Source organism: Stygiolobus sp. CP850M (assembly GCF_037389425.1).
In the GTDB taxonomy this organism is placed as follows: Archaea; Thermoproteota; Thermoprotei_A; order Sulfolobales; family Sulfolobaceae; genus Stygiolobus.
The window spans coordinates 1-56,537 of sequence record NZ_JBBHKR010000057.1; the positions used below are offsets into that span (position 1 = coordinate 1).

48 protein-coding genes and 9 pseudogenes are annotated in these 56,537 nt (G+C 37.3%); 24 read left to right on the forward strand and 33 right to left on the reverse strand.

The features are described from left to right. The 3 genes and pseudogenes from WIW89_RS05730 to WIW89_RS05740 form a co-directional block, all read left to right on the forward strand. A pseudogene (locus WIW89_RS05730) lies at positions 1 to 1,255 on the forward strand (hypothetical protein); the annotation flags it as partial. Between the two features lie 84 nt (positions 1,256 to 1,339). Continuing rightward, positions 1,340 to 1,639 carry a hypothetical protein gene (locus tag WIW89_RS05735; RefSeq protein ID WP_337720064.1) on the forward strand — a complete coding sequence of 100 codons (300 nt, stop codon included), beginning with the start codon at positions 1,340 to 1,342 and terminating at the stop codon, positions 1,637 to 1,639. Positions 1,640 to 1,970: 331 nt separating this feature from the next. Continuing rightward, entirely contained in the window at positions 1,971 to 2,414 is a 444-nt protein-coding gene (locus WIW89_RS05740; RefSeq protein WP_337720065.1) for a hypothetical protein, read from the forward strand. A gap of 743 nt (positions 2,415 to 3,157) precedes the next feature. On the opposite strand, the pseudogene WIW89_RS05745 reads toward WIW89_RS05740, so the two are convergent. Then, positions 3,158 to 4,045: pseudogene (locus WIW89_RS05745) on the reverse strand (IS5 family transposase). Positions 4,046 to 4,709: 664 nt separating this feature from the next. On the opposite strand from WIW89_RS05745, the gene WIW89_RS05750 reads away from it, so the two are divergent. The 3 genes and pseudogenes from WIW89_RS05750 to WIW89_RS05760 form a co-directional block, all read left to right on the forward strand. Further along, positions 4,710 to 5,552 carry a metallophosphoesterase family protein gene (locus tag WIW89_RS05750; RefSeq protein ID WP_337720066.1) on the forward strand — a complete coding sequence of 281 codons (843 nt, stop codon included), beginning with the start codon at positions 4,710 to 4,712 and terminating at the stop codon, positions 5,550 to 5,552. A 259-nt stretch (positions 5,553 to 5,811) separates the two neighbouring features. Further along, positions 5,812 to 6,909, forward strand: coding sequence for a transposase (locus WIW89_RS05755; protein WP_337720067.1), 1,098 nt, complete (start codon positions 5,812 to 5,814; stop codon positions 6,907 to 6,909). Positions 6,910 to 7,009: 100 nt separating this feature from the next. After that, positions 7,010 to 7,132: pseudogene (locus WIW89_RS05760) on the forward strand (RNA-guided endonuclease TnpB family protein); the annotation flags it as partial. Here the strand turns inward: WIW89_RS05760 and WIW89_RS05765 are convergent. The 5 genes and pseudogenes from WIW89_RS05765 to WIW89_RS05785 form a co-directional block, all read right to left on the reverse strand. Further along, positions 7,088 to 7,813, reverse strand: a complete 726-nt coding sequence (locus WIW89_RS05765) for a serine/threonine-protein kinase (RefSeq protein WP_337720068.1) — start codon at positions 7,811 to 7,813, stop codon at positions 7,088 to 7,090. The pseudogene WIW89_RS05760 and the gene WIW89_RS05765 sit on opposite strands and share 45 nt — an antisense overlap. Positions 7,814 to 7,835: 22 nt before the next feature. After that, on the reverse strand, positions 7,836 to 8,015 hold the full coding sequence (locus tag WIW89_RS05770; RefSeq protein WP_337720069.1) for a hypothetical protein: 180 nt from the start codon (positions 8,013 to 8,015) through the stop codon (positions 7,836 to 7,838). Positions 8,016 to 8,039: 24 nt separating this feature from the next. After that, positions 8,040 to 8,459, reverse strand: a complete 420-nt coding sequence (locus WIW89_RS05775) for an ankyrin repeat domain-containing protein (RefSeq protein ID WP_337720070.1) — start codon at positions 8,457 to 8,459, stop codon at positions 8,040 to 8,042. 34 nt (positions 8,460 to 8,493) lie between these two features. Further along, positions 8,494 to 8,715 carry a hypothetical protein gene (locus WIW89_RS05780; protein ID WP_337720071.1) on the reverse strand — a complete coding sequence of 74 codons (222 nt, stop codon included), beginning with the start codon at positions 8,713 to 8,715 and terminating at the stop codon, positions 8,494 to 8,496. A 790-nt stretch (positions 8,716 to 9,505) separates the two neighbouring features. Beyond that, positions 9,506 to 10,375: pseudogene (locus WIW89_RS05785) on the reverse strand (IS630 family transposase). A gap of 518 nt (positions 10,376 to 10,893) precedes the next feature. Between WIW89_RS05785 and glyS the strand changes: the two are divergent. Together glyS and WIW89_RS05795 are read left to right on the forward strand one after the other, a co-directional pair. Next, positions 10,894 to 12,315, forward strand: coding sequence for a glycine--tRNA ligase (glyS, locus tag WIW89_RS05790; protein ID WP_337720072.1), 1,422 nt, complete (start codon positions 10,894 to 10,896; stop codon positions 12,313 to 12,315). After that, positions 12,308 to 13,471: a hypothetical protein gene (locus WIW89_RS05795; RefSeq protein WP_337720073.1), complete on the forward strand. Its 1,164-nt coding sequence runs from the start codon at positions 12,308 to 12,310 to the stop codon at positions 13,469 to 13,471. The genes glyS and WIW89_RS05795 overlap by 8 nt, the downstream gene beginning before the upstream one ends. A gap of 253 nt (positions 13,472 to 13,724) precedes the next feature. Here the strand turns inward: WIW89_RS05795 and WIW89_RS05800 are convergent, their stop codons facing one another. The 7 genes from WIW89_RS05800 to WIW89_RS05830 all read right to left on the reverse strand — a co-directional run bounded on the left by WIW89_RS05800 (position 13,725) and on the right by WIW89_RS05830 (position 21,097). Beyond that, a complete protein-coding gene (locus WIW89_RS05800; RefSeq protein ID WP_337720074.1) occupies positions 13,725 to 15,926 on the reverse strand; it encodes a thermopsin family protease in 2,202 nt (733 codons plus the stop codon). Between the two features lie 190 nt (positions 15,927 to 16,116). Beyond that, complete coding sequence (locus WIW89_RS05805) at positions 16,117 to 16,404, reverse strand: hypothetical protein (RefSeq protein WP_337720075.1); 288 nt, start codon at positions 16,402 to 16,404, stop codon at positions 16,117 to 16,119. Positions 16,405 to 17,510: 1,106 nt separating this feature from the next. After that, the gene (locus WIW89_RS05810) at positions 17,511 to 18,248 is read right to left on the reverse strand and encodes a CorA family divalent cation transporter (RefSeq protein WP_337720076.1); all 738 of its coding nucleotides are present in this window, start codon (positions 18,246 to 18,248) and stop codon (positions 17,511 to 17,513) included. Between the two features lie 324 nt (positions 18,249 to 18,572). Then, positions 18,573 to 18,728 carry a hypothetical protein gene (locus WIW89_RS05815; protein WP_337720077.1) on the reverse strand — a complete coding sequence of 52 codons (156 nt, stop codon included), beginning with the start codon at positions 18,726 to 18,728 and terminating at the stop codon, positions 18,573 to 18,575. Positions 18,729 to 19,498: 770 nt separating this feature from the next. Continuing rightward, the gene (locus WIW89_RS05820) at positions 19,499 to 20,146 is read right to left on the reverse strand and encodes a metallophosphoesterase family protein (protein ID WP_337720078.1); all 648 of its coding nucleotides are present in this window, start codon (positions 20,144 to 20,146) and stop codon (positions 19,499 to 19,501) included. Between the two features lie 337 nt (positions 20,147 to 20,483). Further along, on the reverse strand, positions 20,484 to 20,870 hold the full coding sequence (locus WIW89_RS05825) for a type II toxin-antitoxin system VapC family toxin (protein WP_337720079.1): 387 nt from the start codon (positions 20,868 to 20,870) through the stop codon (positions 20,484 to 20,486). A 2-nt stretch (positions 20,871 to 20,872) separates the two neighbouring features. After that, a complete protein-coding gene (locus WIW89_RS05830) occupies positions 20,873 to 21,097 on the reverse strand; it encodes a type II toxin-antitoxin system CcdA family antitoxin (protein WP_337720080.1) in 225 nt (74 codons plus the stop codon). A gap of 717 nt (positions 21,098 to 21,814) precedes the next feature. Between WIW89_RS05830 and WIW89_RS05835 the strand changes: the two genes are divergently transcribed. The 4 genes from WIW89_RS05835 (at position 21,815) to WIW89_RS05850 (ending at position 28,239) form a co-directional block, all read left to right on the forward strand. After that, a complete protein-coding gene (locus WIW89_RS05835) occupies positions 21,815 to 22,717 on the forward strand; it encodes an ABC transporter ATP-binding protein (protein ID WP_337720081.1) in 903 nt (300 codons plus the stop codon). A 1-nt stretch (position 22,718) separates the two neighbouring features. Next, positions 22,719 to 24,155: an ABC transporter permease subunit gene (locus tag WIW89_RS05840; RefSeq protein ID WP_337720082.1), complete on the forward strand. Its 1,437-nt coding sequence runs from the start codon at positions 22,719 to 22,721 to the stop codon at positions 24,153 to 24,155. A gap of 270 nt (positions 24,156 to 24,425) precedes the next feature. Then, positions 24,426 to 25,871: an ABC transporter permease gene (locus tag WIW89_RS05845; RefSeq protein WP_337720083.1), complete on the forward strand. Its 1,446-nt coding sequence runs from the start codon at positions 24,426 to 24,428 to the stop codon at positions 25,869 to 25,871. A 613-nt stretch (positions 25,872 to 26,484) separates the two neighbouring features. Beyond that, a complete protein-coding gene (locus tag WIW89_RS05850) occupies positions 26,485 to 28,239 on the forward strand; it encodes a hypothetical protein (protein WP_337720084.1) in 1,755 nt (584 codons plus the stop codon). A 167-nt stretch (positions 28,240 to 28,406) separates the two neighbouring features. On the opposite strand, the gene WIW89_RS05855 is transcribed toward WIW89_RS05850, so the two are convergent. The 5 genes from WIW89_RS05855 to WIW89_RS05875 all read right to left on the reverse strand — a co-directional run bounded on the left by WIW89_RS05855 (position 28,407) and on the right by WIW89_RS05875 (position 30,804). Then, a complete protein-coding gene (locus WIW89_RS05855; RefSeq protein WP_337720085.1) occupies positions 28,407 to 28,703 on the reverse strand; it encodes a transcriptional regulator in 297 nt (98 codons plus the stop codon). Beyond that, entirely contained in the window at positions 28,694 to 29,212 is a 519-nt protein-coding gene (locus WIW89_RS05860) for a hypothetical protein (RefSeq protein ID WP_337720086.1), read from the reverse strand. Before WIW89_RS05860 ends, WIW89_RS05855 begins: the two co-directional genes overlap by 10 nt. A 222-nt stretch (positions 29,213 to 29,434) precedes the next feature. Next, entirely contained in the window at positions 29,435 to 30,067 is a 633-nt protein-coding gene (locus WIW89_RS05865; RefSeq protein WP_337720087.1) for an ATP-binding cassette domain-containing protein, read from the reverse strand. After that, the gene (locus WIW89_RS05870; RefSeq protein ID WP_337720088.1) at positions 30,067 to 30,357 is read right to left on the reverse strand and encodes a hypothetical protein; all 291 of its coding nucleotides are present in this window, start codon (positions 30,355 to 30,357) and stop codon (positions 30,067 to 30,069) included. Before WIW89_RS05870 ends, WIW89_RS05865 begins: the two co-directional genes overlap by 1 nt. 168 nt (positions 30,358 to 30,525) lie before the next feature. After that, positions 30,526 to 30,804, reverse strand: a complete 279-nt coding sequence (locus WIW89_RS05875; protein WP_337720089.1) for a hypothetical protein — start codon at positions 30,802 to 30,804, stop codon at positions 30,526 to 30,528. A 428-nt stretch (positions 30,805 to 31,232) separates the two neighbouring features. Between WIW89_RS05875 and WIW89_RS05880 the strand changes: the two genes are divergently transcribed. The 7 genes and pseudogenes from WIW89_RS05880 to WIW89_RS13590 form a co-directional block, all read left to right on the forward strand. Further along, a complete protein-coding gene (locus WIW89_RS05880) occupies positions 31,233 to 31,427 on the forward strand; it encodes a hypothetical protein (protein WP_337720090.1) in 195 nt (64 codons plus the stop codon). A 396-nt stretch (positions 31,428 to 31,823) separates the two neighbouring features. Continuing rightward, positions 31,824 to 32,129 (forward strand): hypothetical protein, encoded by a 306-nt coding sequence (locus WIW89_RS05885; protein WP_337720091.1) that lies wholly within the window; start codon positions 31,824 to 31,826, stop codon positions 32,127 to 32,129. A 531-nt stretch (positions 32,130 to 32,660) separates the two neighbouring features. Next, positions 32,661 to 33,200, forward strand: a complete 540-nt coding sequence (locus tag WIW89_RS05890) for a hypothetical protein (RefSeq protein WP_337720092.1) — start codon at positions 32,661 to 32,663, stop codon at positions 33,198 to 33,200. 79 nt (positions 33,201 to 33,279) lie between these two features. Next, entirely contained in the window at positions 33,280 to 33,999 is a 720-nt protein-coding gene (locus WIW89_RS05895; protein WP_337720093.1) for a hypothetical protein, read from the forward strand. A gap of 90 nt (positions 34,000 to 34,089) precedes the next feature. Further along, positions 34,090 to 34,349 (forward strand): annotated as a pseudogene (locus WIW89_RS05900) (hypothetical protein). Continuing rightward, positions 34,340 to 34,765 (forward strand): annotated as a pseudogene (locus tag WIW89_RS05905) (type II toxin-antitoxin system VapC family toxin). The pseudogenes WIW89_RS05900 and WIW89_RS05905 overlap by 10 nt, the downstream one beginning before the upstream one ends. Positions 34,766 to 35,187: 422 nt before the next feature. Next, positions 35,188 to 35,312, forward strand: a pseudogene (locus tag WIW89_RS13590) (IS200/IS605 family accessory protein TnpB-related protein); the annotation flags it as partial. Between the two features lie 119 nt (positions 35,313 to 35,431). Here WIW89_RS13590 and WIW89_RS05915 read toward each other — a convergent pair. After that, positions 35,432 to 35,821 carry a type II toxin-antitoxin system VapC family toxin gene (locus tag WIW89_RS05915; RefSeq protein WP_337720102.1) on the reverse strand — a complete coding sequence of 130 codons (390 nt, stop codon included), beginning with the start codon at positions 35,819 to 35,821 and terminating at the stop codon, positions 35,432 to 35,434. Next, positions 35,818 to 36,045 (reverse strand): AbrB/MazE/SpoVT family DNA-binding domain-containing protein, encoded by a 228-nt coding sequence (locus tag WIW89_RS05920; RefSeq protein ID WP_337701289.1) that lies wholly within the window; start codon positions 36,043 to 36,045, stop codon positions 35,818 to 35,820. The genes WIW89_RS05915 and WIW89_RS05920 overlap by 4 nt, the downstream gene beginning before the upstream one ends. Before the next feature lie 582 nt (positions 36,046 to 36,627). Here WIW89_RS05920 and WIW89_RS05925 point away from each other — a divergent pair. Then, positions 36,628 to 37,641 (forward strand): DUF973 family protein, encoded by a 1,014-nt coding sequence (locus WIW89_RS05925; RefSeq protein ID WP_337720094.1) that lies wholly within the window; start codon positions 36,628 to 36,630, stop codon positions 37,639 to 37,641. 44 nt (positions 37,642 to 37,685) lie between these two features. Here the strand turns inward: WIW89_RS05925 and WIW89_RS05930 are convergent, their stop codons facing one another. Continuing rightward, entirely contained in the window at positions 37,686 to 38,264 is a 579-nt protein-coding gene (locus WIW89_RS05930) for a cyclase family protein (RefSeq protein WP_337701286.1), read from the reverse strand. A gap of 481 nt (positions 38,265 to 38,745) precedes the next feature. Then, positions 38,746 to 39,924, reverse strand: a complete 1,179-nt coding sequence (locus WIW89_RS05935) for an MFS transporter (RefSeq protein WP_337720095.1) — start codon at positions 39,922 to 39,924, stop codon at positions 38,746 to 38,748. A 78-nt stretch (positions 39,925 to 40,002) separates the two neighbouring features. Between WIW89_RS05935 and WIW89_RS05940 the strand changes: the two genes are divergently transcribed. After that, the gene (locus WIW89_RS05940; RefSeq protein WP_337720096.1) at positions 40,003 to 40,641 is read left to right on the forward strand and encodes a DUF3834 domain-containing protein; all 639 of its coding nucleotides are present in this window, start codon (positions 40,003 to 40,005) and stop codon (positions 40,639 to 40,641) included. A 189-nt stretch (positions 40,642 to 40,830) separates the two neighbouring features. Here the strand turns inward: WIW89_RS05940 and WIW89_RS05945 are convergent, their stop codons facing one another. From WIW89_RS05945 to sor, 6 genes and pseudogenes are all read right to left on the reverse strand, one after another. Further along, a complete protein-coding gene (locus WIW89_RS05945; protein WP_337701280.1) occupies positions 40,831 to 41,781 on the reverse strand; it encodes an MFS transporter in 951 nt (316 codons plus the stop codon). Beyond that, the gene (locus WIW89_RS05950) at positions 41,757 to 42,221 is read right to left on the reverse strand and encodes an MFS transporter (RefSeq protein ID WP_337720097.1); all 465 of its coding nucleotides are present in this window, start codon (positions 42,219 to 42,221) and stop codon (positions 41,757 to 41,759) included. Before WIW89_RS05950 ends, WIW89_RS05945 begins: the two co-directional genes overlap by 25 nt. Before the next feature lie 98 nt (positions 42,222 to 42,319). Then, positions 42,320 to 42,616 (reverse strand): annotated as a pseudogene (locus tag WIW89_RS05955) (cytochrome b558/566 subunit A); the annotation flags it as partial. 87 nt (positions 42,617 to 42,703) lie between these two features. Continuing rightward, complete coding sequence (locus WIW89_RS05960) at positions 42,704 to 46,519, reverse strand: protease pro-enzyme activation domain-containing protein (protein ID WP_337720098.1); 3,816 nt, start codon at positions 46,517 to 46,519, stop codon at positions 42,704 to 42,706. 511 nt (positions 46,520 to 47,030) lie between these two features. Continuing rightward, complete coding sequence (locus tag WIW89_RS05965) at positions 47,031 to 47,933, reverse strand: hypothetical protein (protein ID WP_337720099.1); 903 nt, start codon at positions 47,931 to 47,933, stop codon at positions 47,031 to 47,033. Between the two features lie 742 nt (positions 47,934 to 48,675). Continuing rightward, positions 48,676 to 49,611, reverse strand: a complete 936-nt coding sequence (gene sor / locus WIW89_RS05970; RefSeq protein WP_337701272.1) for a sulfur oxygenase/reductase — start codon at positions 49,609 to 49,611, stop codon at positions 48,676 to 48,678. 179 nt (positions 49,612 to 49,790) lie between these two features. Between sor and WIW89_RS05975 the strand changes: the two genes are divergently transcribed. After that, the gene (locus WIW89_RS05975; RefSeq protein WP_337701271.1) at positions 49,791 to 50,462 is read left to right on the forward strand and encodes a hypothetical protein; all 672 of its coding nucleotides are present in this window, start codon (positions 49,791 to 49,793) and stop codon (positions 50,460 to 50,462) included. A gap of 45 nt (positions 50,463 to 50,507) precedes the next feature. Then, positions 50,508 to 51,173 (forward strand): DUF72 domain-containing protein, encoded by a 666-nt coding sequence (locus WIW89_RS05980; RefSeq protein WP_337720100.1) that lies wholly within the window; start codon positions 50,508 to 50,510, stop codon positions 51,171 to 51,173. A 101-nt stretch (positions 51,174 to 51,274) separates the two neighbouring features. On the opposite strand, the gene WIW89_RS05985 is transcribed toward WIW89_RS05980, so the two are convergent. The 5 genes and pseudogenes from WIW89_RS05985 to WIW89_RS06005 all read right to left on the reverse strand — a co-directional run bounded on the left by WIW89_RS05985 (position 51,275) and on the right by WIW89_RS06005 (position 55,445). Continuing rightward, a complete protein-coding gene (locus tag WIW89_RS05985; RefSeq protein WP_337720101.1) occupies positions 51,275 to 53,320 on the reverse strand; it encodes a 4Fe-4S binding protein in 2,046 nt (681 codons plus the stop codon). A gap of 599 nt (positions 53,321 to 53,919) precedes the next feature. Then, a pseudogene (locus WIW89_RS05990) lies at positions 53,920 to 54,678 on the reverse strand (KaiC domain-containing protein); the annotation flags it as partial. Positions 54,679 to 54,687: 9 nt separating this feature from the next. After that, positions 54,688 to 54,867 (reverse strand): hypothetical protein, encoded by a 180-nt coding sequence (locus WIW89_RS05995; RefSeq protein ID WP_337701302.1) that lies wholly within the window; start codon positions 54,865 to 54,867, stop codon positions 54,688 to 54,690. Positions 54,868 to 54,914: 47 nt separating this feature from the next. Further along, complete coding sequence (locus WIW89_RS06000; protein ID WP_443296297.1) at positions 54,915 to 55,001, reverse strand: hypothetical protein; 87 nt, start codon at positions 54,999 to 55,001, stop codon at positions 54,915 to 54,917. 204 nt (positions 55,002 to 55,205) lie between these two features. Next, positions 55,206 to 55,445 carry a transcriptional regulator gene (locus tag WIW89_RS06005; RefSeq protein ID WP_337701265.1) on the reverse strand — a complete coding sequence of 80 codons (240 nt, stop codon included), beginning with the start codon at positions 55,443 to 55,445 and terminating at the stop codon, positions 55,206 to 55,208. A gap of 768 nt (positions 55,446 to 56,213) precedes the next feature. Between WIW89_RS06005 and WIW89_RS06010 the strand changes: the two genes are divergently transcribed. After that, positions 56,214 to 56,537 (forward strand): pyridoxal-phosphate dependent enzyme (locus WIW89_RS06010; RefSeq protein ID WP_443296296.1); only part of this gene is annotated, 324 nt, incomplete at its 3' end.

The window sequence follows — 56,537 nt, forward strand, 5'->3', positions numbered from 1 at the left end:
AAACTATTACGAGGACGTAATATCTCAATTAAATTCTATGGGTATAAACTTCATAGGCATCTGGAATTATAATGGTTGGAACGGTGACCCATTTGGGCTCTGGAATAATCCGTATTTCAATCAGTTGCTTGAATTTGTAGGAATACAACCGATTGAAATAGCCAAAATTGACGTAGTTTCTACACTTCCGTTTTATTACGTAAATGGCTCTATACACAATGCTAATAAAACGTATATCGTTACTTTACCAGCTAATATAACATTTGTTAATGTGAAATACATTAATGGTACTTCCAGGTTTATTCTGGCTGAAGTGACCCTAAATGGAAATACTACTTCTAGTAGTTTCACAATAAATCAACCGGGGGACTATACTATAATAGCAAATTATGTTATGCAGTATTATGTAACTACAAACCTAAACGTTTCCGCTTATATAAACGGAGTTGAAGAAAAATTGAGTACCGGTTGGTACAATAGAGGGTCTACAATTGAAGTATTTCCGCAAGTGATCCCGATAAGCCAACACGAGATCTACAATATCACTCAAACTTTCAATTTTATTGTCGAATCTCCGATGTCAATTAAAATACCTTACATCGTAGAATACTATGTCGAGGTCAATTTCACGGGATCACCATTACTTGCAGTAATAAACGGTACCAATAGAACCCTTGTAAGCGGTTACTACCCGGCTGGGACAACAATAGAAATTCCTAAGTACGAATACTTGAGTTCCTTCGAGAGATTGGAGGTCTTTAGTCAGCCTCAGATATTTATTGTAAATGAACCACTACAAGTTAACATTAAAGCTATCCCACAATTTTGGGTAAATATATATCTACCTAACGGAAGTATTTCAGGGTGGTATAATAACGGTTCGATTATAGTAATTCCTAAAGTTGTAAATGTGATCGGGACAACATATGTACTTAATGGATCTGATGAAATAATTGTTACTCAACCTTTCTTCCTGACTCCGAATTATAAAATATTAGTTAATAATACGCAAACTACGACTAATTCAACCACGACTAACTCTGAAACAACAACCCAATCTTCTGTTACTACGTCAAGTTACAGCACAACCATTATTCAGAATCAAACATCTGTTACGTCAAGTAGTCTATATAGTAATACAACCTCTACTCAGAATCAAACATTTTATGGTACCTTGAATATTTCAGCGCTAATATTGATAATAGTATTGATTATTATCGCTATAATAGTAGTCGTCATTATAGCCAAAAGATGAGTAAAATGAATTGTAAATTCATTATTTTGTGTAATATCTAATTATAGAAAGAAAATTTTTAAGTAACTAAGTAGTATAAAGTATATGGAACTATGTGTAAATACGAAATTGAGCTTTCGAGGTGCAGCAGCAAACGTCAAAGTCTACACTATCTCTGAAAGTGTATGCGATGAAGTATCTAAAATAATTGATGATATATCTTTTTCAGAGTTAATGAATTTAGTCAGAAGGCATGGAGGTTGTGAGATCACTTCAGACGATCCATTGGAGATTAGGACATGCGATAATGAAATTGAGGTTATAGTTAGTCCAGCTAACCTCATCGCTAGGATGGGCTGGGGTAAAGCCGTTAGTAAAGCCAGAGAAAACTGTGAAGGATGTTAAAGAAATTGATAATACGATTTCTCTTTTTACTAATATATAATAATGGATAATTAATAAGAAACTTTTAAGTTTTTTCCTATAGGTTTTATAATTAATTTAAAGTTCACGTGATTATAAGTCCAATTTTCTACTAGAGAATATTATTATTGAAAATAAATATATACAAAGTGAGATTTTCAATCATTAGTTGATGGGTGAATTCTCTTTTTAGTATACGCTTTAGATTAATTTAATTCACCATAATAATTTTATCTGACGGATTATGTAGAAGATTATCATAATACCTAAATGCGAGTAAATTTATTAGGCTAACTATATTAAGTAAGTATGCATGAATGAGTTAGGTCATTCAAACCCAAAAAGATTGACACCTGCAGAATGTGCAGTGGTTATAAGTATAGATATTCTTTCTAAGGCTGGAACTCCTACTACACCTAAGGAGATAGCGGACTATTTGAAAGAGGACGTTCAGACGGTTAGAAATATTTTAGAGAGACTGAGGAAAAAGGGTCTAGTTATCTCTTCACTAGCTTTCGGTCTAGGTGGTTTAGCGAGAATAAGTTCATCTTCTCATGTAAGTGGTAGAGAAAGGATACATAGATTGGTTGATGATATTAGAAATATCTTGCAGCAGCACCCTGAAATAAAAGAATGGGCTAAGGTAGGTCTAGGTATTACGGACGAGAACGAGCTAATAGAGTATATAAACAAACGCGCGGAAGAAAAAAGATTAGAATCCTACCAAAATTCCAAAAAGACCTTGTCAAAAAATTAGATGAATATAAGGGGAATTAGGAATGTTATAGTATAATTCAGATTAACATTAAGGAAGTAAACACCTAAAATTAAGTAGTGTAAGTGATTAATTATGAATTCAAGTTGTTTTTTAATATCCTAACTGAGTTTTTAATATTCTCACTAAAACTAGGATTTATGCTCAATAGCCAAAACTATTTATATACTTGATAGCGAGCTAGTAAAACATTTATAATAAGATATTATTAACATAACAAGTTTATTAAAAGTAATAAAATAATATATTTAATAAAATAAAAAATAAAGGTAAGTTTAAGTTAGATAGATAGACTCCTAAAGAACTTTAATGTTAATTCAGTAAAATATTTCTAGAATTATGTGTTGGCTACCACTTGGAACACTACTAAGGCAGAAAATAATAGATTAATGAAATTATTTCTTTATAAAGAAAAATAACTAATACTTCCTTGTTGAATTCAAATACGATACTACTGATAACCGTTTATGAAGCATCTGGACATCTGTCCAGTTTTACCAATCCCATGTAAAAATGTCCGAGTATCTGTAAGGTGACTAGGGAATAAGATTGTATTCACAGTCGTGGAACCCGAAAAGAGAACCTTTCTACCCTAAGGGAACGATAATAGTGTAAGTTAATATCAGGATATGCTTTGTTGATCTCTTCAATTTATTTCATAAGCATGATATGATACATTGAGAATTTTTCAGTAATTAATATTTATTTCAACGTTATTTGCAAGCTTACACCCTAATACCCGGAGCTCTACCAACTAAGGAATTAGCCAAGTGGACCATCCACGCATAAGCCCAGAACTTGAGCTTAGCCTCAACCACTTGTCCCAAAAAGCTTGTAGCCCTGACGGATTCCCCAAAAGTGCGCTTCACAGCTGAGAATAAGGATTCAATCTTCCACCTAACACCATAACCCTTCTCCTCCCTCCAACGATTATAACCTCTTGAACTCTTTTACAGCCTAGCTGGATGGCCGCGCCTAGTAGAAGCGTTCTTCCTAGGTGGGACAACGACCTCAACCCCGGTCTTGTAAACCTTATTAGCATCATAAACTTTATCTCCATAAAATTTCTTGACCTTCTTTCCCTTGTCTTGTAAATCCTTAACTGTCTTAACTGCAGTCTCAACCTCGTTTGTGGTTACTTCGGCGTTTATTATGTTGAATTGGTCTTTATCCATTACTATTTCGATCTTGAGGAATTTTGAGTCCTTGGTTTTACCCCATTTTGCTATAATGTATTGTCCTCCCTTGTTTGTGCTTATTCCCGTTGCGTCTGCTATTACTTCCAGCTCGTCGTTTGCTTCTGGGAATTTTATGTTCATGTTTCTTACTCTTTCCCATATTGTTGAGTAGTCTAGGCTTGTTGGGATGATTTTCAGTCTCTCTAGTGCTCTCAATACTCCTTCAATAGCCCTATAAGGTAAGAACAAGTGGAGGAATGCTAGGAATTCGTTGAACTCCTTTGGTGCCTTGTAGGTTTTCTTTGCATATCTATTCTCCTCTGCTAGTAAATCCCACCAGTGTTCGAAGACGTAGAAGGGGAACATAAGGGTATATCTCATTATAACGTTCTCGTCGTACTTGTGCCAATCCCTCTTGTACTTACTCTTTCCCATGGGTAATACTCGTAATTATTTTTTATAAATTTTTGTATAATTCTGAAGTAGTCCACAAAGCAATCAGGATAATAATGTTTAAATAGTAAGCAATGTGTGTAGAACATATTACCTCATCGTATTCTCTGCGTACATCGTGTTGATTTAAGTGAAAGTGATAACGGTTAATGGTCATTTTTAGTAATCATGTATTCTCTTCCACAATGCGGATTCAAGCGTGAAAGGGATCTTGAAGGCTAGAAATGACACACTCATTTTATAACCGAATTGATTAAAGGTCAAGGCTAATCGACTCTTCCTGAAGTATTGTAGAGAAACGAGGTGAATCCATTTACCACGTGAAAATACACGATGATAATTAGTTTATATACTCGAAGAACAATGTAGATAAATTTTCTAATTAGTGTAGATCTACAACAGTTTATACTGTTTAGAAAAATTAGTTTAGAAATGTTGACAATTTATTTTGACTATATAAATTTTTAGAATATAAAACTCATAAGTTATAAATTTCAAGGTAAAGAACTGAATCTCGTTAAGTGTCGCAACTTATGCAAGCAAAATGATTTATCTATCCTTAAAATGAGGCTACTTGAAACATATTATCCACAATTAAGATTAGGGACTATTAATCATTTAAATGCAGGTAACGTATCTATACTTAATGACTAAAGTACTTGTTACGACAGATATTCATATGCCGTCACCTTACTTAGCTACAATACTGGAGGGGATAAAACTGGTAAAACCCGATGCCCTTATAATCTCAGGAGGCTTGACCGTTGACGGAAAGCTAGGAGATCTGGAAAAACTTTTCGTAAAGTTGAGGAAAGCTGGTCAGAGAATGAGGGTAATTACAGTTCTGGGAAACCATGACTTATGGATACACGAGAAAGACACAGACAGCATCAGCAAAATAGAAAGAATAAACAAGCTAAGCGAAAAATACAACGTAGAACTGTTAGATGCTATAGATAGGACACAGTTAGGGGATTACGACGTTGTTGGCAATGTAGGTTGGTATGATTACTCTTTTGCCCCAGGCTATACCGATTTCGATTATGAAAATTGTAATCCCTACGGGTTTAGCAAAGAGTATATAAGGAGTAATTGTGTTTACCTCAGCACTATGAATGAGTGTCCTTGTTATAGTTGGCACAACGACTGCTTATATACAAAGCTTGAATCAAGGAGTTTCGCTAAGACAAATAAGGAGAAGATAAAAAGGAACATAAGGGGGAGACAAACCATAATAGTCACACATCATGCACCGCTTAAGGATTTGATTAAAAAACGTTCATTTTTCAACGCTTATGATGGACAAGACTTATCTGACATAATTTTCAATCCCAACAACAAGATACTCTACTACATTTACGGGCATCTCCACGAAAATTCAGTAACTCCTAAAATGACGATAAACGGAATTACTTTCATGAACGCTTATTCATTTCAATTCAAGGTTAAGGATTACGTACAAAACGCTATATTAAATCTACAAACCTAACCTACCATTTTATCTATAACGTAATTGCTTGGTTAGACCATTTTGGATGAAGAAAGAAAATATAGCTCGTTTTGATTATACTTATTTCGTAACAATATTCTCTACATGAAAGACTATAAACTTGCAATCACATTATTTTCGATAGGCATACAGCCTCAGCTCGTTTAATAGCCAGCAGTTATGGGAATCTTAGGGAGGTAATACCAAGAAGTCGGTATTAGCGAGAAGTTTTTATTTTTCAACGTTGTTCTACTGAAAGATGTTGAAGGGACAAGTAGAGTACGCTAAGGAGAGGTTGGTCAAGGCAGTCAACCAAGTTTTGGGCATAGTGAGAAGGAACGGGAGGAGCAGGAGGGTAGGACTAGCACTAGTCCTCATGACCCTGCTAGGCGGTAGGGCCAGCGTGAAGAATGCTGCTGAGACGTTCGGGTTAGACTACGCAAACCTGCTGGAGGCGTTGGGAGAACTCGAAGACGCGTGGAGGGACTACTTAAAGGTCCTGTCGGGGCTGGTGAAAGGTGAGGTGGCAGTGATCATAGACGACACCGTGGACCACAAGGAGTACTCCAGAGGAAAGGACGTGAGCCCCCACGGAAACTACTGGATCTACTGCCACACCCACGGGAGGTTCGAGAGGGGCGTCCAGCTCCTCACGGTCGCCATAGTGGACCTCTCCACGGGCAGGGCGTTCATGGTGGGGGCTTTCCCCTACGCCGTGAGGAAGATGTTGGACTTGGGGATGGTCACCGAGTTCAAGACCAAGATCGACTTGGCCAGGGAGATGTTGGACGTGCTCAAGGGGTACTTCCGCGTGTCCAAGGTCGTCTTCGACTCGTGGTACTGGTCGGAGAAGCTCGTGAAGGACAACGTGGTGTCTGAGCTCAAGTCCAACCGGAGGCTACTCAGGGTCGAGTCGGTCCGGGGGACCCTCGAGGAGGTGGAGGGACACCTCCGAGTGGGGGACCTATCCCCCGGCGTCTACTACGCCGACCTGACTCTGGGAGACCGAGTGATTACGGTAAAATTGCTAGTCCGGGAACGTGACTCCGGGACACACGCCAAGTACCTCTACACGACCGATCTCTCGCTCAGCGAGGAGGAGATCGAGGAGGCATGGAAAATGAGGTGGGAGATCGAGGAGCTCCACAGGGACGTGAAGGCCTTGGGACTGGAGGACTCCTCGTTCTGGAGGAGAGAGAGGCTTCAGGGCTACCTCACGATCTTCACCATCATGGTCAACGTTGTCAGGGAGCTGATAGGGGAGCTGAACCTGAGGAGTGTGGAGGCGTTCCTCAGGTTCGTTGAACGTTATTTAGGCGGACCGCCTGGGCTAATGAAAATCTTTAAGTTACGTTAAAGTCCCATAACTGCTGTAATAGCATTAAAGGGATTAGGGATATTAAATAATGTCAAATGACATAAAATTCACGGTTTATCTGAAACTGTTGACAACGGCGTTGATAAACGAGCTTGAGAAGATTAACAATCTAGCTTCCCATTATGTTGACAAGGCTATAAATGATGCTTACTCAATATTAAAGGGGTGGAAGAGGAGGGCCAAAAAGGGCATACGCAGTATTTTTAGTTGTAAGTCTAGTATATTGCTTATTAGATAAAATGGATATAAGTTCTTCAGTAGAATATCTGTCTTCTTTCTTGGGAGATAAACACTTCAAAAATATTTTGTCATAATCCTTTAGGTCTGGATCAATGCTGGACGGTAGAGTGATTTGCATATTAAGTTTTTTACTATATACTTCTACATATCCTTGGAAAACCGGCCTACCAGGAAGGATCTCATAAAATACTTCACATACTTGATATACATCCGTTTTTTCGTCAATTGGACCTAATTGTGGATCTAATTGTTCCGGTGCCGCGTAAATAAGGGTAAATGCTTCGTTGTTTGTAGATGTGATTATATCTGAAAATTTTGCTGTTCCCCAATCACTAATCTTCGCCCTACCGTTAGCATCTAAAAGTATGTTAGATGGTTTTATGTCCCTATGAATTATTCCCTTTTCATGAGCGTGTTTTAGTCCAGAAAGAACATCTAAAATTATCCTAGTAGCTGTATCCTTATCAAAAGTCTTTCCGTGAAGTGACCCCTTCATTAGTTCCATTACCTTGTAAGGTCTAGGATTTATATCATAACCTAAGAGTTTTACTATATTTGGATGATTTTTTAATTGTAGCCATACTGCCAACTCTTTGACAAAATCCTTATCAGGAACTATAGGAACTTTTATAGCTACAAGCAATGAATCTTTTTTCCCTCCTCGCTTAGTAAACTATAGCGGAACCACCTACACCTATAGTTTCCAAGACCTCGTAGTTGGGGATTTGCATTACGCCTTGGTTTCTTATTATTGATTGTTGTTCTACTATAGGTAATTTTTCATTTTTGTCTGATTTTCTTTCAATATCACCCTTATCTACCCGTGTTGCTTCATTACCTTGCATCCTAGGTTTCCTAGGTACTTCAGATTAACTATTTCTCATGGCACTCTCAAGTAAACTACGAATTACACTATCTTCAGCATAATCTAAGGGAATACACCCCCCATTGTCGGCAATCCGCGGGTCAGCGCCACGCTCAAGCATCAGTTTGACAATCTCGACATGACCTTCTTTTGCTGCTTCATGCAATGGCGTACTGCCGTAATTATCTTTAGCGTTTGGGTCAGCACCACGCTTAAGCAAAACCCTAACAATCTCAACATGACCATTAAGTGGTGCTTTATGCAATGGCGTCCTCCTCCCAGTGAGCAAAGTTTCAGTGTTTGGGTTCGCCCCCTTTTCGAGTGCTGTTTGTACTTTAATCAAGTCACCAAACTCAGCCGCCTCGAGGAGTTCATCGTCCCAGTTTTCTTCCTTCTTCCGAAACCAGTCCCAGAATCCTACCATCTTCTGCACCCCACCTTGTGCTATCGATTGGTTTTCACCCGGCATCTAGGTTATTCACGGTAGCTACATTTATGGGTACTAATTCTCCATCACTTTCCCGTTTAAAAAATGTCGCTGTTTCCGCACTATTCACAAGACCCCTCAACTCGTCAGTCAACTGCTCCGTTGTCCGCGTAGGGTTAACATTTTGTAAAGTCACTTGATTCCCAGTCTTCCTATTTATCAAAGTCAACTTCACCCTACCCAAACCTCTCAACCATCACTCCTTTCTATACTGATATAATGTGCATAACTTTATAAAAATTTTATTCTATATACTAGACGTTTTATTCTTCATATTCGGTACTTTAAAACAGACGTTACTCTCGTAAATTTTAGGTCACTAACGTAAGAGTCGGTATGGTTTACCGCATCATGCTTAAAGTCTCCTCTTAGACAAGACCAAGTAAGGATATCTCACTTGAAATTCGTCACAACGAAAGATGATCTATCAACCAAATGCCCCTATTTTTCTCCATTTCGCTATGAATTATGCTTAACTATCTCCTTTTATACGAATACCATACCACCCAATGTTATCACAATATCAGCATAACAAGGCATAACCGAAGCCTCTGAAGTCCTTAATACACCGAGAGATTTGAAGGGACTCTCACATTCTGAGAGAAGTTTAACCTAGGAAGACAAGACGTTGCTAGTCTTGGACTTTTTAGGAGTCATGTTGATTTCATTAATATTATCTTTCCCAATGCTTAAAGCTAACGCATGGATTAAAGAAAAATCACTCTTGTTATAGTCTTTTTCATAATAGTTGCAACAAGCTTTTAACTTCTCTCAATACAAAATATAGAAAAATATTGAGAAAAGCCTGTATTATTCTGAGATAAAACTTGATAAAACTTGTTAACAGATAATAAATCAAATATGAGAAAAATTTTCCCATACTTATACCTTCCTCAAGATCCCCAAGCACGTCATGAAACTTATTAATCCAATACCTAGTATAATTACCCTTAGAAACCAAATAATAGAACTTATCCTCAATTCTAGAGCATAACAAGAGTAATAATAAGTATTAACCCAACGCTTCAAATCCTTCCAAACCAACTCAATTGGGTTTAAATCCGGAGAATAGGGAGGCAAGAAAAATAATGTTAAGCCTAAAAGCTGTAACTAAAACATAAGAAGACTTGTGAAACTTAGCATTATCAAGAATCAACACCACATTACCAGAATTCCTAACCCTAAGCAAGTAAAGAAAATTAGCGAAAACCCTAGAATCAACATTGGAATAAATTAGCATAAAACAAGGCTTACCATCAAACAAGGGAATACAAGCTGGAATGTAACCATAACACCTGGATAATCAACCCTAACAACATACAAACCCAACCTCCTAACCCTAGAGGGATCATGACTAATACCAGACTCGTCCATGAAAAACACTTTTACGCCCTTCTTAATAACGCCCTTCAACCTCTCCTTAAGTCAGCATCTATTGGTCTCTCCTTGTCGATCTTGTAGGGTTTTATGCAGGGAATTTTCAGTCTTTTCTCGCCCTTCTCCAAGCTGTAGCTTATTTTTACTTTTGGACTTCTCCTCTATGTTTTTGCCTTCCATATGGTTTTTCCTTGTATTTCTTCTACCTTTATTTCCCTCTAATTTACCTTCTTTTTTTTTTTTTCTTCCTTTTCTCTCCCTGTGCAATAGACATTTTTCTCCCTCTCTGGAATTCGTTAATCCATCTATATACTGTGCTCTTGTGAACTTGTAGTATTTTGGCTATTTCACTAATTTTCATTCCTTCCATGTATTGCCCTAGCCTTTGTCTCGTTTAGGTTATTTGGCTTCTTGCTAATTAGCTTCCTTATCTCCCTTTTTAAGGTCCTTAGCACACTAAGCCCAACAGCTCCCATTACTAACACTAGATTTAACTCCCTACTAGCCCCCGTTGCAGCTAATATGAAAAAGACTATAAGTAAAAACTCTGAAGAAGAACATAATTAACAAATTAAAAGAAGAAGTAAAAATGAGTAAAAGATGAAAAATTTAAAAAGATTTTTTGTATTATTTATATTAATATTATAATAAATGTAAAAATTGTATAGTGTAAGTTATTAATTATGGTTTTATTATACATAGAAAAATTTTCTGTATATAAATACTAACTAAGATTCTGAATATATTTTGTCAAAATTAGGATTTATAACTCAATATTTATACTATTTGTACGCTTAATATACCTCCTACGTCGATTAGATTAACGCATAGCATTGTTGAGGACGAAAGCAGTATTGCTTATAATGATCAATTTATAAATTAAATAAATTACTATAATCAAATTAATCTAGTGAGTTAGTTAAGTGTATATAATGAGATAAACATTAGTAAAATTTATATATCGTAGTGAGCTAATATTAATTAGATGAATAAAATGAGTCAAAGTAAGTACAAGCAAGATGTAGAAAGATTCCTAAGGAATTTTTACGTTAATTCAGCAGAAATTTACAAAGGTAGAAATATTTCTGGATTTATAGATTGGCTACCACCAGGTGCAATGCTAAGGCAGAAAATAATAGATAGCTGGATTAATTTCTTCATAAAGAAAATACCTAATGTCTTCTTAATGGATGGAAGTACGATACTGCCATTAATCGTCTTTGAGGCATCTGGACATCTTTCCAATTTTACTGATCCCGTGATAAAATGTCCAAAATGCTCGAATACCTATAGAGTAGATCACTTACTAAAGGAAACTAATGGTAAACTAATCTGCCCTAGAGATTTAACTGATCTAAAAGAACAAGAAACAAAACAAAAGAGTCTAATGTTGGAACTCACAGTAGGTTTGACCGATGAGATAAATGCCGCATTAAGACCAGAGACTGCACAAAATATTTACATTAATTTCATGAATTTTAAAGCAATTGGACTAAAGTTACCATTCGCTATAGCACAAGTAGGCAGATCTTACAGAAATGAAATATCGCCCCGTGGATCTAGGCTCAGAGAGTTCGTACAGATGGAAATAGAAGAATTCGTTCTACCCTCTCATTTAGATTCACATCCACTTTATGACAGCGTTAAAGAGATTAGATTACCCATATTTTATGAAGACCAGACTATCGAAATGGAGTTAAATGAAGCCGTTAAAAAAGGTTTAGTGCCGAATGTTAGACTAGCCTTTTGGATAGGTAGAGAGTGGCAATGGCTAACCAATGAACTAGGTTTACCTGGCAATAAGATTAGATTCAGAGTCGTACCACCTGAAGAGAGGGCCTTCTACTCTAAGGGGACGATAGACGTGGAAGTAAATATAGAAGATGATTGGGTCGAAATAATAGGGAATGCTTACAGAACGGATTATGATCTCACTGTGCACTCTAAATATTCTGGTGCTAATTTAAGTGAAAACGGTATGATCCCGCATGTTGTAGAACCGTCCTTTGGCCTAGATAGAATTGCAATGGCTGTTTTACTGCTAAACTATGACCCTAGTCCATCAGATAGAAATTGGCCACTATTTAGAATACCATACAAAATATCGCCTTTAGAAGTAGGTATAGCCTCTATCCATCATAGCGATGAATTTATTAACGTTGCTGAAAAAGTCGATTTAACATTAAGATCATTGGGTTACGTTACATTTAAATTATTTGAAAAAGGTAAAATAGAGGCTCAATATGCTAAAGCTGATACTCTAGGTATCCCATTAGTAGTTACTGTAGATTCTAAAACTTTAGATGAAAATACAGTAACTATTAGAAATAGGGATACGAAGGCGCAAATAAGGGTAAATATTAGAGAAATAGGACAGGCTATAAAAAACCTTCTTTTAGGCGGAGGATATGAATAAAGAAAATAATGGACCTTTTATAATTATAAGACTTTTTATAATTATATTCAGCGTACTTGCGTCCTTTTTTAAGCGAGAATCTTTTAAAGAAGGGATTCATACATCTTTTTTTGCAACTGTAGGATTGGGTATTTTCTATTATCTTGACATGAAAGGACTTTCTCTAATATTTACAATTCCGTTAATTATACTGATATATGGATTAACTATATTAGTAATTTTAGGACTAGAAAGAATGTCAATACACGAAAATAATTGGGCACAATTATTCTTAATTATAGGCTTTGTTTTTTATGACGTACCAGCTAGTTTAGGTTATTTATCGTATTTTGCAAATAATGACATAGCCTTAATCTTTAACTTACCCTTCGAGTTCACAGTATTTATAACAGTATTTATTTCTATTATACTTTTTATAATAATGTATTATTATAGAAATTCTACATATTTTGTAAAATTCAAATACTATTATACATCATCACTAATCCTACTCATCCCACTCTTAGGTGCAGGTGATAAAATACAGATAACTGAAATAGACTGGATAGGTTTAACGTTATTTGCGATGGTAGGCTTTACACCTATATTTAATAAATTAAGGGAGAAAAAATACTTGAATTCCCCAGATGAAAGGAAGGAATTCATATATGGTGTTATAATGGGTTTTTTAGTGATAACTGTAATTATTATATTATATATTTTAATTGGTCATTTTAATCTTGTACTAAACATAAATCCTAAAGTAGGTAAACTATTAGTAGGGATAAATGGATTGATAGCTTATTTAGCCTTCTCTACATCCTTTGCAGACCTCACTTATCATCTCTTTAAAAAGTACATAAACGAGAAAGGAAAATCAGAAAATATTCAGAGAAATTTAAGAACAAGGGTTATGCCTTTAATAAATAGCATGAGCATAAGACAAATCCTGTTTAATAGAATAACCACGAGTATAAGACAAATTGATAGTAAAACTATATTAATAGTCGTGACAATACTAATAACAATACTAATAGATATAATATTAGGGACTATAATATTAATATTGAGGTTGCCAGTGCATCAATATCTCGTCTACTCTGGTTTAGCAGGAGGATTGTTACAATACATCATCCCGATAATATATATATTAATTGAGGCTAAAAAGAAAAAATAACTTTTTATAACATAAAAAATCAACAATCAATTTTCAACTCTATATGTATGTTATTTTTCCAACTAACACTATCGTAAATAGATTCGCTAAAATTCTGAACGTGATCTACTCCAACACTTAATATATAGTTTGAAGACGATGACATAAAATTCAATATTTAGCATATATTATTACGACAACAGCTAGTATTACCAGGATTAAAGCTACTATTAATAATAAGAAGAACAAGTGCTTCTCAAAAGCTCTTAACAAACTACCTAATTTTATGTATTGATACTGCAATAATTATTTTATTCATCGGTGCATTAATAGTCTGAGTAGTAGTTAGTGTAGGCACGGAGATGTTGTTAGTAGTTATAGGCGTAGTAACTGACACATAAGGTATTTGTATATTACTTATGATAGAGATAGAGCTGCTCTTTGAATTAGCTACGTAAATTGAATTACCTACAATACAGTCCCCTTGAGGAAAATTTCCTACGGGCATAATCGCTACGACATCATCGTCAGTAAGGTTTACAATTGTTAGAGTATCACTACCGCGGTTTACAACAAACATCAAATTGCCCCCGATCTTAATGTTTGTAAGACTGCTACCAGTTACTATTTCATTAACTACAGTGTTCGTATTTGGGTTTATAACAGCAACATAATCCCTAGACGCTACGGCAACATAAACGTAGCCCGTGCTAGGGTCTGCAGCAACCCCTAGTGAGAAGGGTAGTGATATAGTAGTTACTTGCGAGTTCGTTTTCGGGTTTATAACAACCACACCTTTATTAGTTGTTGCATAAATCATGCCGTTCACGGGGTCAAAAGCTAACCTTATTGGAATACCGGAAATGCTTATCGTGTTAATTACTTGGTCAGTGTTGGGGTTAATCACAGATATCGTAGTTTCACCAGAATTAGCTACGTAGATTAACCCTTCAGCATATATTATACCTATAGGGCTCGAACCGACTGGCATATAATCAACAATAGCGTTAGTACTCGGATTGAGTACTGCTACTTGGTTAGAAGAGGATAATGTGACATATATTAAATGATTAATGGGGTCTAATGCCATCCTAATAGGGCCACCACTTACATCAATAGTGTCAACAACACTCATAGTAGTTGGGTTTATCACGGTTATTTGATTATTACCGTAGTCTGCAACATACACAAGGCCGTTATACGGGTCATACAGTATTCCAACGGGCCAAATATTTGGGTCATAAACCACTCCGTTCCCGCTCACTAACGTGTTATTAAAGAGGAATAATGTGTACTCCTCAATTTGAGTAGGGGTAGATTGAGTTGAGGTAGTCGTAGTTGAAGGAGATAGTTGGAGTTCTTGTGCACCGAAGTTCTTTATAGACTCGGAGATACTGCCGGGCTCTATTAACGCTTGACCGTTAATGGGAGATACTTCAATCCCTAAAGCCCTTTCTGCAGTGTCTAATGAATAGGGGAAGAAGTTAGGTGGTGATATTATTGTACCGTTTACTAACCGGTACTTAACACTTAAGACTGCTGTACCGCTAGTGAAGACAGCTGAATGCCCGAATATCCCTCCTAAGTTAAGTTCCGCGTCGTAATATAAACCGTTCCCAGTTTTATTCTCTCCATCAACCAAGAAGTAAGACGTGATGAAACCGGGGACTTTAATAGTCAGATTATCGTAGTAAAACGTACCGCTACTGTTCATGATACCGAACATTATTGTGGCCCCGCTTTGGGAGTTATTTACAGTAGTGACTACCGTGGTACCGTTGCTAACATAAAAGCTAAAGGAGGGTTGTAGGTAAATGTAAACATCCGGTCTTACTTTACCTTGAGTAAAATACAGTTCATTTGAGTTCATGATGGCATTATATGTTGTAAAGTTCCACACATTTACTTCCATATTGCCAGTATAGTTTTGCGTATCTATATGAAGTACGTTCTGTACCCAGTATTCTTGCACTCCGTTAGTAGTTAGGACTTGTAAAACAACGTTTTGTTGTAGGGCAATGACCGGTTCCCAACTACCTAGATCTGTTGGATACTCTTCAGCCTTTAGATTATAATAACTTATTGAACCGTAAACAGTGTAAAACTCCAGAACATAAGGTTGGAAGTTCTTCCCTATCCCGTAATCAACAACACCCTGATCCCTAGGTAAGGGTATAACTCTCAACAGAGTAGCATTATAAGCCGTAATCTGGTAACTCCCTCCTTGAAGGTAAAGATAGTATACTCCGGGATTTACAGAGATAGTATAAGTATTTCCAGAGCCGGAAATATCTAGCTTTATATTCTTCCCCTCTCCTCCTACAACTAGTACCACTGGGTAATTAGGGTTTCTTACGTTAAACGAAGTGGTTATGACACTTTGGGTAGTGGAAGATAATGCGTAGCTGATGACGGGGACTAGTTCGAGTATCAGAAGTGATACCAGGATAATATAACTTACTCTCTTTACCCACATAAAATATCTAGCTGATAGTAACCCTTACCCGTATTTAAATTTTTTCTTAAACAACTGGAATGAAAGTAAGTCTAACTATTTCCACTAATTAAGGATAAAGTAGCCCGATTTTTAACCAAATAGTTTTACTCTAGTAAAAATTTCCACGACTGGTTAAACTCTAGTAATTAAATAGGATCAGTAAGAAAAATCAGGGTTGAGGTCTACCTTCAATATCTATTACATAGTTCCCTTTCCTACCCCTTATAAAGAATATTTGCCCGTTAACAGTGTTCACTTCTATTTGATAACCGCTCTGCATAAGAGCGTTTAATAATTGCTGGTGCTCTTGCATTGCCGGCTGTTGAAAAGCCGTTGGAGCTGTGGGTTGTTGAGGCATAAAAGGTTGTTGGGGCATTGACGGTTGTGTAGGAGGTGTCATGGGGCGGGGCATCTGAGTTTGAGGCATCGGTGGTTGGGTGAATGGTTGTTGGGGCATCATAGGGCGGGGTTGAGTGTAAGCTGTTGGGGTTTTGCTGGCTTGGCTGTTGTATTAAGGGTTCAACGATATTCATTAACTCCCACTCTAACCTACCGTGTGTAATCAACCTCACAGTCCCCCAATCGTTAAAGACTTCCACTTCTCCGTGTTCTTCTCCCCTTCTTACGAATATCTTAAATCCATTATCCCTAGGTTCATCCCTATGGATCTCGAAACGTTGGTTTTGCAGTTCACTAACTATTTTATCGTGGAGGGAGTTTACGTCTACATTATCCATTTGGTACGTTTTTTCCATAACCCATCACTGAATTCTCGTCATTATTCCTATTTAAATCTTTTCCTATTATATAAAAATCATGTGATCGAAATAGAATAAATCTCGTGCATAGGGGCTAAACTATAGTTAATATTCTACGGCTAAATATAGGCTTAGTCCCTATCACCCGATATCTGGATTGATATGAGGCTCTATATTTTCAGAAATTAATCCACAACAGTCCTCGAGCGTAAATAGTACTACTAGGGATAAGACACCGGTATAGGTATTTAGAGTATTCAGCTCTAATTTGGCTGATTAAATTAATTTAAGCCTCTACTGCTAATCCCGTAGGCACAGAGTAAAAACGTTTATTAAGCCTCTTAATTTGTTGAAAGGGCCTTTATTCTTAAAATCTAACGTCGTAATGCATATAACTGAAGCTTCATTAAATACGAGTGCTCCCCGCAATAGAGATGGCTTAATAATAATTCATTTATTTTTCTTTAAAGAAAAAATTACAAATTTTCACAAAATTCTGCATATATAAAGTTTTCTCTGTTTCATCCCAATTCGAGGTTGATAATTTAAAGTAGAAAATAGCCTATATTCTACGTATTTAGTAAACAGAAGGTATTACACAGCTTATTTGTATAAGAGCAGATCAAAAGGAATTGGTCAAGTCTCCTCTATGTCACGGTGATTTTCAGGTCCCTCTCTGATTCGAGAGAAGAAGTGACAGATACTATGCGTGTTAGAATTTTTCGAATCACTACCAGACCTAATTAAAACTCCTTAATGAAACTAAGAATGTCTAGCTCAGTGGAACCAGACCGGCACTAGTTGTCTACAACCAATTTATTTTCTTTAAATACAACGTCAGCACTATACCTAGTACGATTAGTGGAGTTAGAAAGTACACCGTATCAATTGAGTCCAGTGATGAAGGCAAAGACGAATAAGAGACGGCGTATATACTAGCAATTGCCGTAATCGGTAGGAATATAAAGGAGATAGAAGTAAGTTTCTTTATTATTATGTTTAACTCGTTTTGTACCTCCGTCAGGTATATGTTATATAGGTCAGCTGACCTAGTTATGAGGATCTCAGATCTCTCATAGGCAAACGCCACGTTGTCCAGTGTGTCCTTACTCACGAACTTAGAGAGCTTTTTAGCGACGTAAAATAGTGAGGACGAGTCAGAGTACAGAGTTTGTATCTCTTTCCTTAGGTCCTTTACCTCTCCTACGTTTTTTACTTGACCCTCGGTTATCCTCTCGAAGAGTTGGTCAAACTTGCGGAAGAGTTCCGTCCTCTTTACACCAAGGTAGTAGACCACCTCGTCTAGGATTACGTCTATTATAGTAGTCAACTCGCAGTTATCGAAGTCGGAGTCCTTAATCATGTTGAATAACTCCTTGCTGTGTATTGTTACTTTACCGTCAATCAATGAAAAATATGTGGACTTTCCGTCGATGTCTATTCTGACGTAGACGTTTTGTCCCATGTAAACAACTCTGTAAACATTTAAGTCATCCAGCGGAAGTTTCGAAATATCTTCATCATATCGGATTTCGCACTTCATAAATAGAGAAAATGTGTTAAAGGTAATAAGCTAATCTACAAGATGTGGGAGTGTGGGCATAATATAGTTACCGAGCTATTTTTATTTCCTCATTTTTAACATTTTATAATACCTCGTCCTCATCACAAAGAAAGTACGCTTAATAAATTTATATGCTAATAACTGCGCTATCAGTATTGACTACAATTTCATTTATTTGAATTTTATAAGGCTATAAGGCACGTCATGAGGCGAATACTACTATTTACCACGTAGTATAAGTTTTTGAAAAAGATATTAATGAAAAAAATATTTAGAAACTTACTAGGTTACTTATAATAATTTTCACTTATTCCCCTTTACCTTGTCTGCAGCTTTTTTAGTCTCTTCTTTAGCCTTTTCTGCAGCTTTTTCCCCAGCTTTCTTTGCCTCTTCAGCCATATCTTTTGCTACGTTCTCTGTTTTCTTTGCCGCATCTTTTAGTTTATCTTTTATACCCATATAATTTCCGTGATATTTTCACTACTTAAAGTTAATAAAGTTTTCTGTAATAGACGGCTAGTAGTTTTTTCCTTGCTATAATAAAAAATCTATTCATGTTTTCATGTGAACAGACTTCCTCTTTCCGCTTAAGGGGGTTCACAAATAAATTCATAATTACACCTGATATGCTGTCGGGTTAGAAAGAAAGCCCCTTGAAAAAGGGACTCTCGTGACCAAAGTTTTAACCCTTCTAAGAATTAGCAATTTACAATCATCTACTGATCTGATTACTTTTCCCAATTCAACACTTTTAGGCTAGGAATCAGCAAATTTACCTTCCCATTAGTCCCATTAAGTTAGAGAGGAGCGTCGTCATCAAAAAGAGAAGTTAGAAGAGTATTGTTTAAACTTTATTCTCTCTACCCCTCAGCTAGATTTTCCCCAATTTCTTGAAACGTCCACGTGCTTATACTTGTCGAAGGATTTATTTCCAGCAAGCCTCATCGTCCTATGTCGTCGCGTCAATCCTCATCGAATAACTAAAACACACCGATTTCGTTTGTCAGTACTCCTTAATAATGGTTCTTAAACCCTGTACGTTAAGCGGCGTATGTCTCCTAATGTTTCACGAAGCGAGATTATTACTCTTAGAGTTTCAGAATATTGTTATGAGATAAATCTTGATACAATTCATTGGAGGACATATGTGGAGGGTAAAGGTGTTTATCTCCTCATTCTAATTTTACTGATAGATGGGTTCACGATAAAAACTCGTTACAATTTAGGAATTATAGACTGAAATTAAAGACTTCCTCTCCTTTCTGATAGACTGTTACGTCCTTATCAATTATCGCGTAGCATCTGAATTTGGATGAGCTATCTACTCTGAGGTATTTACCCCATTCGAATTCGTAATAAGAGTGACAACCGTCAGTCATGTGACCGTTAAGGTGGAGCTTAGGTTTGATCTGTTCTAAGGCTTGTAGCATCAATTCCGCAGCCTCATTGTATCTCATTTTAGGGTATATTTCGGGGAGGTAGGGAGGTTGGTGAGTAATTAGTACGTCTACATTTTTGTCTCTTAATCTGCTTATTATTTTTAGGAACTTATTAGGAGGTATTCCGTAATTCTCGTCGTCTCCTATTAGGCCGTTAATCCCCGTGACCCTCATATCTCCGACACTCATTATTTGACCATCTCTGATCGAGAAGTTCTTCACTATTGAGAAATTCTCATGATTACCGTAAACTGCTATTAGCTTAGTCCTTGAGAGAATATCGGAAAAATCAGCTGTTGACATCCCTTCTCCCCAATCGCCTGCCCCGATTAAGTAATCTGGTTTTAGCTCATCTAAGATGTTTAGCAGCCATTTAACTGACTCAATTTCCTCTTTGTCATCGAGGCTCTTATGCAGGTCGCTTATAAACAATATCATATATTCAATTTATCTAAGCTGGCAGGTTAAAAAAGTTAGGGGATTGCATTCAAGTTTTTTGATGTAGAGTATATGTCGATTCATCCAATTTATCTCACCGACGGATAACATAAACCTTTCAGTAACATTAATTTCAACGTTAATCGTAAGTTTACACCCGAATCTCTCTAGTGGTAAGTAAAAACCACGATATAACAGTCGGAGTTCTCTCAAAATACTATTCAACTGTCGTAAGTGAAGCCTCAAAATTGGACGGTCAAGATAGGACTTGATCATTACAGCATGTTAGCCTTTGAAACGATCAAGGAAGTAGTGTCAAGGACAAAAGGATTATCCTTTAAAGTGTCTTAATAAATTCTTTAAAGGATATTGCACTCCCCTTTTCCAGCAAGTCTTTATCGTTAGATACCAACGTCAAACCTCTGCTAATAGCTGCGAAGACGTAAGATGCGTCATAATATGTTAAACCCCTCTCTACGGCGACCCTCATTACCTCTTGCATTGGTAAATCTCCTAAAACGTTAAACTTCCTAAGTAATTCATGAAAGAGTTTAGCTAATATAAAGGGGTCTTTGACCTTCTTATGGATCCTATAATCCTTCCATATTGCATTTCCTACTTCATAAAAGGTGAGGTCTAGAATGTAGACCTTTTTGACGTCAACCTTATCTATGTAATCCAACAAAGGGTATATGACAGATGCATCAAGCAAATAGCCTTCCATCTTTACCTTTCATCTCTACTTGTCCTTATAGCCTCGACCCATTCCTCTTCGTTTACGTCTTTCATTAATTCTTTAATGTCACTTGCAAGCTTTTTCAACTCCTCCTTCTCTTTTTCTTCTATGGCTTTTTCTAAAGCTTTTTCAACCACATCCCTAATATTTATCCCCAACTCTTCAGCCTTTTCCTTTAATCCTTTTTTCACTCTTACACTTATCACGTCTGACATATTATTGTATACGCAAAACTGGTATATATTCTGATCTCTCCGATGCAAGCATCCAATGACAGTTTTCACTCCTCCCTGAAGGACCATAACGCGTTTGGTAATCATACTGTCGTTTTTAAAATAATATTTACATTATTTCAACGTGAAAGGAACGTAAGGGCTGGAGAGAGGATTTTTGATATCGAGTGTAAAAAACTTTCCAAGGACTGAGTACTTCTACATAGGTCTGTTATTTGATCGCTAACAAGAAGGTTTAAATTAAGACCGTGACCGAATTCAAATTTCCGCCTCTAATGTCCACCGAAGACGAATACGTGAACACGTAATCCTCTTATATTTTCTGTAACCGTTAACTTCGCGCCTAAATCTCTTTCTGAACGACTCAACCTCAACTTCATCTTTATCCTTAATACCTAACGCCGTGTCAGTTTCACGAGTAACAGGGAATCTACTTACACTTCTGGGCTATTGCTGACTTCCTTGGTTTTATAGCTGCTATTTCCATCCCCTTTCTTCTCCCCCATTTCTGTCTTTCTCGCAGCACTTGGAGTTATTCCCTAAAGAGGTGTACCACATGGCGGAATTAGAAGCAATTAAAAGTTAAGGAAAAGTCACGCTGTGGGTTAACATATTGCGGATGCGATACACTTCTAGACATTATAAGGGTGTTAGCAATAACTTTAAATCGTAGAAATAAAACCTTACGATGGAAAAACAATGATTAAAGTAGAGAGAATTACAAAGTATTTTGGCAGAAGAAAAGTTCTCGACGACGTCACTTTCACAGTAAATGATGGGGAAATCGTTGGATTCGTTGGTCTAAACGGTGCAGGGAAGACAACGACCATCAGGGTTATTGTAGGAGTATTAGAACCCAACTCGGGCGATGTATTTATAGACGGTATTAGTATAACAAAAGACAAGAGGAACGCTTCAAAACGAGTAGGTTGGGTACCAGAACTACCGATATTTGAATTAGATGCAAGTGCTCTTGACTATTTCGTCTACATAGCGGGATATTACGGTATAGGGAGTAGTGAAGCTAGGGAGTTAGGAAAGAGACTGTTTGAAGAGCTCGGGTTATCAGGTAGGGAGAAGGACAAGCTCAAGAACTATTCCCAAGGAATGAAAAAGAGGTTTGCACTTGCTGTTTCCCTCATATCTGATCCAAAAAATTTCATCTTCGACGAGGTACTTAACGGTTTAGACCCTCAAGGGATACAGTTCTTCAGGGATTTGGCGCTTAAGATGAAAAAAGAGGGGAAGGCTGTACTTTTCTCCTCTCATATATTATCTGAGGTCGAGACTATTGCTGATAAAGTTGTGTTCATTCACAAAGGAAAGATACTCAAAGAAATGAGTATTGAAGAAATAAAGAAAAGTGTAAAGACGAGGGACTTAAAGGTGGTTTTGGGAGACTTCAAACCTGAAGCGCTAGCTGAAGCGAGTAAGTTCGGTCAGGTGACCAATAACGGTAATGTGATCATAATCAAAGACTGTAAGGGTGATATACCTCAAGTGTCCTCAGCACTTTCAAAGTATCAGGTCGTAGAAATAAATTGGTTAAAGGGTAATTTAGAGGAATTCTTTTTCAAAATAATAAATGAACAAGGTGGGTAAAATGGCTTCCACGCTCCTTTATGACTTTAAGAGGAGCTTACTTAAGCCCGTAGTGTTAATAACATTGGTCTTTTTTGCCATAGCAGGTATAGGCGTGAGCTTATACCTAGTCCATTTAAGTGGGATTGGTCCCTCAGATTATGAGAACTTAAACTTACTAGCCCTCTGTTATCATAGTGTTAAAAACTCGTTCATTACCGGTATAGTATTTAATAACCTAGGTGAACCTTTACCTAACGCTGAAGTCCTGGTCATGAACGACGGAAAAGTGGTGAATAGCACCGTTACAAATAGCCAAGGCACATTTAATATAACTATTGGGTATCCGTTACCTCTAAACACGTCGGAAAGCACTCCAAACATCTCGGTAAAAGTAGAATATAACGGCCTCACCAGGTATTGGAGTAGTGTTTCTACACAGTATTCTGGTACCGGTTTCGGTGCACTGTCATCGGGCGTAAACTATGCGGTAATCCCAATAATTAATTCGAGCGAGTTGTGGAAATTCAGCGTGTATAGCCCAATAATCTTTCCTAACAGCAGTGAGAGTGCTATCGCAGTTTTACAAAAGTTTGACGACCATCTGATAATACTATCATCTGACAACTTAACACTCGAATTAGGGTTCCTCCATAATTTTTCTGAATTTAACTCTTCCTCTCCTTTACCGAACAAGAAAGTTGTTAACGTCAGTGCTTTCAAGCCCGAAATAGTAAGTCTCGATATACCTAACGGGGCTAATAGTGTCGTGGTTGAGTACTATTTACCAAGTTCACCTATATTAATATATGGGTCTAGATCCCCTGTATACCCGCTTACTTATCTAGGGCATGAAGTACTTTCATTCTATCCTTCCGCATTGGCGTTTTACGCCGGGTTCTTCCCCTTTGTAGCTATATACTTAGCTTATTCAATGTTTGCTAACCCTAGGAGCAACGGCACTTTAGAATTCCTGTTAGCTAGACCGGTTACCAAGGGCATCTTATACTTTAACCGTTTGATGGCAAATCTACTGACCGTTCTCGTCTCATCTGTCATTGTGAACGTTGTTGCTGCACTAGTTATTTCACTTTACACTGGGATACCTATAGCAAGTTACATTATAATCATGGAAACACTAGGAATATTTACTAACGTGTCGGCTTACGTAAGTCTGACTTATATGTTTGGTGGATTGGCCAAGGAAAGCAAAATAGCACTAGCTTTACCTATAATACTCTACTTCGTCCTACCGGTGATCAGTTTTTTAGGGTCATTCTCCCCTAGTATGTACTGGCTCGCTTATGTACCACCATCAGTGCTAGAAAGTTATATTAACGATAAGATCTTCAATATCAGCCAATCATTAAGCTTGTTAGGTAGTGTGGTCTCCGCTGCTTTATGGGTAACGGTACCAGCGATTATAGGGTATGTAGCCTTTAAAAAAGAGGACATTTAATTAATTGGTAAAATGCTTTACATGGGAAGTTTAATGAAGCTAGTAGATTTAGAGAAAGCCCACCGACTAGATTCCACTATATTCCAATGAACTAGGATGAGGATATCTATATTATAAGAAAGCTGAGGATAGAAGGTCAAATTGTTTGCATAGGAATTCGTATATCTTACCTTAAAAAGTACCGATATTGAGTAGCGAATACTCCTAAGTTTTCCCGTTAGTTTTTCCTTATTTGGAAAAAGTTTATTTTTTTTAACCATAGCTTTACCTGTGCATCCAGCCATTTACGATTTTAAGAGGAGTTTTCTGAGGATATCAGCATTACTTATAATTGCCCTTGTTACAACTATTTCAACTTACCTTACAGCATCTGTATTTATTTCTAACGCTAACACGGCCTTCGTTTATAAGTCAGACTATTATGATATTAACATGATCGGTTTAACGGATACACACTACTATCCCTCTAATAACTCATTCGTGATTCAAATTGAAGGATATTTGTTTAATAATCAAGGAAACCCGATAAGCGGTGTTGTAAAAGTTGTAGTAGTTCACAATACAACACACATAGTAAAAGAGGCTGATGTTAACGGGTTCTTTAACATAACTTTTGTATTCCCTAACTTGCCGTCTCCGTACATCCAGGTTACAAGTACCAATTCTTCAATCTATGTTACAAATACCAATTCTTCAATAATATACTATCAGCCTGCTGAGGTTATTAGAATATTAGCTCTCTCTTACAATATCTCTGTAATTAGTAACGGTTATACTCGAAGTCAATTTGAACTTTTTCTTTCAAATTCCACAGGTAGTATAATGCTTACAAGTAACGCTTATTATAGTGAGAGTTCTTTGGCCTCAGAGATAGTTTTTGTCCAATTTGGTAAAACGTTAATATTGAGCCGAGTTAACGGAACGCTTCATATCATTTACTACAACAATAAGACGGTGGTAGGGAGATACAATGTACCGGTAATCGCAAACAGGTTAGAGATGATAAACCTTAATTTGCCTTTGAGAGCGAATAACGAGACGCTGATTTTCGGTAACATGTCGACCAGTGTCGTATACTATCCTTATACGGAATTGGGCTCTTCCTTAATCAATTATTATTACTACAACGTGTTCCCACTAATTACATTCTTATTTCCCCCTTTTGTTATATACTTGGCTTATTCGTCGTTCTCAAAACCCAGAGATAATGGAGCGCTAGAATTCATTTTAAGCAGGCCGGTAACTAAAGACGAATTATATATTAATAGGTTTACGGCGAATTCATTAACCATCGCATTAGCTTCCTTGATCTTCGTTTTAGCGTTCATTGGAACCGTATATTACTATTCCCAGATCACGTTTCCGTTTTTCGTTGTAATCCTCAATAGTGTAGGCCTTTTCATCTTGTTATCAACTTATTTATCATTGGCGTATCTTGTTGGTGCTTTATTCAAATCAAGTAATTGGACAATACTTATTACGACTCTAGCGTATCTGATCAACTCGTATATCTTACCATTAATACCCTTCGTGAAGCCAAATCTTTCGTTTATAACGTATTATATGGGATTCGGTTCGGTGAACTATTTTATAAGGCATTACATATTTATGGAGGCTACTAAGTATGATCCTATGATTTCAACTTTTGCCTTCGTTGGATGGATAGTTATACCGTTCTTATTAGGTGTTATAGCTTTTAGAAAAAGGGACATTTGATTTTTTAAAAGCAATGTTGTAAAAATTCTAAATAACAAGGCGTCTGAAACTTGTTACCGGAATTAAAAACGTTAACAAATAAGAAAAACCTAACGGTTATCATTTTCAGTATTCACAATCCCCTCTGTATTGTATTCACAACGGATAATAAAGCGAGTCGTTGTCAATAGTTTCGGCTAAATTATGGAGTTTAAATCGCAAGGCTAGTATGTCTAACAGCTACATGTGGAAGAGAGGCTTATAACGAGATTGAGTGTTTATTAGGGACTGAAAATTTACTGTTAACATAGACTGTAACGCTTCTACGTAACCACTCGTCTTTTTAATTAGTTCTAAATTTGTCCTAACATGTTTGCGCCTGAAGGTATTACCAAACCGAAATAGTTGTTGATGATCTCCAAACCGATGACCGCTCATTAGGGTAGTGATGTTCCCCTTAATCGGCTTACTAGGCGATTTTTTATGACCCATTAGCTTACGGTGGAGCTGGGAAAGTCCTGCCACGGGTCAACACTTTAAGTACAGAAGTTAAAATTACATTATAACTTCATTCTAGCTTAGTCAGCTTTATCTTATGAATAATTTTATATAATTGAAACTAATTAGCCACCTCATGGAAAAGGGGTTTGTCCAAAAGGAGTTTCTCCCTTTTATATTACTACTTACCATCCTAATGTTACCAGTTACTGCTAATTCGCAAGTACAATCCACAAACATCAGTTTTTCCATTGTTGCCCCAATGTTAACCTCAGCAATTTATTATCAAGGACATTACCTTATTCCCTTTACTAACCTAACCGGAGTATATAGCGTCACCAACGAGGGTTTCTTAATTTCGCTTAAACCGGAATCTTTCATCAATTATTCTGGTAAAATGTTCGACTTGCCCTTTGGAATTACCAGTATTAGTGGTGGAGTAGTAAACGGTAAAGTAGTCCTATTCGCATTAGGAACTTCTCATAACATCACCCTTTCTAACGCTAGTCTTTCTTCGCTCTTCAGCCTCTTTCAACTACCCTTGTTGTTCAAAAACGTATCACTTTACCTCATCACATTTAACGGAGAAGCGTTTAACGTTAGTACAATTGCGTCAAATGTAAGCTATTGGCAAGTGATAAGTAACGGTGTTTACACTTATGCAATAGGAAATAGCACAATTGTAAGTATTTATAATGGAAAAATAGGGAGTGTTATAAACCTAAAAATAGAGAACTTCACGCCCTTGATTCCCTTAGCTTTAGGTAAGGACGCAGTAAGTTTAGAAGGAATAACGAACGGCGGTGTGGGGAGTGAACTCTTGGGGAATGAAATCCTTGTAATAAACACTACTAACGGAGAAATTATCAAAAACATAACTGATTTTATAGTTGCGACACCGGTGATGAATTCCTCAAATTCCGAGTTTGTAGTCCTTTACAGCAACGATAGTATAGTAGTGTATAACTACTTAGGAGAGCAGATAGGAAACATAAACATAAGTGTAACCCCTAACATTAAATATGTAGAATTATTCGGTAACTCGACTTTATTCGTTCTATCTGCATCAGCAACAGTAACCGGTCTATCTGCATCAACAGTAACCGGTACCATATTACTTAGCTTCACAGCTTATACTTATGTCAATATTCAAGGTAAATGGATAAAATACACTACGTATTCAACACCTACTAGCTCAATTGGTCAGATAATAACCCCCATAGGAATCCTAGTGTATCCAAGTTACTACAAAATTGTGTCATATATTACGACCTTTTCGAAAACGAGCGGAATTTTAAGCATGACTCCGTCTTTCATGACCATACCGTTCACAAAACCCTCGCCGCCTAGACTAGAGGTCTATACAATTGAGGGGATTGGATCCTCTACTATCGTTATCTCAGCATTTTATCCAAATTCGACATTAATAGGGGTTTATAACGTAAAGTTTCTAGTAAACGGAAGTCTTGTGGGAGTCTACAGTATTGGGGAGGATGCGTACTATACCGTAAATTCAAGCGGGATTTATAATGTTACAGCTATAGTTAGCAATGCGTTCGGCTCTGCCTCTGTAAGCAAAATGGTTAACGTTACGGTACAGCAACCTGTAAATACTACGACCACAACAACAATGACGACAACAACTACACAACCTGAAACAAATACGACGATAACAACGACTTCTACTATCTCGCCATCCACTACTAACACGACAACAACTACAACAACAACGACATCCTTGCCAATCACTACCACCACGACAGCAACATCAGTAATATCATCGACATCTACATCGACTAAACCACAAGGCTTTCCGACCTTACCTATAATTGTCGGTATAATAGTAGTTGTAGTAGTTTTCGGCATATTTGTCCTGTTAAGAAGGAGATGAGACTACCTTCCCTCCTTATTTTTTCTACAGTCTCTTGAATACTTTTCAACCCATAAGCTTATTCCTAAATTCGTATAGGAAACCCTTTACGTCAAAAGATCGTAACTTAAGGAGTATCTACTTTTCTCAGCAGTCTGGGAAGGTGGACGACTCTACAAGCAACAAGATTACTTTTCTCTTAATAATTCTAATACTTGTCTTATTAATTCATCTCCCTTTTTAGTTATAAAAACCCTCAACCTCTTACCCTCAACTGTAGGGATATATTTCATCTCCACATATCCACTTTTATGCAAGATCTTAAGGTGCTGATACAGTTCACCCTTATTTAGCCTTGTGGCGTCTAACAATTCCTTAAACCATGCAGACCTAGTATAATAAAGACCCAGCAGAATCCCTAATCTAACTCCTTCATTTAACTCCTTATTATCCTTCAACAGTTTTATTAATTTCTCTAACTCCATTCCTCAACCCTCCTTAACAATCTGTACAAAAAAGTTAAGATTGGGGGAATTAAGAGGGCTATCATGTGGAAAGGAGATATTATAATAGCTGCCCCTGAAAGGATATACGACGCAACTAGAACGTATTCTAAGGATTCCTCTTTCAAGAACCTTATTGTAGCGATTAACTGGCTTCCGATGAAAGATATGTATACACCTACAAGGAAAGCTGGGAAATTAGACAAGACGGGGATGTAAAAAGAGAGTAGAAATAGGACGTAAAGTACTAAAAGAGAAACTGCGTAAGTCAGCTTAACTATGAAGGGAAACTTTCTGACTATTAACCTATGAGAGTTTAGTGTCTTGACATACGGGTACACAAACCTACTCATCCTTAAAGAGATAAACACGTATATTGTAGAAAATAATAGTATGCTGATGTTAAAAGTGAGAGGGTTTGAGACAAGGCTTGTGAGTAAGAAAGTAGTAAGACTTCCAAGCCCTATAAAATCTAATACTATCTTTGCCACGTTAAGCATAACGCGATGATAAATGTTCTGACTTATTTCTAGGGACTTTTGAATATCTATCTCCTTGCTGGTGATAATTCTTTCACCTCATACTTAATTTTCTCATCGGACATTTTAAACTTAGACTAAGGTTAAGGTTTTTTAACTTCACTCGAAGTCCAACAACTAAACCAGCAACCAACCCAGCATGCTATATATACATCTTTTCCCCTCGCTTTCCTATTACATTTTATCACCTTCAACAAGCTCACCGTTAACTATCGTATAAACCATCACTTCCTTCTTATTATCATGTAACATCTTGATTAGCTCCTTCTGCTGTGTCACAATTATACCCTCGTTTACCTTTTCACGTAATAACGATATCACCTTATCCCTCCTAGTAACGTCGACATTCTCTACAGGCTCGTCGATGGTGACTATTTTAGGCCTCGTAAAAAGTGCCAGTGCTAACGATACTAAACTCCTCTGCCCAGTAGACATCTTATACATTGGCTTGTGTATCACCTTTCTGTCTACGTTTAGGTAGTCCAAGATGTTTGTGAACTCTTTCAAATCTCCGCCCTTTATCTCCGCTATTATTTTCGCAGTATCCCATGCGGAATTACCTATGGTGTACACCTCTTGAAGGTTTGTGGAGTATTCTGAAACTCCCTTAGCACTCCTGACCTCCTTGCCGTTTATCTTAATTGAACCCTTGTATGGGATTATCCCAGATATAGCTCTTAACAAAGTAGTTTTGCCGGAACCATTAGGACCTAGTATTACACACAATTGGTTGTCTAGTTTTAAGTTAATGTTTTTTAAGACCGTAAAATCCTCGAAAACGACAGATAAACCTTTGATCTCCAACATTACCACACCACCTCCTCCAGTCTTAGTGCTTTAATCTTCTTCAAAATCAAATTCCCTAGTAACAGTAAGACTATTGCCAGTGATGCTACTTCAACGGAGTAAAGGCTTATGGTGTCGTGGATGAGGGAGTACGAAATTATATTTTCAGCTTCGTAAAAGGGGTTAAGTGATGATGAGGCTGAAGGCGAGAGTTCTGAAATTGCTAACAATAAAAAGAAGATGTAGTAAGCGTAGTTCGACGCTTTAGCCCCAACCTTAACCAGTAGTGTTGCGGTAATCGTGAAGGTCAAGGATAAGATGAAGAGACTTGAGATTAGAGTTGAGGCTATAAAAGGTAGAATATTCTCGACCCTGATAATTTCGTAAAAATGGTTAAGTGTTAGTTTAGTTATTAACGGTGTGATAAGTGCTGCGAAAATTACCGAGTATGTGACTGCTGAGACGAGCGAACCTAAGAACTAACTCAGGATGTAGTTAGACATTTTAAGTTTACTAAATCTCATGAAGTATGCTAATGCAGAGGACTGGTAGACTACAGTAATGCTAAAACCTGTAGACAGACTAGCTACCAACAGTAATATCGCAACACTGTACCATATTATTCCTGCATTTATGTTTTTAATACTATTTAGTGCAAAATAAAGTCCTAATGAGTCCAGTAACATCATTCCGAGTAAATAAGATATTGCAGTTGCAGAGAACGAAAACCTCTTTATCATAGATTTCTCTAATTCCATAATTTAAATTCAGCAAATGGTAATAAAAACGATGGATTAAGTTAAAAACTATTAACTAAACAAATTCTTTTTAATCGTGGTTTACTAATGTAGTAAAAGGTGATCAAAGTTGATGGTAATAATTACTATAGAAAATCAAACCAAAATTAATCCGATAACACTAGGTCGCTGGTGAGGAGATTATGACCTAGTTTGAAAACTCCTTACCAAAATATTAGCAGGCATTATAAAAATGGTGGAGGTACCAAGAAAATAATGATCACAGTGAGAAAGCTGGAATATTTTCACTTGTCGTCTCAAATATCTAATTATAAGAAAATTAAATAAGCATAAGAATACCGATATTTAGGTTGTTTCAAGTGTTCTCATCTCACCATCTCTCCGCTACGGGAAAAAAATTTATATGGTGACCTTTAGAGCCATTCTACATGGATGACGAGAAGGAGGTATTTAGTAGAGATTTGCGTGAAATATACGGCGGACGACCTGCTTATGGTTACGTAATTATGATAATGATTACAACGTTAGTGTTGTTATACGTATACACCACTTTACCGATACAAGACGAGACCCCTTTTGTTTTAGTTTCATTGGTTTTATTAGTAGTTTTATTTATTTTCTAATAATGTTAATCAATTCGACAAATTATTCTATTAATATTTATATTAAAAATAATTAATAAATAATTGATACTTTAATGCCAAAAGAGCCAATTTATAAGACAATGACTTCGACATTCCGATTGGAGTACTCGACTCCTTATATAACGAAACATTTAACTACTAAGACCCTGACGTTTGACCTTCCCATAAGGATTAAGAAGGTGAAATTTAGGATCCCAAGCCCGAAACTTCACGTCTTGTTCTCCAAGTATTTGATATCGTTCCTTAGTCTGAAGATATAAACGGTGTCGGTTACTTTTACGTTGTAGGACTGGGTTTTTACCCGGGGTTGATTTACGGTTTAAAAATAAATTAGGACGAAATTCATATAAAAAGGACATTCCTATAGCCGATCCAATGTATAATTGGGCACGGCTGATGTTCATTCGTGACAAAGTTGTCAGTGGTGACGTAATAAGCGAACCAGAACCAGTATTTGAAGGTTACTTAATTAACGACTCTTTTTTGATTGCAGGGGACGGAGTAGTTGATGTTCTGAGCGAACTTTCAATACATTCAGTGATGAAGGAAGGGCCTAAAGTCGATCGCGGTGTTAATGTTGAGGAATTGGTCAATAAATACGGTTTGCTGAGGGAGGAGCTTGTCCCCAAGAAGGACCTTGTCCAGTTAGATGATGACGAGTACGTCGAGAATTATCTATGATGAAATTGTTAAGGAGATAGATGTTAAGTCTTGTAGCCCAATACCGTCCTCTGACACCGTCCTTTTGGGTGTTACCAATGAGGACAATTTTGTACTTTTAAACAAAAAAAAAAAAAAAGAAATTTTATATAAACTTAAAGCATATAATATACGAAATTAATTCTCTTAATACTCTTAATTAATACTTTTAATACGATGAAATTCAAGAATTTTTACAACTGATTACCTTATTGTACTCGTTGTAGAATTTCTCTTTCTTTTCCGCACAGAATTGTATTATTCGTGTTAGTAATTTCGAATATGGAATCGTTGAAACTGTCAGACCTACATAAAGGGGTTGTGTTATACATCTGACTTAATAATACTCTTTTGTCTTGTTCAATTTTCCTACCTTAATTGTTCACGCTCCGTCTGATGCAATGTGTTCTCGAACGTAAAAGATATATCTCGCTTAGTTAATAAAAATATACTATGGGTAATACCAGTAATGTAGAGAGTAAAATTATCTATTTATTGAAACTCTATAGGTCAATGAGGCTCAACGAACTATTACGCTATTTTGACCAGAAAAGTAGGGTAATCAAAGCCCTCAATTTACTTCAAGAATTAGAGGTAGTGTACAAGTTAGGTGAATACTACACACTGGGTAAAACTGGTGCATTAATGACAGAAGTATTAGCCACTTTTTCAAAGGATTCAGCGGAAATAAGCGGTAGTTTTATTAAGATAAACGACGTGAAGGAACTTAGTTTTGAGGTTTATCACGATTACAGTATTTGGGAATTAAAAGAGCTTGAAATTAAAGGCGATAAATTCAAGGCTATTTTAGGGAGGGATAAAAGGAGGATTTCCATAAAGATAACTTCTGTTATGCTCCCTTATCCGGCTTTAAAATTAAAAATCGTCCCGAACTTTACTCCGGGTTGTAAGGGAGAGGCGACAGCTTTAGTATTTCCGCTAGGGTATAAATTAATTTTTACAGATGTTTGTGAGTGGGAAGGGGTAAAGGCAGGAATCTATTATTACTGCCTAGATAAATTAAACCCGCTCATAGCACTCCCTAAAGAGTAAAGTGAAACACTGGTAATAAAAAGTTTAGAGAGCTGGTCTCGTCGGTAAACCTTATATGTTTTCATAATAAGGTAATCCAGTGGATCTGGCAGATAAGGTGCTTCCTTACTTAAGGAACAAGAGTGATTTACCAAAAGTGATGGATCATATCAATAGTAGAACTAATGTCGTAAATATGAGGCTAAGAAACGTAACCAAAATTGCTCATTATCCTGACGGATATGCTGAAATTACTTCTAAATGGGTCGCATTGACTCTTAAAGACACTGATTCCGCACAGCCCTCCCTGACTATTACTGTTCCAGCGAGAGAGGTTAACATATTAGATTATTCCTTAGAGGTCAAGATCGATAAAAAGAAGATTAATGTAACACCTACTATAAACGTTTTTTCAAACAAGAAAGGCTATGTAACGATCTTCATTAAGTCGTCCCCTTTCTCCAAAAAGAGAGGAGATATAAATGAAGTCTCAGTAAAATTATCCTTATTTAATCCCATATTTACACCAAATAACCTTAAGGAGTTCCTGCGAGAGGTTGACGGGAAGGATTTCATCATCGATGCTGTAACCGTAACAGATGTATTTTGGGTGATCAGTGAAAGTTATATAACGTGTTATAAGGGATTCAACTTCAGAGGGGGGTTTTACTTTGAGGTACCATTAGAAACTGACTTGAATAAACTATCTATAAATCAGTTGGAGACGTATAAGAAGGGAGAAATTAATAACGCTGAATGTTACAGCCTAGAGCTCTACTTACCGGAAATGAAAATTTACGGTTATGTTTTACTCCTTTGAATAAACGCTCTTTTCAATATGTATAAATTGCTGGGAATACATGTCTTACAGATTCGTAAATCTTATAATTTACGCCGGTAATCATTAATTATGCCAACAATAAGTATAAGGATTGACAAAAGTTAAAGAAGAAGATGGACGAGCTAAGCCTCATAAACTGGAGCGAAGTAATAAGGAGAAAAATAGAGGAAGTAGTCGAGGAAGAAGAAAGAAAAAGGATGGAAAAGAAAAAGAAGGACCTAAAAAGGATTGTTGATGCCTCATTGAGGTCTTATGAGTTCTTCCTTAATTACGGGGGTAAAAGGTCTGAAGAGACGATTAGGGAATGGCGTGACAAGAATTGGCAGTAGTTGACGCTTCAGTCGTTATAAAATGGTTTGCTAACGAGCAAAACAGTGAAGAAGCTTTATTGCTCAAAGAGGCTTACGCAAAAGGTTTAGAAGATTTATTCGCTCCATGTATTTTACCATTCGAGGTATTGAATGGGCTAAAGTACACATACAACCTGGGCGAGAGGGAACTTAAAGAAGTAAGTAGAATACTCTCTGACTTCCAGATAACGCTTTACGATATCGAAAGTATGCGAGATGAAGTTGTGACGATTTCTCAAACTTACGGTATTTCAATCTACGATTCAGCTTACGTAGCTTTAGGTAAGTTGTTAGGAGACTAAGTTTATACAGCTGACGAGAAACTACTGAGGAAAGTCAGGGAATTACCTTTTGTACTTCACATAAGGGATTTCAAGATACCAGAGAAATCGTAGTTCGGGTTGTTAAGCATTTGCTGAAATATATCAAATTCTCTAAATTCACTGTAATAGTAAGTGAGTGAATTCATTTATTAGTATGCTAGCTTGAAAATCTTTTGACATAGTTTTTGAGTTTCGTCATCAAAATAATTTTGTTTTTAAACCCTTACAGAGGATTTTCCGAAGGATATTTTAATTAGTTTTCGTAACAAACTGATGACAATATGCAATAGGAGAGGTGAGGAGACGATATAACTGAAGAGTATACAGTTATATTCACTTTGGTTCTCGACAGCTAGAATAAACACTTTAATATTAACGTTTAGAGTGTATTAAACAATTTCATTCACCTTGATGTAGGAGATAAGGTGAACAACGACTTAACCCATCTCAGTATTTGAGTATTACTGGCGTTGTGTGGGAGGTGTTTGGACAGCAAAAATTCTAAGCTTAGGCATAGGATTCATCAATGGAGTGTTATTAAATTCGTGAAAATGTTGAAACACAACCAATTGAAGTTCTCGAGGTTTCAGATGCTTATACTTCCTCCATTAATCCCTTTAAAAGGTGAGAGGTTAATCTTCATCAGTAAACATTAGGTTAAATCTAGTTTATTAGATTCATAGAAGAATAAGCTCTCTTCCCACTAGCTGATTTTGACATAAGGACAGCTATACTCTTCTACGAATCTAATGTGAAATTACAAGGATCTATTCTTACCTTGAAATCCTTATCTGCTGATATTATCTTAGCATTGGATTTCTTTGAAACTATATAATGCAATGAATCATAAGGAGATAGTGAGAGATCTTTTGTAACTTCTACTATATCCTCTTGCTTAAAATCTACAATCCTAATTGGTAGCGGCAGTATGGCTAAAATCTCATCTTCAATGTCCTTAGCACCTAATTTCCTTAACGCATTGACTACCCCTAGTAGAATTATATTGTCTATGATAGCCTGCATTTTCTTTTCGTAAATTTTCTTTATTATATCTTGACAACACTTACCATATTTTCTACCCCTTATTTTAGCGTAAACGAAGACATTACTATCTATAAAATAATTTATTCTTCACCTAACTCATCGACTTTCTCTGGTGGAATTTCTTCCTTTATTTCTTCCTTACCAATAAGAACTTCTAACGGATTCTTAACTTTTTTCACCTTCCTTCTTAATAGAATCTCATTATCATTTAGCGCTATAACCTCAAACTCTTCATTAGGCTTCAAATTAATCTTCTCCCTAACCTCTTTCGGTATAGTCACTTGGAATTTATCAGTTACCTTTACCATAATTGAGTATATGTATACGTAATATTAAAATTTTTATAAATTGTAATTTCTTAACTCTCTGATCTATCATAATTTGAAAATATATTTAATGCTTACTCGTTAGATAATCCCATGAAGGGAAGATAACGATTATTCCTCTATACTCCATTAATATAGATGAAAAGAGATATCACCAAGAATATTTTTAGAAAAACTGATATTTTAAAGAAAGAAGTTATACATCTCTTTCACGAGGTATGCATCCCAACCCACATTTTTATAATAAAACGATAAGGAAGGGCTTTCAATTTAACCAATCTGAAAAGGTCTGTATTTACTAGAACTATTTGAACTAAATTGACTTTTATTTTTGAAAATATGTTAGGAACTAGACTTTCATTATTATAAATATAAAAAACAAACAACAATAGGAAGATCATTAAACCACTCCTTGCGCAAATTTAAACTCTCAGAGAGGAAGATGTTTGTGTATGTTTGAATCGAATTTAATATCATGTCTCAGACTTTCATAAGGAGGTAGAGTAAAAAATCATCATTAATGTTACGAATTAATTTATTAGTTTAGAACGAGAAGTATAGACAATGAGTTACAACCCTGAACTACCAGGACTGGAAAAGTTGAAAAAAGGGTCACTTTATTACATCTTCTCCGCGTTTCTAGCAGTAATTTTCACAGTGTTATTCATTGTGGCTATATTCATAGGGGAGACTTTCGGGACTACCACTGTTACATTGTCTAATGTTACATTATCTAACTCTACCTCAGTTCCGACGAATTCTTCCAATTTAGCTGCACTTTCATTATTCAGTATAGCCGGAATTCTATTCATAGTAGCACTGATAATCGAAATTTTGGGTATAATTAATTTGAGGTCAGGTTTTTCTTTACTTTCTGGTATAATTCAAGATATAAGTGTGGGTAAGACTGGGACTACTTTGTGGATAATTACAGCACTATTATCTTTCTTATTACCAGTGTTATTAGTAGCCATCGGTATAGGAATCTCATTCAGCACTGGTTCTACTTTATCTGGTATAGTAGGCGCGACATTTCTCGTCTACGTAATAGACGGCGTGATCTTCGTATTAGGAATTATAGCTAACATCTTGGTCGGTATAGCTTTTTATAAGCTCGGAAGCGTATATAGTTCATCTACAGTCAAGGTCGGAGGGATCCTTATAGCAACATCAATCTTAGCATTCATAGGGTTTATATTGACTTACGTCGGACTAGGAGAGGTAATAAGGAGAGTTAAGAGCGGGATAAGCGTTACGCAAAGCTGGAGTAATCCACCTACCAATATCCCGATAGCAATTTACCAGACACAGCCTTACGGTACCATAAGCCCCAACGGTATTCTCACATTTCAAGTGTATTCCACTGCCCCAGCTACACTACTTTCAGCCACTATTGAAGGCTTGAACTTCAGTACAAGCACGTTTAACCCTCAGTTTGTCCCAGCAAATCAAAACACTAACGTAATGGCTTACTTTAACACTTTACCTATAACTCAAGGTGCTATGTACAGAATAGTTATTACAGCATCTGTAAACGGGACGATAATGAGATTTGTAGTTAACGCTTTGGGAACTTGATATGCAATAAACCCTTATTTATCACTTCTTTTTTCTCACTTCTTTCATTCCATACCCTGAACTATCGCTATAGCCCTCACGGGAGAACCGTCGACCCCTGCTATATTTAAAGGTAAAGCTTGGAAGTATACAAAAGCCCCTACCAACTTTTCTAACGCCTGAGATAGGTTTTCAACAACGAGTACTTCATTGCGTAATAGGAGATTGTGCACATCAGTGTCTCCAACGCTGGGTGAGTCGATTCCCACCATTTTATATCCCTTTTTCACGATCTTCTCCGCGTCCTTTAAGGATAGCGTGGTATAACCATCTTCCATTTTCCAACCTTTCCTCCACTTTTTACTAGTCCCGGTGTAGACTAGTAGTATTTCCGCAGGTTCCGCGTGATCAACACTGTCAGTGACGTAAGCCTTACCCATGAAACGTTCCAGCGGAATTTGGTCTAACCTCTTACCTTCGGGGATAAAGTGATAAGGAACATCTACGTGTGTCCCGGTGTGAGTTCCTATAAGGAGTTCATGAACCATGTAGTCCTTAATTTTGATTTCTCTCAATCTAGGCTGCGGATCTCCCGGGTAAAAGGGCATCTCATTTTCTACGGGTACTGATAGGTCTATTATCATAAATATAATTCTTATTAATTCACTTATAAAAAGCTGAAAGCCGAGGAAAAATTAGGGTTGAGGTCTCCCTTCTATATCTATAACGTAGTTTCCCTTCCTTCCCTTTATGAAGAACATCTGACAGCTGGTGGTATTAACCTCTATCTGATATCCGCTTTGCATTAAAGCACTTAGAAGCTGTTATTCCTAGGCTTGTCTCTGTGTATTTCGAAACCGTTATTTGTGAGCTCACTTACCAACTTATCATGAACGAAGTTAACGTCTAAATTATTTATCAGGAATTTGAGCCATTATTGGAAATAAGGGAATTATATAACTGAAATCTTCTATTAAATATTTCATATGTCATAGACTATAATCTCTTATATAAAGATTTTTGAGTAGTATTGTACATCTTCTCCAGATGAAGTATGACCAAATCCATTATTATTGTCACAGATTGTTAGGGTGAGAGTAGAGTTGCATCTCCTAAACATCTTTTTCAACTTCTTGTTACTGCTTTAACTTCAGTCTTAACTATTTCGTCTACATATTTAACATACCTTCTCAAGAACGCAAGTAATACCAAAACCACGGGAATTAAAAGACCAAACATATCCTTTATTCCCACGAGGTCTGCTATATAACCCGCAACGGAAGGAACTATTATACCTATGACCATCATTACCGCAAAGAAGGAACTGTTTGCGGCATTTCTCTCCTCAGGCTTAAATGTCCTGCTGATCGAAATCACAGAGAGTGGATAAGTCAACCCGTGCGGAAATCCTAGAATCAAGAGGGCTAAAGCGAATTCTAAGAGATTTATTGAGGTAAGTATCATAATGAGTCCTATGACCGTCATGGAGATTGCAGCGTAAACGTGATGAGAAACACTTTGTGGAGGTCTTACAGAAAGGTAAATCCTAGCCAATAATGACGTAGTGAAGAATAAAGAGAAGAGAGATGTTACAACTGAATAAGTGACGTGAAGGTCTGTAACAGCGTATATACCACCAAACGCCAGTATTGCAGAGAAAGGTATATTATAAGTAAGTATATTTATCACTGCTGTTTTGAAACCTGGATTACTTAATACATTCACCTTTACGTTTTTACTTTCTTCTTGAGGAAACTTTACGAAAAGTGATAGGATAGCTGCTGCTATCGCCATAGGTTCGAAAAACACAAAAACGTCCCTCAGCGTGAACTTCGTGAGTATCACAGATTCTAATGCAGGGCCAGCTACAAGACTTATGCTAAGGGCCAAAGTGTAGATCGAGAGTAATCTTTCTCTAGCTTTTCTGTCCTCCAATAGCCCAGCATAAGTAATAACGTTTGGCATTATTGCACCTAAAGATAACCCGGCTAAGGCGCTGATTACCCAAATCGTGATAGGCGTTGAGAAGTAAAATAGAGGTAGAACTAGTGCATATAGCACTGAGGATGTAATAAAGAACTTCCTTCTCTCTGAGGTCTTAAGCCTGGAATTCACGAGCCCACTGGTTATGAAAGTACCTAAGGACAAGATAGCACTGATTATACCTACTTCACTTTGTGTGAAGTGAAAGTCATACTTAACCAGAAGTGGTATAGTAGTAGAGATCATATTGTTGGAAGCCCTAATTGCAAATGTCATTGAGACGATTACTAGAAGCATCTGAAGGTAAACTTTCTTGTCCATGATATCATAATTCGTTTCCGAACCTTTTTAATCTATCCTTGAGGAAACTTTAAATAGTTTGTTCACTAACAAACTATTATGAAAGTACTAGCTGCGCCGGGACCCGTATCATATCCCGTAATAGTAAACAATAAGGGAATAGAATTGTCTTTTGCTAAAGAAGGTACAGCTGACATAGTATTAGATTCGACTGTGTCCCTAGCTAAAAGAGGACTTAAGATACACTACGTTACAGTAAAAGGACTAATGACAGTATATCCGACAGTGGGGAAGAAGATCGGTGTACCTAAGATGCTCACGGCTGCTAATGTTCTGACTAAAGCGTTGGTTGATATTAAGAAATTAAACGCCGAGGTCATAGGTATAGACGACATACAGAAGATAATGGAGTCTCTCAAAAAAGGGGAAATAGATAGTGCTGTAGTCCCTTCGGGAGTAGCTAAAGGGATCACATTTGAAGAGCTTCTGGGAATTCCGGGAAGTTGCGGAGCTCATGTAAAGCCCGAGTTTAGAGACCAGTTTATCTCCCTCTATAATGAAGGAATAGACATGTTTAAGCAAGACCCCGAGGGATTTGCCACAAAAGTAGTTACTACACTGGGAGGAAGGGTAAGCAAAGAGTTCGTTATTAACGTAATGAAGAACTCGACCTTCAATATCGAGGAATTACCTAATGACGAAGAGTTCGTTAAGTTAGTTAGAAAATATATAAGCTAAGCAAGTGTTTGTATGTTTTTTCGTAGAGACATTCGAAACCTTAATTCATTCTTTTTTCGTCTCTTGATTTAACTTATATTTGTCCTCTTTACCTCGTGAGCTGAAGTTTATATCCACCAATAGAGACTCGCTACAACTTCTAGGATTTTTAAACTAAAAAGTTTGAGAATCTTTGAGAAAAAAGGATAATTATAGTGGGTTTTCCACGTTAAACCACATATCCTCAAAGGAGCTTTCTTCGAGGCTTTTCTGTTTAGTTTCAGGCACTGCTACCAGCGTCACTATCGCAGCTATTATTCCTAAGGCTCCTCCGACTCCTACAGCAACGGGAAGACCGAAGTTGAAGAAGAGGAATGGGAATATTGCGGAGTTAACTAGGGCGCCCATTCTATCGATTGCAACAACTATACCTGATGCTATTCCTCTTATTTTGGTAGGCGTAAGTTCTACATTAAAGACACCCGCTGCACTTACGTTAGCTGGACCTACGTTGTGCCAGAAATGATACCCTCCAAGGAGTAGCATTCCCACTATCGGAGTGATAGGGTTTGAGAGCGTTAATTGCGGTTTAACTGCCGCGAAAAGAACTAACGATATAGCCATTCCAGCGAATCCAACAGCTTCCAAGGGTTTCCTACCCCACTTATCTATCAGTAGGAGAGATACAGCACCTCCGGGTATTGACGCAGCTAGTGTTAGGACAAGGCTGAAGATAGCTGTGTTTTTAATACCTATTGACTCTCCCACAAGAGCTGGTTCAGAGACACCTCCAGGGTTCACCATATGGTCTAGGAACCATAGTATCCCTGCTATTGCTATGTATTTAGCGTATTTTCTTAGGTAAAAAAGCACCGGTGTCTTGTCCACTGCGTTAGCAGCCACAGTCAAATCGTTATTAGTCACTTGTTTAACAACCTCTTGGTACCTCTTCATGTCCCCCTTAATTCTTACTAGGTATCTAGGGGACTCAGGTACCTTTCGTCTAAGGTATATAACCGATCCCGGAATAATAGCCCCTAAACCTAACACCAATCTCCACAATAGATCACCGTGAATCCCTATTAGAGGAAGCCCCAGAAGAGTAGCTGCACTCGCAATGCTCCCCAGAGGACCCGTTACACCCACTGCAAATGCCAGCAATTTACCCCTATCCTTTTGTTGGCAAACTCTCCCAATACTATAGGAGACATAACGAAGTCTCCTCCTATTCCCAATCCGAACAACATCTGTGTGAGTATAAGCTCATATACGTTCTGCGTAAAGGCACCGAGGAGTGAACCTAAAGAGAGCAGCAAAGCTTCATAACCGTAAACTGCTCTTCTTCCCTTGAAATTAGAGGTAACGCCGAAGAGAATCGCACCTACGATAGCGGTCCAAAACGACGCAGTGCCTAAAAGAACGTATAGTGACGATCCTGCTACAAGTCCAAACTCTTTTTTAAGTTCCAGAAGTGCTACTGCTATAAAGGTAGTATTATAACTTATTGTAAACATCCCCAGAGTTGTTATTAAAAGACTCTTTGCATGGTAAACATTGAAATTAGAATCATCTAGGGGCTTGAAAATATCTCTTAGCTTCATAGGAATCAAGATATGATAAAATGTCTATAATAAAAATTTTCTATATGTATTAAACGTATTGATATATACAACTAAGTGTTGATATATAATTTTCATCCACTAAAAATGGGCTCTAGGGCATGCCATTTTACAAGGATAAATATCCAAGATCCATTCCACGCAGCCTTAACTAGTATCTAGCGAGTTAAACCAGATGTCGGTGTATTCGGTATATTAGCTGTTAAGGACAAGTTTACCCATTAGATCTCGCTCCAGAAAGGTGCAGCAGCTCCAGGGTTATTTATATCATCGCTTCCAAGTACCTTATACACCATGATCTGTGGCGTGGTCTGTGCCATAGCCGTTGTTATATTAAACACTGAGAGTATTAATGAAAGAGCCACTATTAATAGGATTAGTAGAAGAATTCCTCTCTTTCCTACCTAGGGACATAAACCATCATTAAAAAAGACTTGAGGGTAAAAAGCGTTGGACTGATGATATTATTTTCTGCGAACTAGGGCTAGAGCTATTGCGACTATTGCAATTATTATACCTATGATCGATATTATTTGTAATGTAGAGACTTTACTAGACAAGTTAGAGTTAACTGAGGATAATGAGCTTGAGATCGTCGATAAACTATCATTCAGCGTTGATAATTTATTATTTAGTGTTTCTAGCTGATTCTCGACTTGGATATGGGTTGTGTAAGTAGAGCTTAATCCGTCAGATTGCATCGCAACCACTTTCAAAGTATAGGTACCGTCTGGATAGCTAGCAGTATTTAAAGTATACACGAAAGTACCATTACCGCTAAACGTTGTTAGCAACGTGTTATCAATGTATAACATCACTTGTGAAACATCTTCCCCGCCTACAGTTATACTAACGTTCACCTCACCAGTAGCAGTCATCGGTACTTTAACGTTTACTTTAGGTAAGGAGGGAGTAACGTTTATTATTTGTGAATTTATAACTTCAACGCTTGAAGAACCTTCTAAGTTTAGCTCGTTTACACTTGTTGAGACCAAGTTGACTTTAGTGTTTAAGGCTGTTAATGAGTTAACATAAGAGTTTACAAGTGTTAAATTAGACCCTTCTGCGTTTACATAAGTGATGTTAGAGTTGATTATACTTACATTACCCTCTATAGTATCATTAACGAGTATGTCATTCGCTAAAGTGACCTTACCCGTTATAATGTCATTCTCTAGAACAGCATTATAGGTCTCTCCTTCATCTATATGTTGTCCCTTTACCAGAGTATAGGGATAAACGTAGAAAGTATAGCTCGTATTATAGTTATTTATGGTGGGAACCCCGTTAAATGATATTCCGTTGACCATTATGTCAAAAGGTAATCCGAAGTATGTTGTCGAAGACAAGTAGGTGAGATTGCCTAAATTACTTGCTGATGGTAAAGTTACGTTACCTACCCACTCGTTAAGCGTTGAATTGAACCACAACGGTATCTCTATTTCTGTACTTATCTGCGAGTACTCTTGGCTTAAAATCTGTGGATAAATAAACGCAGAATACATGCCGTACTTTACTTCACTTCCATTGGGATATTCTATATTAGCATAAATGAGCAATGTTTGTCCCTCGTAAGCATACTTTGCGGTTTTAATTATGGGAGTGTTGTAATTAGGTGTTACGTAAATCTGTCCATAAAAGAAGCCCGTTAAGTTCATCCCTAAGGTATATGAGTCATATTTTGCGAATAATAATACCGTATACAACCCGGCTGTGACGTTTTTAGGAACGTATAAGAATCCTAGTATCTCGCCGGAGGGGGAGAGGGAAGCGACAGTCTCGCTAATTACTTTACCGTTAGGACTCACTAATTCAGCAGTTACGTTAGTTCCAAGAAGAATATCTAACATGGTTGTAGAATACTGTAGTGGAAGGGTAGGTGGTTCTATTAACCCGGATACAATTATATATTGCCCTCCCGCAACACTACCGGGTTCCGCCACTATTTGTGGTAATATAAAGAGTGATTGTAGATAGATCCCGTTAGAGAACGCTACGAAACCATAAGCGTTAGTGGCAATTAATAAATCATCTCCTATTTTAGCGTTTAAAGTCCCAACCCAAGGACCATATGTCGAAATAGGGGTTAATACTGTTGAGTTGGTCATAATGTATTCGTTGTCAGTTATGTTATAGGAGTAAACGTTTAGGCTTAATGTGAAGTTCGCCGGAACTCCGTAAACGTTTGTTACATTAGCTTCTGTAACGTTGCTTACTTGCGTGTCAAATGGTGTAAAAGTAGCTGGAGTCAAGAATCGTACATAATACCCAGAAAACGTTTCGACAAAGCCATAACTCCCATTACCGTAAACTGTAACGAAAAGTAAACCGTTAGCGTTTTGAGGTAATGTAACTGTTGCTACCCATTCCTTTAATGAGGGGTTATACGTTAATTGAGTTTCAGTAAGATTTCCTTCAATTCCCTCAATTATAGCATAGAAGCTACCGTTGGTCACTGGTATTCCGTTCATTGTTATGTTAGCGACTATCTCCACAACTTGACCGGGGAAGAACTCTAAAGGCGTTTTCCCCGAAGTATTATAAACGTTAACGACTATTGAAATATTGCTGACATTTGTTTTTGTAGTTTTTAAGTAATAAGCTAAGTTACCGGAGTTTAAAGTACCCCAACCCGTAATTAAATTATAACCGTAATTGGCAGTCCACGGTATGTTGTAACCGAAAGTTATGGGGTTGAAAACTTTTTCATAGCTGCTATTTGCCAGTTCGTATATTATCGGGTTAATTAAGCCTAGGCTGTGATTTAGGTAACTCATTATAGTTGTCAGAATCCCTGCAGTTAAAGGTGATGCTTCACTAGTCCCTCCGGTTATTGTAGTCACGTTATAGGGGCATATTATATAAATCCCGGGATATACATTAGCGTTTGCCGAAATATCTGGTGTAGTTCTACCGTTAGGGTATGTAGCGGGCGTCTGTAAACTCCATTGCCACCACGGTTTAGGTTCTATAATACTAAACCCTCCAGTTGAACCACCAGAATTCACGTCGTTAGGAATGAAGCCGTAATTAGACCAAGCAGTTTGCTCTACTCCACCGTGGAACTGTATATAGGTTGTTGTCCCTCCGACAGCGGTGACGAATGGTGAAACTGAGGGATAGATAACAGCCCCTATAGGCCCATTACTGTAGCCGCTACCTCCGCCATCTCCGCTACTGGCTAAGAAAGTAATACCTTCAGCACTTCCCATAGCATAATACTCATCGGTTAATACGACACAAGAATAGAATTCAGGACCGTTAAATAAGTTCGAAAATGCAGACTCTCGTATTCCGAAGCTCTGGGAGAGTACATTAACTTTGTCTTGTGAAACTATATAGGCGATTACTGCTGATAAAGGTATGTTGGGGTTAGCAACATATAAGGTAATGTTTGCTTTCGGTGCCATGGTGTGTGCTACTTCAACATCTAAGCTTATCTCCCCAGCCCATCCATAAAATATTCCTAGGGCCGGGTTATATGGCCCTATAGGCACTACAGTAAAGTTAGGCGGATTGGGTAATCCTGTAACTTTATCATAATAGACTAGCTGTTGATAAATGTAAGGATCACCGTAAAAATCTAGAATACCTATATTAAACCCTTGCCCCTCATAGCCTTGATTGAACAAGGGAGTTATGTTGTAAGCATTATAAAGTGCTGTAGGCCAGTAAGCTTCTATGGGGAACGTCATATTTGGTAACCCGGCTTCTTGCTTTAGCTTCATTACATCCTTAATAGTAACAAGCGTTGAGGGGTGTTGGAAGAAAATTGCTGAGACATTCGAGGAAATTACGAAAGCCGGGATCTTAGGTACTCCGTAAGAGGTGTAGTAAATTAATGTCCCGTTACTTAGGACTTCGAAGTTTAGACCTAAATATTTCTCCACTTGTCCAACAGTCCCAGTAGCTACTATAACCGAGTCTGCGGCTGTTAAAATAATGTTAAACCCAGATTGCTTCAGATAAGATAAGACTTGCTCGTACTGCTGAGTGGGGTAAAACAGTTTTTCAACTTGTTCCTTTGTTAAGAAATGGTGATACAGAGGTGATGAGGGGTTAGATACTGCTAAAGCGTAATAGTAGAGTAGCCCTACGTTCTTTAGGGGAATGAAGAGTGTAAATGTCACTTTATCGTTTGGTGATAATGTTCCTACTACATGAAATCCCTTTAGTTCTAACGGCGGAATATAAGTTTGTGTTGTGGACGAGAAAGATAGTGTTGAAATTGAAAGTAATAATGCCGTGGTTACTAGAATTGAAAATAACTTACTATTCATAAATTATCACATTACCGTTGATTTATAAATTTTGCGGTGAGGTTTAACTCTATTCAAAGAATGATATTTTCTTTTCCTTGACCAATTTAGGACTTGGGAGTAAATCTGATTAATTTCTCTAAAATTCTGGTTCTTATGTTAATATTTTAAGATGAGTGGTTATTAAATTAATTTAAATAAGTAAGGTAGACAATTGCCTTCATAGCTTAAACAAGGTAAGTCTTAAGTTAGAGAGATAGTATATCTGCAATTGAAAGATATTTACTAGACAATGAAGTAAGATAAACAGTCTAAGAGGCTTCCAATAACCAGTTACCAAGATTTGGTATCGACGTATTCGTATTAAATACCTTAGCAGACTTGTTTTTAAACTATTTACATACTGTCCAGTTCTGCGGATCTGCTTACTCTGATTTTCTCGCATTTCTGCAATTTCGTGATCGCTTAAACACTTGCTCGTTTTAACTGGGTGATGAGACGATTGAGCAAAGATAAATAAACTCACTATATCTTACTGTATCGTAAATGCTATAACAAATAGTGAAGTCGTTTCCGTGTTCACATTCCCTAACGGGATTACGGTCCCGTTCACTACCTTGTAATTACTGAAATAACCTCCAATAGGGGACTGCAGATGTTTAGCAATGTTATATATCTTAAGAATTAAAGGCAAATACTCCATCGCAAACGTCTGGTCATATTTACCTATGTACTTCCACGCTATGATAGCCAAGGCTAGCTTATAAGAAGCATAGACGTTACTTGTAACACTTTCATCCTGAAATCCGTAACCATTCCAGAAGTCGTTAATTGTAGTTTCAAACACTTTCTCTGCAAGGGTTATGTTCCCGTTTTCAAGCTCGTAAATAGAAAATAAAAGAGAAGTGTCAGCGTATTCGTACCAAGCAAGGTAGCTTGGAGAATCGTTAAAACTTATAGTACAGATGGGTCCCCAAACTTTCTCATTTACGGGGTCTTTAAACATCCACGTGAAGTTGTGTATTCCCGCTAATACCAAGTAAGGTGACAAAGTTATGTTACTCTTGATGTTATCCCAAACCGTTTCCCACATGGAGGCATTTAAGTCCTTTAACGCGATCACTGCCAACAAGTTATCGCTTTCCACGAAGTACTTATTAACATAAGGACATTCTGAGAAGAGCTTTACCGAAGAGTTATATGTGATGTTATAGTAATTCATTACTAGTCTCAAGGATATTGGAGAGGTTAAGTTGGGGAGTTGTGTAGAGGAAGGGGTTGGAGGTCTGGTGAGGCTTAGAGGACTTGTAGTAGGTGAAGAGAAGATTGAGGGGTTTATATTAACTTTATAGTGGTAATATATTACCAGATATAGCTCCGTCACGATCAGTAAAACGAGGACTAACGATAAGACAGTCAATGTTCTTTTGTTCATAGGTAGTAATTGAGTTTCAGTCTGAAAACTTTTTCTTCACATCATTTCTCTCTACTACAACGGTGCATATATTATGAAAATAGCCATAAGGATAAAGATCATCACTACCTACGTCGTAACCAATATCTTACTTTTATGTCTCCAGAATTACAGAAGCTGGGGGTTAAAAAGGCGGAAACCTCGCCAAGGTGATGGATAGCCCTATGTTTAAATACCTCATTTCTCTAATTTTCTGTTAATGACGCTAATGATGTTCCTCTCCAGTTCGATTAAGGGCTTAACAGGACTGCGGGAGGAGTACTTAGTATCTCCTTCCTTTAAGGGACTAGACGTTAAAGATGAAAGCTCTCTTTTCATGTGAGGAAGTTTTGATTAACCTCGACTGCCCACCAAATGTAACCCTGAATCGATGGTGGGAACGACGAGAAGGGAACCCTTGCCGTTCCAGAGCGTAGATGAGTCGGTTATTGTGACCGTGTATTATCAACAAGTGGAGTTCATAAGCGCCTCTACGACGAGTAAGGTCGTGGCTATATATAATCTTTGTCGTCAGATACGGGAATATTTTGTTAGTCCCAAATAATTTACGAACTAGACGACTATGTTCATTCAATAGTTCACCATAAACTACTCACTTCAAGAAAAACACTTGGATTAAAAAGTAAAGAACTTCAACATTCTTTACATATAATTGAGAAAAATTATTGGAAAAACACTTGGATTTTAAAAAAAGAGAAAGGGCTTAAAGGTGGTACTCGTTTAAGTACTCTCTCCAATACGTACCTTCCATCATGGGGTTTAGAACTCTTATATAAGGACCGAATACTAAGGTGTCTAACACTTTGTCGTGTATCTGCCTCACCTCAGGGTGTATTAACACCCTACCTAAACCGAACATCAAAGCGTTGGTATCACTCCACTCCGTGTGGACAATATACCTTTGAGGTTTGTTCTTAAATTCAGGAGCTTCGTATATAGTGACTGGGTCGGGTACGTCCATCCCGTTGGCTGTTTCCAGTATCTGGTGGAAGCCTTTAGCGTTTAACTGTAAACTTCCTAAAGGTGAGACACCTATCTCTTTAAGTATCATTCCTCCTAAGAAGCCCGGTGCTGATCTGAAAGCCTCTAGAGTCTTTATTGCGCTTTCCTCAAATTGGCTCTCTAACCCTTCTTTCACGATATGTTCACCGAAAGCGACGACTCTCTTACCGTAAGGCTGTGAAATTGGAGGAACTGAAACTGTCTCTCCTGCGGCGAATTTCTTACCCATCATTACTGTGAAGTCGGTCATCTCCGTGTTCAAGGGCATATTTGCGTAGACTATCTCGTATAAGGGCTCGTAGGGTCCCCAGATCATTTGATCTGAGCATTGTAGGCATAGCCTGAACAAGTTAGCCCAGTTCTGCCTATGCATTTCCTCGTGATCTTTCCAGTTTTTCCAGAAGGTGTATTGGAACAGGAAGATGCTGTGCATCTCTTGGCTCATTTCCATCTTCGCTCCTCCCCATCTTGTCCCTAAAGGTACTACACCTATCTGTACATGATTTTGGAATCCTACAAAACCTGGGTGCCTAGCTGTCACCATACAGACTTTAGGTCCTACTTTGCCGAAGAGCTCTAGGGTTTTAGGATCGTTTTTTACCTCTGCCATGTTTATAGCTACATAAGGTTTTGCCATGGTTTGTCACTAACAAGATCTGAGCTAGAGTTAATTACCATTTTATTCTTTGATATTTAGTGTCGTTAAAGTAAGAATTTCTTTCATCAACAGAATTTTATAAATATTATTTTTTGTATACATAGTAAAATTCAGAATTAGTAGATAAACATAAAAGTGTAAAAGTGTACACATAGTATATGAACAAGGAGTTCTACGAAAGATTATTAAAAGCTGAGAACAAATACGATAGACTAGACGGGTGGAAAAAGGCTGAGATATTATATAAGAGCATTGACATGAGATCGCTTAAGAACTACTTTTTGGAGATGTTAGACGACGAAGATATTGACGTAGCTTTACACGCATGGCAGATGTTGCCACAACTCGTGAAATTGGGTATAGTGGACAAGAGAGACTACGACGAGAGAAAACTGGAAAGAGCTTTAAGAGAGGGTGATATAAATGCTTGGTGGATAGCCTATGACCTATGGAAGGAAGGGATAATAAGCCTTGACGTCTTAAAGTCTAATGTAGAGTATTTCGAGAGGGCTTTGAGGGGAGACCCCTATACTAGAATAAGCGCTTGGAGCTTATTACCCTACTTTCTAGAGATAGGTCTGGTGAAGAAACCTTCAGACGATTACTTGAACGAGCTTTTGTATCAACCTTTGAATATCCACATTAAACTTAACGTAGTATATTTATTGTTGGAACTGAAGGAGAAAGGGGTCGTAAATAAGATAGACCTTGAGGCAATAAGAAAAGTGGCGGAACATCCTGAATTCATAAAGCTCTCTCAAGCCTACGAGAAAAACTGGAGAAAGGTAATGGAATTAGTGGGACTGTCTGACCGTAAGACTGTTAGTTAAGAATTAAAAGATTGATCGTGTTTTTATACATGTGAAGTATAATAAATGATATTCATAGGTACGTCTGGATGGCTATACCCGTGGAACCCTAAGAAAAACCTGGATTGGTACGTTAAATATTCCGGTTTTAACGCTGTTGAGCTTAACGCCTCCTTTTACAGAATCCCTACACCCCAGCAAGTTGAAAAGTGGAGGAAGTACGAAATCACTTGGGCTATCAAGGTTAACAGGAAAGTTACCCACGTAAAGAGGTTAAAAGACGTAAGTGACGAGGTCAGAAAATTCGTTGAGATATTCGAACCATTAAGACCCCGCTTCTACCTATTTCAGTTACCCCCTAACTTTCGTAAAAGCGATGAAAACATAAAGAGAGTTAAGGATATATGTCTGGAGTTAGGAGATAGTGGAGCAATAGAGTTCAGGAGTTTGGACTGGTTTAAAGATGTTCCACAAACTGAATGCGTAACTGTGTCTATAGACTCTCCGATTGGCAATTACTACTTTAAGTCTCATGACGTAGTTTATTTGCGAATGCATGGTAGGGACAACTGGTACTTCTATGAATATTCTGAGAAAGAGCTAGAAGAGGTAGTGGATAAGCTGATACAACTCCACGCTAAGGATATATTTGTGTTCTTTAACAACGACTTATGGATGTTAGATAACGGGAGGAAAATGAAAGAGATCTTAGAGAAAAAAATTGACAAATGATAAGAGATTAAGACTGAGAGTTTTTCTGATCTGACCTGAAAGGGGAAAATTAAAAAAGATCGAGAGATAGTGAGATAAAAAGATAAAAACTCTCTATCTTTTTACACTTTGACCCCATGCCTAAACCTAGTAGTTATGTCCTCAATCATTAGGTTATTATAAGTGCAAGCTTCAACACAGTCTCCACAACCTACGCAGGATATTCTATTACTATAGCCCTTCTGGAGGACGTCAACAGAGATCGGTATCTTTACCGGGCAAGCACCTTCGCAACTTTTCGTCTGACAAGTCCTACAAGTCTCTACGTCTTTAGCTCTTATCTTAAACAGAACCTTGTTAAATATACCTGCAAATGTCCCGAAACCGCACCAACCTTGTCTTGCACAACTGTACGCTCCGAAGACCGGAGTGAGAAAGTAGAAGAACCACCACACGTAGTTGAGTACGAACATTCCGTAGAAGTTTAGTGGATCTATTTTTGCCATGCCTAATTTAGGTGGAGTCCACATTTTGAGCTCCATTAGCACGAACAGCGAAAAAGCTATAACCATTGGCACAAGGAATACCCACCTCGTATATTCCCAAATCTTACTCGTCTTCTTAGGCTTGAACTGGTCGTAAAATACATTAGTCCACATATGGGCTGCCATACATACGGTATTACAGTAAGCCCTCCTACCGAATAGTGACGTCGCTAATGCTATCGCGATGAGCGAGACCACGAAAGGTAAGAGAGTCACTGGGAAGATCATTCCACTCATGCCGAATACGTAGAAGTTAGTGTAGTAGGGGATTGTGATCACGAAGAGGGGAATTCCCACTAGGATGACCAGAGCCCATTTTTTAACTTGCGAGTTCTTACTTACCTTAAACCTCTCATACACTAAAAAAGCCATTTCAGCCCCCATCATTATTACGTAGAAGGGAGACATAGTTGTCGCCATAACGAACATATAGGAAGTCATAAAGGCGTTTAATAGTAAGTTACTGCTTGCATGCAAGAACATCGTACCCATAGCATAAGGATTGAACGGGAATAACCACCAGAAAGGATTCGTGAAGGGACTCCTCATCATCATCATCCCTGAAGACATACTACCAGACATAGAGTGCATACCCATCCCTGAAGACATACTACCAGACATAGAGTGCATACCCTGACCTGCCATTGTGTTCATGGAACTGCCCATAGAAGACATCGTATGCATCGCTTTAGCGACGAATAGGGAGTTAGTTATGTCAAAGCCTAAAACACTTTCACCAAAACCCATGGTTATTTCGGCTAGGTTTATGAGGACAAGAAGTAAGAATGGGTACCTTAATTTATAATCTATTTTCTTTGCCGGGATGTCTCTGATCACCAAAACGAAGTACCAAACCATAGAGATCAAGATAGAAAGCGAAATAGTCCACATGTCGTTTAAAGCGGCAAAAGTACTCAACCCTATCATCATAAACAAGTCGAAGGCGGCTAACGAAATGCTAACTATGACTCCTTTGAGGTTTATTCTCCTTATCGCGATTAAGTAGAGAGTGATCACGTTTATTATCATGATCGTCGTGGAAATCAGAGAGGCTACCAACTCTATTTCCTTCGAGAACTGGATAAATATCGACGGTAAAAACGCCATGGAAATTGCGAAAGTCGCAAAAGATAACTCGAAGATGTCCTTCACTCTGCTTAAGACTAGGAAGAATATACCATCGGCAAACATCATTATCCCGAAAGCTATGTTGCTGACTGCATCGATGACCGGGTTATACATTCGTGGGCCGAAAGCTGAGGAATATAAGTATCCCATACTAAACTCGTCGAAGATAACCGAGATTGCTAGTAGTAAAGATGATGAATTATCTGATTTAACCCTTATAATTTCACTCTTTACTGTCGCTGAAAGTAATAAAGGAACAGAGGCGATCATCAACAACAAGGGCTCTATGAACAGCGTACCGCCGTAAAACACTACGTAGCCGAAGGCTATGCTCTCAACTCCCATGTAGAGTATTATCGAGACGATGAAAAACATTGCCTTTTTATTGACATATTCCTTCCTGAGAATGTAGGCCAAGATCCCAAAATTTATTATCATCATACCGAGAATGTAAACTAAAGCCGCTATTTGCTGAATTGTAATTGTAGAACCCATATGCATAAATAGTTTCTTTAGATTCTTGTATAAAAACTCACCTTATATAAATCATTATAAAATGTTAAATCTTTAGGAGAAATGAAATATGTGTGTTAGAACAATAAGAAACTGGCAAAATAAAGGAGTCCTTACTGAGGAGGGAGAAGTTAGTTAAGTCGAATAGATCAAATCGTGTTAATGATAATTATTCCTTCATTATTTGTAGATGAAAGTAGTATCTTTACACATAATGACCTTCCTACTAACATGCAAATACCAAAATTGTATCACTAACCTTAGGAGCTTTTTCTTAAACTTACTACACTTTTCTTTCAAAATCATAATATCTGTCACTTCATCAGATTTTACCCATTAAGTCCCCCTCCACCCCATATTTTAGAGAAAGTTTAGATAAAATAATATATCCTTCTCTAAGTCTTCCCATCAACTTATCTCTGTTAAGTATATCTGTTATAGACGAAGAGGGCATATTACCCAACCGCTTAGATGACCAACTCTTAGGGGTGGAGTTCGGAGAAGCTAGATGTAGGTTATAACGTAATTTAATTAGGAAAATCGAGGAAGGAGGAAAGGGCTATAATATGAATGAAGACCTTTCATTCCTCATTATCCTCCTCTTCACTTTCTTCCTTTTTCTGATAAGTTTTTGCTTCTTCGACAGCTTTTTTCATCTCCTCAACTTCCTTCTGCGGTAAAGGATCTATCTCTGCCTTAAAGTTCGTAATCCTCAGGTATTTGTCCCATTGTATTACAATACCTTCATCAGTGATTTCCATTGGGTGCCTTACCATTGAGATCTTCGTGTCCCTCATCTTCCACACTATTATCGACCTATACATCTTGCCCTCGAACTCGTCTAGGTCTAATCTTATTATACCGTCAACAGCGTGTTCTACACTTGGTCCGCCGAAACCCCTCTCACCAACTGAAACTTGGCTAACGAAGAACGCTGTACAGCCTAGACCAGAAATTACCCTCTTTAGCGTCATTACTATTCCTCTCGCCATTGCAGGTTTAGTAAGGTATAATGTACTCACTGAATCAATGGCGACTCTGTTAGCCTCAGTCTCTTTAATTGCAGTTCTCAAAACTTCGGAGAATTCCTTTACATCATCCACATTTTTAACAACATATTTCTCCTTTTGGGCGGTTGCACCGTAACCGCCCGTAAAAGCGTCAACTACAGAAAACTTTCCCTCTCTTTCATACTTGGTAATATCCCAACCAAAGTAATGAAAACTCCTTATGACTGAAACGGGATGTTCTTCCAAAGTAACGTATATACCATTTTCACCCTTTGTTAGACCGTTATATATGAACTGCTTTGCCATTATGGACTTTCCAGTCCCAGGGCCCGTTTGTCCCTACGCTCTCATTTCAATCATTTTATGTTCACTCATGATCGAGTGTAGGGACTTAGCCCTTAACCGCCTACTTACTGTAGGTGGGTCATGGGACTCCTTCGAGCCCAACGGCACGGGCCTCACATCTCTGCAATCACTCCCACCCTTTTGGGCATAGCCCACATCGGTGTGAGAGATTATCATATAGCAACGAAAATTCGTTATAAACAGATATAAAAAGATATCTGTTACCGTGAGAAAGGATTCAGCCCAGAGAACAATACAATGTTCCTTTCTGGTATTCCACCATAAAGGATTTCGTCTAGACCGGGTATATATGTCCTGACTCTCTTTGCTTACATAATTTCCTTATTTCACGTAAGGATTTATTATTAATTGTAGCTTTTGTAGAAATATTAATAGAAATATTAATAGAAATAATATATTGATAAAGAACACCTATCATAAAGATATAATTAGTCTATTTTGATTATAATCAATCAATATACGTAGTTAATTTTTGTAAGATTTCATGTTCCTTATTTTTTCTTTTGTATTTTTCCCTGTAATTCTATGTATTTTTCTATAATGAGTTTACCTTTCGGTGTTATCTGAATAATAGTTCTAGGTCTCGTAATTGTAATTACGTCTCTTATTATTATAAGCTCGTTTTCTTTCAATATTTTAAGGTGATAATATGTTGAAGATTTAGGTATGTCCAGAGATTTAAGAAGATCGGCAAATGTTATCTTATCTACTCCTATTTTGATTTTAGGCATGCTTTTCAACGGTACTTTTATTGCCCTAGATGTTTATGCATCTGGACTTTTTCACTTAACTCTCCATTTTTCAGCTATCTTCTATACTATCTTTCTTCTTCTATTTTCTATTGTTTCTATTGGTGCGACTTTAGGTGGAACAATAGGAAGTATGATAGCTAAAAACTGATGAACCCAATATTTATAACCGCTATTTCAATGGAATTTGGAATATCTTTCTTAGTTATTGCAATAACCAAATCTCCACTGATAGATTCATTAGATTCTTTTTTCTAGGTATATATATGTCATTTATCAATATACCTCTGGATAGTATATTTACCAGAATAATTCCCAAATCAAGTAATGGGGAGAGTAAACTCAATAATTCAGATTTTTCTGAATAGTTTATCTCCTGTTATGGCTTTTATTTATGGACTTCTAACTAATTATTTTTCCTTTACCAAACATAATAATGGGAATAGGTATCTTTGGAATACTTTTATCGTTATCGAGCTTCTTCGTTTAAAAAACATAATAAAAGTGACAGAAGAATTCTAGAAGAATAATCTAAAAAGTTGTCTGATCCATTTAAGGCCGAATCAAAATAGTGTAAATCTTTTCTCTACATCGATATAGTGATCCTAAGGATTAACAATCTCCAATTTTTAACGGGAATTAAAACCTTCTAACATTATAAATACATCCATAGAAATCAAAAAATATGTTAAAGATTCTTCATAAGTACAGTAAACACAAATTTTAGGTTTAATGTCACATAGTTCATCTGTGGAATTCATAATTAAATGCACAAGATGCGGCAAGGAAAGGGAAAACATATACGAGATAACGTGCTCGAGATGCGGAGGACCTTTTAAGGTAGAGATACTAGGAGATTATAATACAGAGATAAGAAAAAACTTCCCTTATATTAAAGAATGGATTTCGCTAGGTGAAGGAAATACACCTCTTCTCAAGATAGGAAAACTTCGTTTTAAACTAGATTTCCTCAACCCTACGGGATCTTACAAAGATCGAGGATCTGTAACTCTTATATCGTTCTTAAGACAGAATGGTATAAAAGATATATCAGAAGACTCTTCAGGTAATGCC

Bases quoted from the DNA above. Each gene is read 5' to 3' on its own strand.
- WIW89_RS05735 (WP_337720064.1), top strand. From the start codon at position 1,340: ATGGAACTATGTGTAAATACGAAATTGAGCTTTCGAGGTGCAGCAGCA.
- WIW89_RS05740 (WP_337720065.1), top strand. From the start codon at position 1,971: ATGAATGAGTTAGGTCATTCAAACCCAAAAAGATTGACACCTGCAGAA.
- WIW89_RS05750 (WP_337720066.1), top strand. From the start codon at position 4,710: ATGACTAAAGTACTTGTTACGACAGATATTCATATGCCGTCACCTTAC.
- WIW89_RS05755 (WP_337720067.1), top strand. From the start codon at position 5,812: ATGTTGAAGGGACAAGTAGAGTACGCTAAGGAGAGGTTGGTCAAGGCA.
- WIW89_RS05770 (WP_337720069.1), bottom strand. From the start codon at position 8,015: ATGCAAGGTAATGAAGCAACACGGGTAGATAAGGGTGATATTGAAAGA.
- WIW89_RS05775 (WP_337720070.1), bottom strand. From the start codon at position 8,459: ATGGTAGGATTCTGGGACTGGTTTCGGAAGAAGGAAGAAAACTGGGAC.
- glyS (WP_337720072.1), top strand. From the start codon at position 10,894: ATGAGTCAAAGTAAGTACAAGCAAGATGTAGAAAGATTCCTAAGGAAT.
- WIW89_RS05795 (WP_337720073.1), top strand. From the start codon at position 12,308: ATGAATAAAGAAAATAATGGACCTTTTATAATTATAAGACTTTTTATA.
- WIW89_RS05800 (WP_337720074.1), bottom strand. From the start codon at position 15,926: ATGTGGGTAAAGAGAGTAAGTTATATTATCCTGGTATCACTTCTGATA.
- WIW89_RS05805 (WP_337720075.1), bottom strand. From the start codon at position 16,404: ATGCCCCAACAACCATTCACCCAACCACCGATGCCTCAAACTCAGATG.
- WIW89_RS05810 (WP_337720076.1), bottom strand. From the start codon at position 18,248: ATGAAGTGCGAAATCCGATATGATGAAGATATTTCGAAACTTCCGCTG.
- WIW89_RS05815 (WP_337720077.1), bottom strand. From the start codon at position 18,728: ATGGGTATAAAAGATAAACTAAAAGATGCGGCAAAGAAAACAGAGAAC.
- WIW89_RS05820 (WP_337720078.1), bottom strand. From the start codon at position 20,146: ATGATATTGTTTATAAGCGACCTGCATAAGAGCCTCGATGACAAAGAG.
- WIW89_RS05825 (WP_337720079.1), bottom strand. From the start codon at position 20,870: ATGGAAGGCTATTTGCTTGATGCATCTGTCATATACCCTTTGTTGGAT.
- WIW89_RS05830 (WP_337720080.1), bottom strand. From the start codon at position 21,097: ATGTCAGACGTGATAAGTGTAAGAGTGAAAAAAGGATTAAAGGAAAAG.
- WIW89_RS05835 (WP_337720081.1), top strand. From the start codon at position 21,815: ATGATTAAAGTAGAGAGAATTACAAAGTATTTTGGCAGAAGAAAAGTT.
- WIW89_RS05840 (WP_337720082.1), top strand. From the start codon at position 22,719: ATGGCTTCCACGCTCCTTTATGACTTTAAGAGGAGCTTACTTAAGCCC.
- WIW89_RS05850 (WP_337720084.1), top strand. From the start codon at position 26,485: ATGGAAAAGGGGTTTGTCCAAAAGGAGTTTCTCCCTTTTATATTACTA.
- WIW89_RS05855 (WP_337720085.1), bottom strand. From the start codon at position 28,703: ATGGAGTTAGAGAAATTAATAAAACTGTTGAAGGATAATAAGGAGTTA.
- WIW89_RS05865 (WP_337720087.1), bottom strand. From the start codon at position 30,067: ATGTTGGAGATCAAAGGTTTATCTGTCGTTTTCGAGGATTTTACGGTC.
- WIW89_RS05875 (WP_337720089.1), bottom strand. From the start codon at position 30,804: ATGGAATTAGAGAAATCTATGATAAAGAGGTTTTCGTTCTCTGCAACT.
- WIW89_RS05880 (WP_337720090.1), top strand. From the start codon at position 31,233: ATGGATGACGAGAAGGAGGTATTTAGTAGAGATTTGCGTGAAATATAC.
- WIW89_RS05885 (WP_337720091.1), top strand. From the start codon at position 31,824: ATGTATAATTGGGCACGGCTGATGTTCATTCGTGACAAAGTTGTCAGT.
- WIW89_RS05890 (WP_337720092.1), top strand. From the start codon at position 32,661: ATGAGGCTCAACGAACTATTACGCTATTTTGACCAGAAAAGTAGGGTA.
- WIW89_RS05920 (WP_337701289.1), bottom strand. From the start codon at position 36,045: ATGGTAAAGGTAACTGATAAATTCCAAGTGACTATACCGAAAGAGGTT.
- WIW89_RS05925 (WP_337720094.1), top strand. From the start codon at position 36,628: ATGAGTTACAACCCTGAACTACCAGGACTGGAAAAGTTGAAAAAAGGG.
- WIW89_RS05930 (WP_337701286.1), bottom strand. From the start codon at position 38,264: ATGATAATAGACCTATCAGTACCCGTAGAAAATGAGATGCCCTTTTAC.
- WIW89_RS05935 (WP_337720095.1), bottom strand. From the start codon at position 39,924: ATGGACAAGAAAGTTTACCTTCAGATGCTTCTAGTAATCGTCTCAATG.
- WIW89_RS05940 (WP_337720096.1), top strand. From the start codon at position 40,003: ATGAAAGTACTAGCTGCGCCGGGACCCGTATCATATCCCGTAATAGTA.
- WIW89_RS05950 (WP_337720097.1), bottom strand. From the start codon at position 42,221: ATGAAGCTAAGAGATATTTTCAAGCCCCTAGATGATTCTAATTTCAAT.
- WIW89_RS05960 (WP_337720098.1), bottom strand. From the start codon at position 46,519: ATGAATAGTAAGTTATTTTCAATTCTAGTAACCACGGCATTATTACTT.
- WIW89_RS05965 (WP_337720099.1), bottom strand. From the start codon at position 47,933: ATGAACAAAAGAACATTGACTGTCTTATCGTTAGTCCTCGTTTTACTG.
- sor (WP_337701272.1), bottom strand. From the start codon at position 49,611: ATGGCAAAACCTTATGTAGCTATAAACATGGCAGAGGTAAAAAACGAT.
- WIW89_RS05975 (WP_337701271.1), top strand. From the start codon at position 49,791: ATGAACAAGGAGTTCTACGAAAGATTATTAAAAGCTGAGAACAAATAC.
- WIW89_RS05980 (WP_337720100.1), top strand. From the start codon at position 50,508: ATGATATTCATAGGTACGTCTGGATGGCTATACCCGTGGAACCCTAAG.
- WIW89_RS05985 (WP_337720101.1), bottom strand. From the start codon at position 53,320: ATGGGTTCTACAATTACAATTCAGCAAATAGCGGCTTTAGTTTACATT.
- WIW89_RS06005 (WP_337701265.1), bottom strand. From the start codon at position 55,445: ATGCCTAAAATCAAAATAGGAGTAGATAAGATAACATTTGCCGATCTT.